Source organism: Nonomuraea sp. NPDC004354, from assembly GCF_053602555.1.
Map to the genome: position 1 here is coordinate 227,892 of NZ_JBSGDV010000005.1, position 55,624 is coordinate 283,515.

At 72.7% G+C, this 55,624-nt stretch carries 48 protein-coding genes and 1 pseudogene (2 of these 49 only partly in view); 24 read left to right on the plus strand and 25 right to left on the minus strand.

The features are described from left to right. On the minus strand, window positions 1-3,100 hold the 5' portion of the coding sequence (locus ACWENQ_RS18345; RefSeq protein ID WP_452415239.1) for an AfsR/SARP family transcriptional regulator. 143 nt of this gene lie to the left of the window's left edge; 3,100 of the gene's 3,243 nt are visible here — the first part of the coding sequence; its start codon is at window positions 3,098-3,100; the stop codon falls past the left edge of the window. 630 nt (window positions 3,101-3,730) lie between these two features. Here ACWENQ_RS18345 and ACWENQ_RS18350 point away from each other — a divergent pair. The 4 genes from ACWENQ_RS18350 to acs all read left to right on the plus strand — a co-directional run bounded on the left by ACWENQ_RS18350 (window position 3,731) and on the right by acs (window position 8,408). Next, the gene (locus ACWENQ_RS18350) at window positions 3,731-4,072 is read left to right on the plus strand and encodes an ArsR/SmtB family transcription factor (protein WP_449922436.1); all 342 of its coding nucleotides are present in this window, start codon (window positions 3,731-3,733) and stop codon (window positions 4,070-4,072) included. A 68-nt stretch (window positions 4,073-4,140) separates the two neighbouring features. Next, window positions 4,141-5,784: a SulP family inorganic anion transporter gene (locus ACWENQ_RS18355; RefSeq protein ID WP_449922822.1), complete on the plus strand. Its 1,644-nt coding sequence runs from the start codon at window positions 4,141-4,143 to the stop codon at window positions 5,782-5,784. A 173-nt stretch (window positions 5,785-5,957) separates the two neighbouring features. Further along, the gene (locus tag ACWENQ_RS18360; RefSeq protein ID WP_449922434.1) at window positions 5,958-6,245 is read left to right on the plus strand and encodes a hypothetical protein; all 288 of its coding nucleotides are present in this window, start codon (window positions 5,958-5,960) and stop codon (window positions 6,243-6,245) included. 57 nt (window positions 6,246-6,302) lie between these two features. After that, complete coding sequence (gene acs / locus ACWENQ_RS18365) at window positions 6,303-8,408, plus strand: acetate--CoA ligase (RefSeq protein ID WP_452415241.1); 2,106 nt, start codon at window positions 6,303-6,305, stop codon at window positions 8,406-8,408. Window positions 8,409-8,511: 103 nt separating this feature from the next. On the opposite strand, the gene ACWENQ_RS18370 is transcribed toward acs, so the two are convergent. The 3 genes from ACWENQ_RS18370 to ACWENQ_RS18380 form a co-directional block, all read right to left on the minus strand. Then, window positions 8,512-9,360, minus strand: a complete 849-nt coding sequence (locus ACWENQ_RS18370) for a sialidase family protein (RefSeq protein ID WP_452415242.1) — start codon at window positions 9,358-9,360, stop codon at window positions 8,512-8,514. Window positions 9,361-9,667: 307 nt separating this feature from the next. Next, window positions 9,668-11,092 (minus strand): NADP-dependent phosphogluconate dehydrogenase, encoded by a 1,425-nt coding sequence (gene gndA, locus ACWENQ_RS18375; RefSeq protein ID WP_452415243.1) that lies wholly within the window; start codon window positions 11,090-11,092, stop codon window positions 9,668-9,670. 57 nt (window positions 11,093-11,149) lie between these two features. Then, window positions 11,150-11,839, minus strand: coding sequence for an HAD family hydrolase (locus ACWENQ_RS18380; protein WP_452415245.1), 690 nt, complete (start codon window positions 11,837-11,839; stop codon window positions 11,150-11,152). Window positions 11,840-11,923: 84 nt separating this feature from the next. On the opposite strand from ACWENQ_RS18380, the gene ACWENQ_RS18385 reads away from it, so the two are divergent. After that, window positions 11,924-12,577, plus strand: coding sequence for an NAD(P)H-binding protein (locus ACWENQ_RS18385; protein WP_452415246.1), 654 nt, complete (start codon window positions 11,924-11,926; stop codon window positions 12,575-12,577). Between the two features lie 5 nt (window positions 12,578-12,582). Then, window positions 12,583-13,623, plus strand: coding sequence for an aldo/keto reductase (locus ACWENQ_RS18390; protein WP_452415248.1), 1,041 nt, complete (start codon window positions 12,583-12,585; stop codon window positions 13,621-13,623). Here the strand turns inward: ACWENQ_RS18390 and ACWENQ_RS18395 are convergent. Then, window positions 13,620-16,145, minus strand: a complete 2,526-nt coding sequence (locus ACWENQ_RS18395) for an ATP-dependent Clp protease ATP-binding subunit (protein ID WP_452415250.1) — start codon at window positions 16,143-16,145, stop codon at window positions 13,620-13,622. The genes ACWENQ_RS18390 and ACWENQ_RS18395 overlap by 4 nt on opposite strands. Window positions 16,146-16,292: 147 nt before the next feature. On the opposite strand from ACWENQ_RS18395, the gene ACWENQ_RS18400 reads away from it, so the two are divergent. Then, the gene (locus ACWENQ_RS18400; RefSeq protein WP_452415251.1) at window positions 16,293-17,156 is read left to right on the plus strand and encodes a hypothetical protein; all 864 of its coding nucleotides are present in this window, start codon (window positions 16,293-16,295) and stop codon (window positions 17,154-17,156) included. On the opposite strand, the gene ACWENQ_RS18405 is transcribed toward ACWENQ_RS18400, so the two are convergent. Beyond that, window positions 17,135-17,482 carry an MmcQ/YjbR family DNA-binding protein gene (locus tag ACWENQ_RS18405; RefSeq protein WP_449922417.1) on the minus strand — a complete coding sequence of 116 codons (348 nt, stop codon included), beginning with the start codon at window positions 17,480-17,482 and terminating at the stop codon, window positions 17,135-17,137. The two genes, ACWENQ_RS18400 and ACWENQ_RS18405, sit on opposite strands and share 22 nt — an antisense overlap. 52 nt (window positions 17,483-17,534) lie before the next feature. Between ACWENQ_RS18405 and ACWENQ_RS18410 the strand changes: the two genes are divergently transcribed. Then, window positions 17,535-18,569, plus strand: coding sequence for an NAD-dependent epimerase/dehydratase family protein (locus ACWENQ_RS18410; protein WP_449922415.1), 1,035 nt, complete (start codon window positions 17,535-17,537; stop codon window positions 18,567-18,569). An 84-nt stretch (window positions 18,570-18,653) separates the two neighbouring features. Here the strand turns inward: ACWENQ_RS18410 and ACWENQ_RS18415 are convergent, their stop codons facing one another. Genes ACWENQ_RS18415 through ACWENQ_RS18425 form a run of 3 tightly spaced genes read right to left on the minus strand, consistent with a single transcriptional unit; the run spans window position 18,654 to window position 24,169 of the window. Next, window positions 18,654-19,124, minus strand: coding sequence for a DUF6789 family protein (locus ACWENQ_RS18415; RefSeq protein WP_449922413.1), 471 nt, complete (start codon window positions 19,122-19,124; stop codon window positions 18,654-18,656). A gap of 24 nt (window positions 19,125-19,148) precedes the next feature. Next, complete coding sequence (locus ACWENQ_RS18420) at window positions 19,149-20,414, minus strand: M1 family metallopeptidase (RefSeq protein WP_452415253.1); 1,266 nt, start codon at window positions 20,412-20,414, stop codon at window positions 19,149-19,151. After that, complete coding sequence (locus tag ACWENQ_RS18425) at window positions 20,405-24,169, minus strand: Pls/PosA family non-ribosomal peptide synthetase (protein WP_452415255.1); 3,765 nt, start codon at window positions 24,167-24,169, stop codon at window positions 20,405-20,407. Before ACWENQ_RS18425 ends, ACWENQ_RS18420 begins: the two co-directional genes overlap by 10 nt. A gap of 119 nt (window positions 24,170-24,288) precedes the next feature. Between ACWENQ_RS18425 and ACWENQ_RS18430 the strand changes: the two genes are divergently transcribed. After that, a complete protein-coding gene (locus tag ACWENQ_RS18430; RefSeq protein WP_449922407.1) occupies window positions 24,289-25,110 on the plus strand; it encodes a class I SAM-dependent methyltransferase in 822 nt (273 codons plus the stop codon). 6 nt (window positions 25,111-25,116) lie between these two features. Here the strand turns inward: ACWENQ_RS18430 and ACWENQ_RS18435 are convergent, their stop codons facing one another. Then, window positions 25,117-25,533, minus strand: coding sequence for a hypothetical protein (locus ACWENQ_RS18435; RefSeq protein WP_452415256.1), 417 nt, complete (start codon window positions 25,531-25,533; stop codon window positions 25,117-25,119). Between the two features lie 74 nt (window positions 25,534-25,607). On the opposite strand from ACWENQ_RS18435, the gene ACWENQ_RS18440 reads away from it, so the two are divergent. After that, the gene (locus ACWENQ_RS18440; protein ID WP_452415257.1) at window positions 25,608-26,837 is read left to right on the plus strand and encodes a lanthionine synthetase LanC family protein; all 1,230 of its coding nucleotides are present in this window, start codon (window positions 25,608-25,610) and stop codon (window positions 26,835-26,837) included. 9 nt (window positions 26,838-26,846) lie between these two features. Here the strand turns inward: ACWENQ_RS18440 and ACWENQ_RS18445 are convergent, their stop codons facing one another. Then, complete coding sequence (locus tag ACWENQ_RS18445; protein ID WP_452415258.1) at window positions 26,847-28,262, minus strand: AAA family ATPase; 1,416 nt, start codon at window positions 28,260-28,262, stop codon at window positions 26,847-26,849. 136 nt (window positions 28,263-28,398) lie between these two features. On the opposite strand from ACWENQ_RS18445, the gene ACWENQ_RS18450 reads away from it, so the two are divergent. Continuing rightward, window positions 28,399-28,920 carry a hypothetical protein gene (locus ACWENQ_RS18450; protein ID WP_449922399.1) on the plus strand — a complete coding sequence of 174 codons (522 nt, stop codon included), beginning with the start codon at window positions 28,399-28,401 and terminating at the stop codon, window positions 28,918-28,920. A gap of 16 nt (window positions 28,921-28,936) precedes the next feature. On the opposite strand, the gene ACWENQ_RS18455 is transcribed toward ACWENQ_RS18450, so the two are convergent. Both ACWENQ_RS18455 and ACWENQ_RS18460 read right to left on the minus strand, forming a co-directional pair. After that, the gene (locus ACWENQ_RS18455; protein ID WP_449922821.1) at window positions 28,937-29,683 is read right to left on the minus strand and encodes a nucleotidyltransferase domain-containing protein; all 747 of its coding nucleotides are present in this window, start codon (window positions 29,681-29,683) and stop codon (window positions 28,937-28,939) included. Further along, window positions 29,683-30,369 carry a nucleotidyltransferase domain-containing protein gene (locus tag ACWENQ_RS18460; RefSeq protein ID WP_452415259.1) on the minus strand — a complete coding sequence of 229 codons (687 nt, stop codon included), beginning with the start codon at window positions 30,367-30,369 and terminating at the stop codon, window positions 29,683-29,685. The genes ACWENQ_RS18455 and ACWENQ_RS18460 overlap by 1 nt, the downstream gene beginning before the upstream one ends. Before the next feature lie 145 nt (window positions 30,370-30,514). On the opposite strand from ACWENQ_RS18460, the gene ACWENQ_RS18465 reads away from it, so the two are divergent. The 3 genes from ACWENQ_RS18465 to ACWENQ_RS18475 are packed head-to-tail and all read left to right on the plus strand — an operon-like array spanning window position 30,515 to window position 33,237. After that, window positions 30,515-32,320: an AMP-binding protein gene (locus tag ACWENQ_RS18465; protein ID WP_452415260.1), complete on the plus strand. Its 1,806-nt coding sequence runs from the start codon at window positions 30,515-30,517 to the stop codon at window positions 32,318-32,320. A 40-nt stretch (window positions 32,321-32,360) separates the two neighbouring features. Continuing rightward, window positions 32,361-32,993 carry a LysE family translocator gene (locus ACWENQ_RS18470; RefSeq protein WP_452415261.1) on the plus strand — a complete coding sequence of 211 codons (633 nt, stop codon included), beginning with the start codon at window positions 32,361-32,363 and terminating at the stop codon, window positions 32,991-32,993. A 10-nt stretch (window positions 32,994-33,003) separates the two neighbouring features. After that, window positions 33,004-33,237 carry a hypothetical protein gene (locus tag ACWENQ_RS18475; protein ID WP_354921242.1) on the plus strand — a complete coding sequence of 78 codons (234 nt, stop codon included), beginning with the start codon at window positions 33,004-33,006 and terminating at the stop codon, window positions 33,235-33,237. Window positions 33,238-33,253: 16 nt separating this feature from the next. On the opposite strand, the gene ACWENQ_RS18480 is transcribed toward ACWENQ_RS18475, so the two are convergent. Together ACWENQ_RS18480 and ACWENQ_RS18485 are read right to left on the minus strand one after the other, a co-directional pair. Then, entirely contained in the window at window positions 33,254-34,405 is a 1,152-nt protein-coding gene (locus ACWENQ_RS18480) for an MFS transporter (protein WP_452415263.1), read from the minus strand. Between the two features lie 12 nt (window positions 34,406-34,417). Then, window positions 34,418-34,912 (minus strand): FBP domain-containing protein, encoded by a 495-nt coding sequence (locus tag ACWENQ_RS18485; RefSeq protein WP_449922390.1) that lies wholly within the window; start codon window positions 34,910-34,912, stop codon window positions 34,418-34,420. 55 nt (window positions 34,913-34,967) lie between these two features. On the opposite strand from ACWENQ_RS18485, the pseudogene ACWENQ_RS18490 reads away from it, so the two are divergent. Continuing rightward, a pseudogene (locus ACWENQ_RS18490) lies at window positions 34,968-35,252 on the plus strand (TetR-like C-terminal domain-containing protein); the annotation flags it as partial. Here the strand turns inward: ACWENQ_RS18490 and ACWENQ_RS18495 are convergent. Continuing rightward, window positions 35,166-35,897, minus strand: coding sequence for an SDR family NAD(P)-dependent oxidoreductase (locus ACWENQ_RS18495; protein ID WP_452415264.1), 732 nt, complete (start codon window positions 35,895-35,897; stop codon window positions 35,166-35,168). The pseudogene ACWENQ_RS18490 and the gene ACWENQ_RS18495 sit on opposite strands and share 87 nt — an antisense overlap. A gap of 83 nt (window positions 35,898-35,980) precedes the next feature. Between ACWENQ_RS18495 and ACWENQ_RS18500 the strand changes: the two genes are divergently transcribed. Then, window positions 35,981-36,559 carry a TetR/AcrR family transcriptional regulator gene (locus ACWENQ_RS18500; RefSeq protein WP_449922386.1) on the plus strand — a complete coding sequence of 193 codons (579 nt, stop codon included), beginning with the start codon at window positions 35,981-35,983 and terminating at the stop codon, window positions 36,557-36,559. 124 nt (window positions 36,560-36,683) lie between these two features. Here ACWENQ_RS18500 and ACWENQ_RS18505 read toward each other — a convergent pair whose 3' ends face one another. After that, window positions 36,684-38,390, minus strand: a complete 1,707-nt coding sequence (locus tag ACWENQ_RS18505) for an asparagine synthase-related protein (RefSeq protein ID WP_452415266.1) — start codon at window positions 38,388-38,390, stop codon at window positions 36,684-36,686. Between the two features lie 166 nt (window positions 38,391-38,556). Between ACWENQ_RS18505 and ACWENQ_RS18510 the strand changes: the two genes are divergently transcribed. Further along, window positions 38,557-39,027, plus strand: coding sequence for a pyridoxamine 5'-phosphate oxidase family protein (locus ACWENQ_RS18510; protein ID WP_452415268.1), 471 nt, complete (start codon window positions 38,557-38,559; stop codon window positions 39,025-39,027). Between the two features lie 45 nt (window positions 39,028-39,072). Here the strand turns inward: ACWENQ_RS18510 and ACWENQ_RS18515 are convergent, their stop codons facing one another. Together ACWENQ_RS18515 and ACWENQ_RS18520 are read right to left on the minus strand one after the other, a co-directional pair. Then, window positions 39,073-39,834, minus strand: coding sequence for an SDR family NAD(P)-dependent oxidoreductase (locus ACWENQ_RS18515; protein WP_452415269.1), 762 nt, complete (start codon window positions 39,832-39,834; stop codon window positions 39,073-39,075). 101 nt (window positions 39,835-39,935) lie between these two features. Then, window positions 39,936-40,379 (minus strand): DNA-binding protein, encoded by a 444-nt coding sequence (locus ACWENQ_RS18520; protein ID WP_452415271.1) that lies wholly within the window; start codon window positions 40,377-40,379, stop codon window positions 39,936-39,938. A 122-nt stretch (window positions 40,380-40,501) separates the two neighbouring features. Here ACWENQ_RS18520 and ACWENQ_RS18525 point away from each other — a divergent pair, with 122 nt between their 5' ends. Further along, window positions 40,502-41,806 (plus strand): ion channel protein, encoded by a 1,305-nt coding sequence (locus ACWENQ_RS18525; RefSeq protein ID WP_452415273.1) that lies wholly within the window; start codon window positions 40,502-40,504, stop codon window positions 41,804-41,806. A gap of 280 nt (window positions 41,807-42,086) precedes the next feature. Beyond that, on the plus strand, window positions 42,087-43,073 hold the full coding sequence (locus ACWENQ_RS18530) for an NAD-dependent epimerase/dehydratase family protein (protein ID WP_449922376.1): 987 nt from the start codon (window positions 42,087-42,089) through the stop codon (window positions 43,071-43,073). A 154-nt stretch (window positions 43,074-43,227) separates the two neighbouring features. On the opposite strand, the gene ACWENQ_RS18535 is transcribed toward ACWENQ_RS18530, so the two are convergent. The 4 genes from ACWENQ_RS18535 to ACWENQ_RS18550 form a co-directional block, all read right to left on the minus strand. After that, on the minus strand, window positions 43,228-43,938 hold the full coding sequence (locus tag ACWENQ_RS18535; RefSeq protein WP_452415275.1) for an SRPBCC family protein: 711 nt from the start codon (window positions 43,936-43,938) through the stop codon (window positions 43,228-43,230). A 98-nt stretch (window positions 43,939-44,036) separates the two neighbouring features. Further along, entirely contained in the window at window positions 44,037-45,227 is a 1,191-nt protein-coding gene (locus ACWENQ_RS18540) for an RNA polymerase sigma factor (RefSeq protein WP_452415277.1), read from the minus strand. 1 nt (window position 45,228) lies between these two features. Then, a complete protein-coding gene (locus ACWENQ_RS18545; protein ID WP_452415279.1) occupies window positions 45,229-45,570 on the minus strand; it encodes a YciI family protein in 342 nt (113 codons plus the stop codon). Window positions 45,571-45,647: 77 nt separating this feature from the next. Next, window positions 45,648-46,646: a GlxA family transcriptional regulator gene (locus tag ACWENQ_RS18550; RefSeq protein WP_452415281.1), complete on the minus strand. Its 999-nt coding sequence runs from the start codon at window positions 46,644-46,646 to the stop codon at window positions 45,648-45,650. Window positions 46,647-46,754: 108 nt separating this feature from the next. On the opposite strand from ACWENQ_RS18550, the gene ACWENQ_RS18555 reads away from it, so the two are divergent. Further along, a complete protein-coding gene (locus ACWENQ_RS18555) occupies window positions 46,755-47,621 on the plus strand; it encodes an NAD(P)-dependent oxidoreductase (protein WP_452415283.1) in 867 nt (288 codons plus the stop codon). Between the two features lie 164 nt (window positions 47,622-47,785). After that, the gene (locus ACWENQ_RS18560) at window positions 47,786-50,065 is read left to right on the plus strand and encodes a HelD family protein (protein ID WP_452415285.1); all 2,280 of its coding nucleotides are present in this window, start codon (window positions 47,786-47,788) and stop codon (window positions 50,063-50,065) included. A gap of 84 nt (window positions 50,066-50,149) precedes the next feature. Here the strand turns inward: ACWENQ_RS18560 and ACWENQ_RS18565 are convergent, their stop codons facing one another. Further along, window positions 50,150-51,301, minus strand: a complete 1,152-nt coding sequence (locus ACWENQ_RS18565; RefSeq protein WP_452415287.1) for an MFS transporter — start codon at window positions 51,299-51,301, stop codon at window positions 50,150-50,152. Window positions 51,302-51,351: 50 nt separating this feature from the next. Between ACWENQ_RS18565 and ACWENQ_RS18570 the strand changes: the two genes are divergently transcribed. After that, window positions 51,352-51,723, plus strand: coding sequence for a MerR family transcriptional regulator (locus ACWENQ_RS18570; protein ID WP_452415472.1), 372 nt, complete (start codon window positions 51,352-51,354; stop codon window positions 51,721-51,723). Here ACWENQ_RS18570 and ACWENQ_RS18575 read toward each other — a convergent pair. After that, window positions 51,690-52,199 carry a MarR family winged helix-turn-helix transcriptional regulator gene (locus tag ACWENQ_RS18575; RefSeq protein ID WP_452415288.1) on the minus strand — a complete coding sequence of 170 codons (510 nt, stop codon included), beginning with the start codon at window positions 52,197-52,199 and terminating at the stop codon, window positions 51,690-51,692. The genes ACWENQ_RS18570 and ACWENQ_RS18575 overlap by 34 nt on opposite strands. A 112-nt stretch (window positions 52,200-52,311) precedes the next feature. Between ACWENQ_RS18575 and ACWENQ_RS18580 the strand changes: the two genes are divergently transcribed. Further along, window positions 52,312-55,512, plus strand: coding sequence for an efflux RND transporter permease subunit (locus ACWENQ_RS18580; RefSeq protein ID WP_452415290.1), 3,201 nt, complete (start codon window positions 52,312-52,314; stop codon window positions 55,510-55,512). A 67-nt stretch (window positions 55,513-55,579) separates the two neighbouring features. Beyond that, on the plus strand, window positions 55,580-55,624 hold the 5' end (the start) of the coding sequence (gene purB / locus ACWENQ_RS18585; RefSeq protein ID WP_452415292.1) for an adenylosuccinate lyase. The gene runs 1,386 nt beyond the window's last position; only the first 45 of its 1,431 coding nucleotides appear in the window; its start codon is at window positions 55,580-55,582; the stop codon falls past the right edge of the window.

Genomic DNA, 55,624 nt, shown 5'->3' on the forward strand with positions numbered 1-55,624 from the left:
CGCGTAGCGACACCGCCGCGCCGAGCAGGAACGCCGCCCGCGCCGCCGCCCCCTCGCGCAGCGTCAGCTCGGCCATCGCCTCGATCGCGCCCGACGCCCCCGGCAGGTCGAGCACCGCGACGAGCAGGTCGTGCGCCTCGCGTAACGTGGCGCCGGAGCGCTCCAGCCGTCCCATCCCGATCAGGATGCGCCCGCGCGTCTCGTTGGCGCCCAGCCAGTGCGCCTCGCAGTGGGCGAGCGCGGCGGCGTAGAGCGTGGCGGCCTGCTCCTCGTCGCCTGCCAGTCGTGCCACCTCCGCCAGTCCGTAGGTGGCGACGGCCACCGCCTCAGACACCTCCAGCCGGCCGGCCATCGCGACGGCCCGCTCCAGCTCGGCCCGCGCGGCCTCCAGGTCGCCCGCGCGGGCCAGCTCGGCGCCTCTGCGCGACAGCACGAGCGCCGTGTCCTCCGCGGCGCCGAAGGGCGCGATCACCTCCAGCGCCTCACCGGCCGTCGCGATGGCCGCCGCGTGATCGCCGCGCCAGCCGGCCAGCTCGGACAACTGGAGCATCGCCTGGCCCACTCCCCACCGGTCGCCGGCCACGCGGAAGGTGTCGAGCGCCATGCGCAACTCGCGCTCGCCCGCGTCGACCTCGCCCGCGCCCAGACGGAGGTAGCCGACCAGCAGCCTGGCGAAGGCCCTGGTCCACGGGTCGGAGGCGGTGGTGGCCGCCAGCAGCGCGGGCAGCATCGTGGTGTAGTCGCCCTCGGCGATCGACGGATAGGGCCTGACCATGGCCACGAGGGGGTTGCGCGGCGGCTGGGACAGCCCGCCGGCCAGGCGTTCGGCGTTGGCCAGGATGTCGCGCAGCTCCTGCGTGCCCGGCTTGCCGCCCGCGGCCAGTTGCAGCGAGCAGACGATGTACTCCTCCACCAGGCTCGGCGGTGGTTCGGACCCCACCAGGTCGAGCACCTCCACCGACACGGCCGCGCCTTCGTGCCTGATGCCGCGCAGCCACCAGTACATCCACAGGTCGGCCACCAGCCGCAACGCCGGCTCGACCCTGCGGGTGTCGATCGTCCAGCGCAGCGCCGCGCGCAGGTTGTCGTGTTCGGCGCCGAGCTCCGCCAGGCGACGCAGCTGGTCGGGGCCTCTCAGCTGTGGCTCGGCCGCGGCGGCCATGGCGGCGAAGCATTCGGCGTGCGCCTGCCGTACCCGCTCCTCCTCGCCCGTCTCGGCCAGCCGTTCGGCGCAGAAGGCCCGGACGGTTTCCAGCATCCTGAAGCGCCCGCCGTCGGCCTGCAGGATCGACTTGTCGACCAGCGCGGTCAGCAGGTCGAGGTCGCCGCCGCAGACGCGTTCGGCGGTGTGCACGGTCGCGCCCGAGGCGAAGACCGACAGGCGGGCGGCGAGCTCGCGTTCGGCCGGGTCGAGCAGGTCCCAGCTCCAGGCGACCACGGCGCGCAACGTGCGATGGCGGGGCAGCGCCGTACGGCTGCCGCCGGTCAGCAGGCGGAACCTGTCGTCGAGCCGGGCGGCCACCTGCTCGGGGGTGAGCGCGCGCAGCCGCGCCGCGGCCAGCTCGATGGCCAGGGGCAGGCCGTCGAGGGCGCGGCAGATGCGCAGCACGGAGGGCAGGTTAGCGTCGGTGACGGCGAACCCGTGGCGTACGGCAGCCGCCCGGTCGGCCAGCAGCCGCACGGCCGGATGTTCGCGCGCCACGGCCAGCGGCAGGTCGTGCAGCGGCCGGGGGAGAGGCGGGACCGGCAGGACCTGCTCGCCGGGGATGTGGAACGGCTCGCGGGAGGTGACCAGCATCCGCACGCCTGGGCACTCGGCGAGGATCCGGTCGGCCAGGAGGGCGGCGGGCTCCACGAGGTGCTCGCAGTTGTCCAGCAGCAGCGTGACGGCATGGCCGGCGAGAGCGGCCACCAGCGCGTCGGCGGGCGGCTGGATCGTGGGGACGGTCAGCGGGCGCGGCGGCTCGGTGTGGGTGTGCGGGAGGCCGAGGGCGGTGAGCACGGCCGCCGCGACGTCGGAGCCGGGGCGCAGCGGGGCCAGTTCGACGAAGCAGACCTCGCCGAGACCCGCTGCCGCCTCGATCGCGAGCCGCGTCTTGCCCGCGCCGCCGGGACCGCTGAGCGTCACCAGGCGGCTTTCCCCGAGCAACTCGCGCACCAGCAGCACCTCCTTGTCGCGGCCGACGAAGCTGGTGCGCTGCGGCCGTGGGCCGCGCGGGCGCAGGGCCGAGGTGCCGGGGAGGGCGGGCCCGCCCGAGGGGGGTGCCGCCGTCACCCAAGCGTTCGGGGGCGCTGCTCCGGTGGCGACAGCGGGTGAGGCACCCGGGAAGCAGGCAGCCTCGCTCGCGGGAGCCCAAGCCTCGGGACGGTCGGCCGCGGGCCGGCGGTGCCCGGGGGCGTGCGTGTCGCGGAGCAAGCTGAGGTGCAGGTTCGCCAGCGCCGGTGAGGGGTCGGCGCCCAGCTGGTCGGCCAGCGTCCGGCGCGCGTCCTCGAAGGCCTCCAGCGCCTCGGCTCCACGGCCCGCCGCCGCCAGGGCCCGCATGTGCTGCCCGCGGAGCCGTTCGCGCAACGGGTGACGCATGACCAGCCCACCGAGCTCGGACACCAGCTCGCCCACGGGCACCGACCCCTCGAGCAGATCGGCCTCCAGCCTGTCCTCCAGCGCCGCGAGCCGCAGCTCCTCCAGCCGGGCCGCCTCGCCCCCCGCGAACGGCAGGTCCAGCACGTCGGCGAGCGCGGGACCGCGCCACAGGGTGAGCGCCTGGCGCAGCAGCCGCGACCGGTCGGCGGGGCCGGGCACCCGTCTGGCGTCGGCGACCAGGCGGGTGAACAGGTGCGCGTCGACCTCCAGCGGATCGACCACCAGCCGATAGCCGGCCGCGGCAAGCTCCAGCGGCACGCCGACGACCGCACGCAGCCGCGACACCTGCGACTGCAGCGCGTTGATCGTGCCCGCCGGGCCGTAGATGTCGCCGATCAGGCGCTCGACCGACACGACCCGGCCCGCCTCCAGCGCCAGGAGCACGAGCAGGCCGCTGAGTCTGGCGCCCCGCACGGGGACGCCGAACACCTCCGTGGGGCCGAGCACGCCGAATCGCATACCTAGATTGTCGTCGGCGGGGCGGAGCGCGGCGTTTTGGAATCCGGTTCTGTGGATAACCTCGGGGGCATTCTTCGCCGTGCCGACATCGAGCACGTCCCGGCTCCGCATGGGTGACGGTCGTCGCCGACCCGGCGACCGTGCCTTGCGACGACGGATCTCCATGGCTCCCTTGGCGACCTGGCCGTTCGGCGCCGATCCGGGTGGCGAGCTGTCTGGTCGACAGGCCCGGCAACGGTGATCGCCGCGTAGGAGTGGTGGAGGTCGACTCCCCGTACATGGTCGCTCCGGCGCAGGCCGGCCAAGGTCGCGCTGTCGGCGACGGATCAGCCCCATCTACTTCGCGAATTGCGAATGTTCGCAATTCATTACATCATGGAGTGGACTTCGAGACGGTTCGACGGATAGGGGTGCTGTGAGCGGGTCTTTCGCTGCGGCGGTCAGACAGCGGGCACGCCGGGCGAGCGCGGCGTTGGAGGCGGCCCGCCACGGCGATGACGCCGACGCGCTTGCGTTGGCCGAAGCCGAATGGGAGCACGTGACACGGCTGGCGCGCACGCACGGCATAACGATCGGCTCGTCCGAGGCCGGGCAAGGTGAGGCTGATCCGGCCGGGGGGAGCGGGCTGTGATGTCGGTGCCGTTGTATGAGGCCAAGGCGGAGCTGTTCCGGCTGCTGGGCCACCCGGTCCGGATCCGGGTGCTGGAGCTGTTGCAAGATGGGCCGAAGCCGGTGCGGGACCTGCTGGCGGCCATCGAGGTCGAGCCGACCGGGCTGTCGCAGCATCTGGCCGTGCTACGCCGTTCGGGTATGGTCAGCGCGCACCGCGACGGCTCCACCGTCGTCTACGCCCTGGCCGGCGGGGACGTGGCCGAGCTGCTGCGCGCGGCCCGCCAACTGCTGACGCACAAGCTGTCGGGGCAAAGCGAGCTGCTGAGCGAACTGATGCAGGCGGAGGCCGGCGCCTCGTGACCTCCCTGTTGCCGGCCGCCTGGGCCCGCCTCCGTTCTGTGCTGCCCGAACGTGGCGAGCTGGCCGCGATGGGCCGCCATCCCCGGCGTGATCTGCTGGCCGGGCTCACGGTGGCGATCGTGGCGTTGCCGCTGGCGCTGGGCTTCGGCATCTCCTCCGGTCTGGGCGCCGAAGCCGGGCTGGCCACCGCGGTGGTCGCCGGAGCGCTGGCGGCGCTGTTCGGCGGCTCCGGCCTGCAGGTGTCGGGGCCGACCGGCGCGATGACGGTGGTGCTGGTGCCGATCATGCACGCCCATGGCGCTTCGGGGGTGTTGACGGTCGGCGTGCTGGCCGGGCTGCTGCTGCTCGCGCTGGCGCTGGCGCGCGCGGGCAAGTACATGGCGCTGGTGCCGGCGCCGGTGGTGGAGGGCTTCACCGTCGGCATCGCCTGCGTGATCGGCCTGCAGCAGATCCCGGCCGCGCTGGGCGTGCCGGCCCCGGAGGGGGACAAGGTCATCGGCGTGTCCTGGCAGGCCGTCCAGGACTTCCTCGCCCATCCACGCTGGTGGGCGCCGGCGGTCACGCTGGCCGTGGCGGCGACGATGCTGCTGGGCGCACGCTGGCGGCCGACCCTGCCGTTCTCGCTGCTGGCAGTCGTGGTGGCCACCCTCGTCGTCGAGCTGGCCGGCCTGCCGGTGGCCCGGATCGGCGACCTGCCTGCCGGGCTGCCCGCACCGTCGCTGGCCTTCCTTGAGGTGGGCGCGCTGGGCTCGATGATCGCCCCGGCGATCGCGGTCGCCGCCCTGGCCGCGCTGGAATCGCTGCTGTCGGCCGCGGTGGCCGACGGCATGAGCGTCAACCACAGGCACGACCCCGACCGGGAGCTGTTCGGACAGGGTCTGGCCAACCTCGTCGCGCCGCTGTTCGGCGGGGTGCCGGCCACCGGCGCCATCGCCCGCACCGCGGTCAACGTCCGCTCCGGCGCCTCCTCCCGGCTGGCCGCCCTGGCGCACGCGGGCATCTTGGCCGTCATCGTGTTCACCGCCGCCGACCTGGTCGCCAAGATTCCGCTGGCCGCGCTGGCCGGCGTTTTGCTGGCCACCTCGGTGCGCATGGTGGAGGTCGGCTCGATCAAGGCGATGATGCGCTCGACCCGCGGCGACGCCGTGGTCCTGGTCCTGACCGCGATCGCGACGCTGGCGCTCGACCTGGTCCAGGCCGTCATCGTCGGCCTGGCCGTGGCCGGGGCGCTGGCTCTTCGCGCCGTCGCCCGTGACGTCCGCCTCGATGAGATGCCGATCGCCCACGACCTGCCCGGCGACCACACCGAAGACGAGCACGCCCTGCTCGCCGAGCACATCGTCGCCTACCGGCTGGACGGGCCGCTGTTCTTCGCCGCCGCACACCGATTCCTGCTGGAGCTGTCGGAGGTCGCCGACGTCTCCGTGGTGATCTTGCGGATGTCCCGCGTCACCACCATCGACGCCAGCGGCGCCCTGGTCCTGGGCGATGCCATCGACCGCCTGCAACGCCGAGGCATCACCGTCTATGTCTCCGGCATCCGCGACGGCCACCATCAGCCCCTGCACGCCCTTGGCGTCATCGCCCATCTCGACCAGGCGGGCCGGGTCTTCGCCACAACCCCTGAAGCCATCGCCGCCGCTCGCGACCAACTCCACCACGCCGGCCTCCTGCCTGCTCCCTCCCGCCGCCACCCCGTCCTGCCCCGCTGAGGCAGCCAGAAGGGGGCCGGCGGGATCGCCCCGCCCGCCCACGGCGGCAAGACAAGGGACGGCTCGCCCGCGCCGGACAGGACGACGCGAATTCCTGCCAGAGCGCAGGTAGTCGTCGATCGGCCGGCGGAGTTACGATGTGCACCTCCCAGACTCTGGGAGGTGCGGCCGAGATGACACAGCAGTATCTCGCGGGCGAGTTGTCGCAGCTCTTGGGACGGTTGGGGGCCGCCACCACGAGCGAGGCGGCTGCGCGGGCGGTAGGCCTGCTGCGGCACGAGGCCGAGACACAACCGATCAGTGCGCTGACCGCGGTGACCGTGCAAGCCCTGGCATTGACTGACAGGCTGTGTTGGGAATCGCTTTCGCTGGCCGACACGTCTGCCTTCGCCCGTCAGGCGGAGATCAGCGCCGCGCTGCACGAGTTCGGCGTCTGCGCGGGCTGGCTGGAGGACGACTGACGACTCGGATCGTGGCGGCTGATCGGTCACACTCTTGACATAGCGGAGGTTTCCGCGATGACGGCAGAAAATCCCTCGGAAGCCCAGATCGCCGTCCACTGGCGCGAAGAGGACTATTACCAGCCCCCGGCGACCTTCATCGCCCAGGCCAACGCCGCGGATCCGGCCATCTTCGACCGGTTCGCAGAAGAGCGTTTCCCCGAGTGCTTCAAGGAATACGCCGATCTGCTCGACTGGGACGCCTACTGGCACACCACGCTGGACACCAGCAACCCGCCGTTCTGGAAGTGGTTCGTCGGCGGCCGGCTCAACGTGTCCTACAACTGCGTGGACCGGCATCTGGCCAAGGATCGCAACAAGGCCGCACTCATCTGGGTGCCGGAACCCGAGTCCGAGGACCCACAGGCCGTCACCTACCAGGAGCTGCACAAGCGGGTCAACGAGTTCGCCGCGCTGCTGCGTGACTTCTGCGGCCTCAAGACCGGCGACCGGGTCACCTTCCACCTTCCGATGGTGCCTGAGCTGCCCGTCTCCATGCTGGCCTGCGCCCGCCTCGGGGTGATCCACTCGGAGGTGTTCGGCGGGTTCAGCGGTACGGCATGCGGTGACCGCGTCGCTGACTCCGGCAGCCACATCCTGGTCACGATGGACGGCTACTACCGCAACGGTGAGCTGGTCGACCACAAGTCCAAGGCGGACGAGGCCGTGGAGGCCGCGGCCAAGCTGGGCGTCGAGGTGGAGAAGGTGCTCGTCTGGCGGCGGCGGCGCGGGCAGTACGCCTCCAAGGCGGCGATGGTCGAAGGGCGCGACTTCTTCGTCGACGAGGTCATGGGCGACTACCGCGGCTCGCTCGTGGAGCCGGTCTCCATGCCCGCCGAGGCGCCGCTGTTCCTGATGTACACCAGCGGCACCACCGCCCGGCCGAAGGGCTGCCAGCACAGCACCGGCGGCTACCTGGCCTACGTGACCGGCACCTCGAAGTACTACCAGGACATCCACCCCGAGGACACGTACTGGTGCATGGCCGACATCGGGTGGATCACCGGCCACTCCTACATCGTGTACGGCCCGCTGTCGCTGGGGACCACCAGTGTCATCTACGAAGGCGTGCCGACATATCCGGATCCGGGACGCCCATGGCGCATCGCCGAACGCCTGGGCGTCACGATCTTCCACACTGCGCCGACGGCCATCCGGATGCTGCGCAAGCTCGGCCCTGACGAGCCGCTCAGGTATGACTACCGGTTCAAGCACATGACCACGGTCGGCGAGCCGATCGAGCCTGACGTCTGGCGCTGGTACCACGACGTCGTCGGCAAGGGCCAGGCCGTCATCGTCGACACCTGGTGGCAGACGGAGAACGGCGGGTTCCTCGGCAGTACGCTGCCGGCCGTACATCCCATGAAGCCGGGCAGTTGCGGACCGGGGGTGCTGGGTGTCTATCCGGTGATCTACGACGAGGATCGCAACGTGGTCGAAGCAGGCAGCGGAAAGGCCGGAAACATCTGCATCCGTAACCCGTGGCCGGGCATCTTCCAGACCATCTGGGGCCAGCCGGAACGGTTCGTCGAGCTGTACTACGCCAAGTACTGCGCCGACACCGACAGCAAGGACTGGCACGACTGGCCGTACCTCGCCGGGGACGGCGCCACGCTCGGCGCCGACGGCTACTTCCGCATCCTGGGCCGCATCGACGACGTCATCAACGTGGCCGGCCACCGGCTGGGCACCAAGGAGCTGGAGTCCGCGGCCCTCACGGTCGAGGAGATCGCCGAGGCCGCGGCCGTCCCGGTCATGGACGAGCTGCGCGGCCGGGCGGTGGAGATGTACATCGCCTTGAAACCCGGCATCGCGGCCAGCAAGGACATCGAGGACAAGGTGGTCGCCGCGATCGACAGCCGGATCGGCAAGATCGCCCGGCCGAAGAACGTGTGGACCGTCGCCGACATGCCCAAGACCCGCTCCGGCAAGATCATGCGCCGGGTCATCGCCTCCATCTCCAACTTCGCCGACGTCGGCGACATCACCACGCTGGCCAACCCGGAGATCGTCGACGACATCCGCCACCGCGTCCAACGCGAGAAGAGCGTGCGCGGTGAGGTGCCCCGCGAGCTCACCTCCCAGGAACGCGAGGAGATCGAAGCTTACGGCCAGACCGACTAGCGACGCGTTCCTGGTCAGGTGGAGGTCGTGGCCGTTCTGTCGCACGACGACGCCCAGGTGGGCATCGCGACCGCGAGCACGATCACCATCGGGCATGGTGTCATCACGCGGCCCCGCCATCCATGGCAAAGAAGCCTTTAACGTAATAATTCGGGAGCTGGGGGTCCAAGGTCATCGGTGCCCAGGTGAGCCCCCCGTCCGCGCTCGGAGACACCGCCGCGTAGGCCGCGTGGGCACGGTACCTCGCGTCCCTGTCCTCCGGGGACGTGCCGCCCCGCAGGTCGAGCGCCCTGGCCACCATCACCAGGCCGCCCTCCTGGGAAGGCGTCACCCGGGGTTCCTCCACCCCGATGCCCGGCGGCGGCTGCGCCGATCCGCCCGGGCGCCAGGTCCGCGGGTCCGTCGAGCCGAGCACTCCTGCCCGCGTCCCGCCGCAGGTCTGCCGCCAGTACGGCAGCAGCCACACCCGGTCGTGCTTGATCGGTTTCCCGTCGACGACCACACCCCGGCTGTTGGGCGGCACGCCGACCGTGAGGGGAAAGTCGTGCCGGCCGGCACCAGAGTCCGTACTGCGCCTGGCGACCATGCTGACAGGGAATCCGTCGACGTTCCCCGTCCGGTCGCGGTCCTCGGCGATCGTGATGTGTCCCAGGAGGGCGTAAATCGCACTTGAGTCGTTGAGGGAGACGACGTAGTGGCAGCGGTGGGTGGCCGTCGCCGGGGCGAGAGTGCCCGTGGTCCAGGTGCGCCCGTCGTCGGAGGAGCGCGCGAAGCCCATCGAGCCCTGGTCGTCGGGCGTGGCGTCCAGGGGATCGGAGACCCTCGCCCGCCGGCCGACCACCAGCCGGTCGGCATCCGGCACCGCGATGTCCGGCACCCTGTCGCCCTCGTGCGCCGGTTCCCCGTCGGCACGCCTGCTCGCCGTGCTGAAGACCGTCATGGGCGTGCCCACGCACGGCCCCACCGCGTCCGACTCCGGCCAAGTCTCCCACCCGTCTTCCGTCGCCGCCCCGCCGCCGGGTGTCCGTGATCACCTGACGTTCACGTGCCCGTCCCCTGACGGCAAGCATCCGGAAGCCCACCGTAGTCACCGGTGACCCTCTGTCCATGCACGCCACTCCAGCGGGACTTCGGTGCTCGCCGTTACATCGGGCTCGTACCCCTCCACTCCTACAGGACGCGGGGTAAAGACGTGGAAGACCACAAAAAGCCCCGCAGCTCGGACGCTGCGGGGCTGGAAATCTACAACGTAAAGGCGCTCACGCCGGGTGCTCGGCCCGGTCTCCCGACCAGTCGGTGTGGAAGGCGCCCTCCTTGTCGACCCGGTGGTAGGTGTGCGCGCCGAAGTAGTCGCGCAGGCCCTGCACGAGGGCGGCCGGCAGCCGGTCCCTGCGCAGGCCGTCGTAGTAGGCCAGCGCCGAGGAGAACCCGGGCGTCGGCACGCCGATCCGCACGGCCGTGGACACCACCCGCCGCCATGCGTCCTGCGCGGCGGCCAGCGCGCCCGCGAACCCCTCGTCGGCCAGCAGCGTCGGCAGCGCCGGGTCGGCGTCGTAGGCGGCGCGGATCCGGTCGAGGAAGCGCGCCCTGATGATGCAGCCGCCGCGCCAGATCGTGGCCATCGCGCCGAGGTCGACGTTCCAGCTGTACTCCTTCGAGGCCGCCGCGATCTGGTCGAAGCCCTGCGCGTAGGCGACGATCTTGGAGGCGTACAGCGCCTGCCGTACGTCCTCGATCAGCTCCTTGCCCGCGACGCCGGCCTGCGAGGGGCCCCGCAGGTCACGGGCGGCCGCGCGCTGCTCGGGGTGGCCGGACAGGGCGCGGGCGAAGACCGCCTCGGCGATGCCGGTGACCGGGATGCCCAGTTCGAGCGCGCTCTGGACGGTCCAGCGGCCGGTGCCCTTCTGCTCGGCGCGATCGACCACGACGTCCACGAACGGCCGGCCGGTCTCGGCGTCGACGTGGTCGAGCACCTCGGCGGTGATCTCGATGAGGTAGGAGCCGAGGTCACCCTCGTTCCAGTCGCGGAACACCTGGGCGAGCTCGGCGGGGGAGGCGCCGAGCGCCTGGCGCAGCAGGTCGTAGGCCTCCGCGATGAGCTGCATGTCGGAGTACTCGATGCCGTTGTGCACCATCTTCACGAAGTGGCCGGCGCCGTCCGGGCCCACGTAGGTCGCGCAGGGGACGCCCTCGACCTTGGCGGAGATGTCCTCCAGCATGGGGCCGAGCGCCTCGTACGACTCGCGGGAGCCGCCCGGCATGATGCTCGGGCCGAGCAGCGCGCCCTCCTCGCCGCCCGAGATGCCGGCGCCCACGAAGTGGATGCCGCGCTCGCGCAGCGCCGCCTCCCTGCGCCTGGTGTCCTCGAAGTGCGCGTTGCCGCCGTCGACGATCATGTCGCCCGGCTCCATGAGGTCGGCCAGCTGGTCGATGACGGCGTCGGTGCCCGCGCCCGCCTTCACCATGATGATCGCCCTGCGTGGTCGTTTGAGCGAGGCGACGAAGGCCGCCATGTCCTCCGCGGGCAGGAAGGTGCCCTCACCGCCGAACTCCTTCACCAGCGCCTCGGTACGGCCGTGCGAACGGTTGTGCACCGCGACCGCGTAGCCGTGGCGGGCGAAGTTGCGGGCCAGGTTGCGGCCCATCGTGGCAAGTCCGGTGACGCCGATGTCTGCCAGATCCATGTCAGCTCCTCTTGCGGAGATACGCATCCTTCACGTGATCGGTTTGGCGGTGCGCGGTTATTCCCTCAGGCGTACGCCCAGCTCGTCGAGCCGGTTGAGCATGTCGGCCGGGTCGGCGTAGACGCGGAAGGCGCCCGAGCGCTCGAGCTCGTCCCTGCCGTAGCCGCCCGACAGCAGGCCGACGCCCAGCGCGCCCGCCCTCCTGGCGGCCAGCAGGTCCCAGACGCTGTCGCCGACGACCATGGCGTGGTGCGGGTCGACATCGAGGAGGGCCGCTCCGGCGAGGAACAGGTCGGGGTCGGGCTTGGCGCGCCGTACCAGGTCGCGGGTGACCATCGGGGTGTCGTCGGGCAGCTTGAGCATGGACAGCGCCAGCCGGGCGGTCCGCGCGTAGCCGCTGGTGGCGATGGCCCAGGGGACCTGGCGCGCGGTCAGCTCGCGCAGCAGCTCCACCGCGCCGGGCAGCGGCCTGACCGAGTCGACCTGCTCGGTGTAGGCGTCGGCGTGGGCCCGCTGGAGGTCGTCGATCTGGTTCTGGCTGAGGGTGATGCCGGTCTCCCTCAGCAGCGCGGTGACGAACAGGCCGCCGCTCATGCCGATCCTGCGGTGGATCCGCCACACCGAGAGGTCGATGCCCATCCCCGACAGGGCGCTGCGCCAGGCGATGACGTGCTGGTAGACGCTGTCGATCAGGGTGCCGTCGAGGTCGAACAGGAAGGCGGGGCCCGGTGGCTCGGTGTAGTCCATCTGCCCATTCTCACCACGCCCGCCCAGGACCCCGCGGAGCGGGTCCTGACTGCGTCAACTACACCCGTGTGACACGCTGGAGGCATGCGTGTGGTGATCGCGGGTGGACACGGGAAGATCGCGCTGCGGTTGGCGCGGAGGCTGGCCGAGCGGGGCGACCAGGCCGTCGGGCTGGTCCGCAACCCGGGCCACCAGGCCGACGTGGCGGCCGCGGGCGGGCAGGCGGTCGTCTGCGACCTGGAGGGCGTGAGCGCGGAGGAGGTCGCGCGGGTGCTCGACGGCGCCGACGCCGCCGTGTTCGCCGCGGGCGCGGGCCCGGGGTCGGGCGCGGCCCGCAAGGACACCGTCGACAGGGCCGCCTCGGTGCTGCTGGCGGAGGCCGCCGAGCGCGCGGGCCTGCGCAGGTTCGTGCAGATCTCCTCGATGGGCGCGGGCGCGCCGCCCGCCGCGGGTTCCGACGAGGTGTGGGCGGCCTACATCGCGGCCAAGACCGCCGCGGAGGCCGACCTGCGCGGGCGCGACCTCGACTGGACGATCCTGCGGCCCGGCGGCCTGACCGACGAGGAGGGGCAGGGCAGGGTCCTGCTGGCGCCGCCGCCGGTGGCCAGGGGCACCGTGCCGCGCGACGACGTGGCCGCGGTCGTGGTGGCGCTGCTCGACGCGCCGGCCACGGTCGGCAGGACGCTGGAGCTGGTGCGTGGCGAGGTGCCCATCGCCGAAGCCGTTCGGGCACTCTAGGGAGAGTGACTGAATACCGCGTACTCGGCAGAACCGGTCTCAGAGTCAGCCCGCTGTGCCTCGGCGCCATGATGTTCGGCGGGTGGGGCGAGCCGTCGGTGGAGGAGTCGGCCAGGATCATCGATCGCGCCCTCGACGCGGGCGTCAACTTCATCGACACCGCCGACGTCTACTCGGCCGGCCAGTCGGAGGAGTTCGTCGGCCACGCCCTGGCCAAGTCGGGCAGGCGCGACGAGGTGGTGCTGGCCACCAAGGTGCACGGCGTGATGGGCGAGGGCCCCAACCAGCGCGGCAACTCCAGGCGCTGGATCTTCCAGGCCGTCGAGAACAGCCTGCGCAGGCTGGGCACCGACTGGATCGACCTGTACCAGATCCACCGCCCCGACCCCGACACCGACATCGAGGAGACCCTCGGCGCGCTGACCGACCTGGTACGGCAGGGCAAGATCCGCTATCTGGGCAGCTCCACGTTCCCGGCCCACCACCTGGTCGAGGCGCACTGGGCGGCCGAGCGGCGCGGTCTCGAACGGTTCGCCTGCGAGCAGCCGCCCTACTCGCTGCTGGTGCGCGGCATCGAGGCCGACGTGCTGCCCGTGGTCCAGAGCCACGGCATGGGCGCCATCGTGTGGAGCCCGCTGGCGGGCGGGTGGCTGACGGGCGCCTACCGCAAGGGCGCCGAGCCGCCGCGCTCGCGCAGGGCCGAGCGCCTGCCGGAGCGCTACGATCTGGCGCTGCCGGCCAACCAGCGCAAGCTGGAGGTGGTCGAGGCGCTGGCGCGGCTGGCCGAGGAGGCGGGGCTGACGCTGATCGAGCTGGCGCTGGCGTTCACGCTGCGGCACCCGGCGGTGACCTCGGCCATCATCGGCCCGCGGACGATGGCGCACCTGGACAGCCAGCTGCCCGCCGCGCAGGTGAGGCTGAGCGACGACGTCCTCGACCGGATCGACGAGATCGTCCCGCCGGGCGTCACGCTCAACCCCGGCGACCGGGGCTGGCAGCCGCCCGCGCTGACCGACCCCCGCCTGCGCCGCCGCCCCGCCTCCTAGAGGTCCGGGCGCCGGCCGTCCGCGCTCTGGGCGGCGAGCACCCGCAGCCGCAGCTCGCCGCCCTCCACGTCGGCCCGCACGGTGTCGCCCTGCCCCGCCTGGCCGCTCAGTACCAGCGTCGACAGCCTGTTGTCCAGCTCCCTGCGCACGGCCCGGGGCAGCGGCCGCGCGCCCCACTCGGGATGGTAGCCCTGCTCGACCAGCCAGTCCTTGGCCTGGTCGGTGACGGCCAGCTCGATGCCCCGGCCGCGCAGCCGCCGCCTGGTCCTGTCCAGCAGCAGGTCGACGATCTGGCGCAGCTGCTCTCCGTCGAGCCTGGCGAAGACGATGGTCTCGTCGACGCGGTTGAGCAGCTCGGGCCTGAGCCTCGAGGCCAACAGGTCCGTGAATCGTTCGCTGAGCGGCCCGCCGCCCTCCATGACGAGGTGGGCACCGAGGGTGCTGGTCATGATCACGACGGTGTCGGTGAAGTCGACGCTCCGGCCCCGCCCGTCGGTCAGGCGGCCGTCGCCGAGTATGCGCAGCACCAGGTTGGTCACGTCGGGGTGGGCCTTGTCGATCTCGTCGAGCAGCACGACGGCGTGCGGGCGGCGCCGGACGGCCTCGGTGAGCTGCCCGGCCTCCTCGTGGCCGGCGTACCCGGGCGGCGTGCCGGCCAGCCTGGCGACGGTGTGACGCTCCATGAACTCGCTCATGTCGATGCGCACCAGGTGGTCCTCGCCGCCGAACAGGGTCTCGGCCAGCGCTCGGGCCAGCTCGGTCTTGCCGACGCCGCTCGGGCCGAGGAACAGCAGGCCGCCGATCGGCCGGTGCGGGTCCGACAGGCCGGCCCTGGCCCGCCGTACCGCCTCGGCCACGGCGGTGACGGCCTCGTCCTGGCCGATGACGCGCTCGCGCAGGCGCTGTTCGAGCGTGATGAGCCGGGTCCGCTCGTGCTCGGTCAGCCGGGCGACCGGGATGCCGGTGCGGCGCGAGACCACCGCGGCGACGTCGGCCGCGCCGACCGAGGGCACGCCGTCCCTGTCGTGGCGGGCGCCCGTCAGCCGGGGTTCGAGGGCCTCGATCTCGGCCGTGAGCTGTTTGGCCCGGTCGAAGTCGTCGCCGGTGACCGCCTGGTCCTTGTCCCTGCGCAGGGACGCCAGCCGTTCCTCCAGCTCGCGCACGTCCGCGGGAGGCGTACGGGCGCGCAGCCGCACCCTGGCGGCGGCCTGGTCCATCAGGTCGACGGCCTTGTCGGGCAGGAACCGGCCGTCGATGTGGCGAGCCGACAGCGTGGCGGCAGCCTCGAGCGCCTCGTCGGTGATGCGGACCTGGTGGTGGGCCTCGTAGGCGTCGCGCAGGCCGCGCAGGATCTCCACCGTCTGCGCCACGGTCGGCTCGGGGACGAGCACCGGCTGGAAGCGGCGTTCGAGGGCGGTGTCCTTCTCGAGGGTCGCGCGGTACTCGTCGATCGTGGTGGCGGCGATGACGTGCAGCTCGCCGCGGGCCAGGGCGGGCCTGAGGACGCCCGCCGCAGTCGTGCCGCCCTCCGCGGGGCCCGCGGCCGTGCCGCCTCCCACCGGGCCCGCGAGCTCGCTGCCCGTCGCCGGGCCCGCGCCGGCCAGGGTGTGGACCCCGTCGACGAAGACCACGATCCCGTCGGCGTGCGCGCGCACCTCGTCGACGACCTTCCTGACGCGCTCCTCGACCTCGCCGCGGTACCGGGCCCCCGCCACCAGGCCGGTCAGGTCGAGGGCGATGACGCGGCGGTCCTTCAGCGTGTCGGGCACGCCGCCGTTGACGATGCGCTGGGCGATGCCCTCGACGACGGCGGTCTTGCCGACGCCCGGCTCGCCGATGAGGACGGGGTTGTTCCTGGTACGGCGCGAGAGCACCTCGATGGCCTGCTCGATCTCCTCCTCGCGGCCGACGACGGGGTCGATGTCGCCCTGCCTGGCCGCCTCGGTCAGGTCCCTGCCGTACTCGTCGAGCGCGGGCGTGGCGCCCGCCCCGCCGGTGACGTCCGCCGCCGGGCGCCCGATGGCCGCCTGCCGCAGGTCGCCGGGCGAGAGCCCCTGCTCGGCCAGCAGGCGGGCGGCGGCGGAGTCGGGATGGGCGGCCAGCGCGAGCAGCAGGTGCTCGGGGCCGATGTAGGAGGCGCCGAGGGCGCGCGAGATGCGCTGGGCGTCGAGAACGGCCCGCTTGGCGGCGGGGGAGAGGGCGGCGGGCGGCTCGCCCGGTGTCGCGCCGCGGGCCATGCCCTCGATGCGGTCGCGCAGCTTGCCGAGATCGGCGCCGGCGGCCGACAGCAGTCCGCGTGCCGGATCGTCCTGGGTGGCGGCGGCCAGCAGGTCGAGCTCGTCCAGGTCGGTCGCGCCGCGGTGGGCCGCCGTCTCGACCGCGCGGGCGAGCAGCGCCCTGGCCGGTTCGCTGAGCAGCCTGCCCACGTCGACCCGCTGGACGCTGGGATGCCTGGGGGGCCACGCGTCCGTGCCGGCACCGAAGGCCCGCCCGGTGAGCTGCTCGAATCCCCTGAACGGCATATCCGACATAAATAGCCGATTGCCTGACATTTCCCCGTGCAAGCCCAGGGGGTGGCAAAGTCCTACCGACCGGCCCGGCCAGGCCGGCGTACTCGGGCCCCAGCCGCCTGGGGAGGCGGTCGGTCAAGATCTGGTAGACATGGGCGGGTGCGAACCAAGCCCTGGGCGGCCGTGGCGGCCGCCGTACCCCTGCTCGCCGCGACCCCCGCGACCCTCGCGACGGCCGAGGTCCAGCCGAGGATCCCGCCGGGCACGACGGCCGCGTACGTGGTCTTCGACCGGGTGGCGGGGAAGATCGTCGCCCACCGCCTGGCGCACCGGGCCTTCAGGTCGGCCTCCGTGGTCAAGATCCTGATCGCGATCGACTTCCTGGAGCGGACGGCCCGGCCGGCGGGTCGCGACCTGGCCTCGCTCAAGATCATGCTGCGCTCCAGCGACGACGACGCGGCCTCGGCCCTGTGGGACAGGGGCGGCAAGGGGCAGATCATCACGCGGATGTCCAGGAAGCTGGGCCTGGCCGACACCGGCCCGCCGCCCGCCCACAAACCGGGCTTCTGGGGCTACACCTCGCTCAGCGCCTACGACGTCGCCAGGACCTACCGCTACCTCATGGACCGGGCCGACGCCAGGGTCCGCGACCTCGTCGTCGGACACCTGCGCCAGGCCACCCCATGCGGCACCGACGGCTTCGACCAGTACTTCGGCATCCCGCGCGGCCTGCCGAAGCCGTGGGCGGTCAAGCAGGGCTGGTCGGGCTTCGGCACCGTGCCGCCGGTCAGGTGCTCGCCCGCGGGGGCGGGCGGCGCGCTGGTCACCCCGCGGACGCAGGTGCTCCGGCCGCTGGTGCCCGACCTCGGCAGGCCCGTCCTGCACACCACGGGCCTGGTCGGCGCGGGCGACCGGCTGATCTTCGTGCTGCTCACCGCGCACCCGGCGGGCGGCGGGTGGAACGACTCGGTCAAGCGCACCACGACCCTGGCGCGCGACCTCTACCGCAGCGTCTCCAGGTAGGCGGCGTAGACCTTCTTCGGCACGCACATCCGCCACGCCTCGGTCACCAGCTCGCGCATCTCGGGCACGTCGAGGGCGGCCATCCGCGCCTCCACCCAGTGGAAGCGCAGGTCGCTCTCGCGCGGCAGGAGGAATGTGCCCGGCTCGGCGGCCACCAGCGCCTCGCGCTCCTCCTTGGGGAAACCGAACCCCATGATCGTCTCGTCGCGGGAGAAGGCGACGTAGACGATGGAGCCCACCCGGAACTTCACCCGGTCGTGGATCAGGTGCTCGGAGGAGCGGGGCAGTCGCGAAGCCAGGGCGCGCACGTCGTCGACGGTGACCATCCAGCCAATCTAGCGCCGGTTTGATCCCTTGGCGCCGGGGCAGTCGCGGTTCATGAGAGTCATCGTGGTCGGCGCGACGGGCAACGTCGGCACCAGCGTCCTGCAGGCACTCGAGGCCGAACCCCTCGTCACCTCCATCGTCGGCGTCGCGCGCCGCCGCCCCCGCTGGAGCCCGGGGCCCAAGACCTTCTGGCGTGCCGCCGACGTGGCCGAGGAGGACCTGACCGCGGTGTTCGAGGGCGCGGACGCGGTCGTGCACCTGGCGTGGCTGTTCCAGCCGACCCGTGACCCGCTCACCACCTGGCGGGCCAACGTCCTGGGCAGCATGTCGGTCTTCCGCTCCGTCGCCCAGGCCAGGGTGCCCACCCTGGTCCACGCCTCCTCCGTCGGCGCCTACTCGCCCGGCCCCAAGGAGGACGCCGTGGACGAGTCGTGGCCCACCCACGGCTGGCCCCGCGCCGCCTACGGCAGGGAGAAGGCCTACGTCGAGCGCGTCCTCGACGTGTTCGAGCGCGACCACCCGGACATCAGGGTCGTCAGGATGCGTCCGGCGTTCATCTTCAAGAAGGAGGCGGCCAGCGAGCAGCGGCGGCTGTTCGGCGGGCCGTTCGTGCCCGGCCGGATGATGCGCCGCGCGCCTCTCATCCCCGACATCCCGGGCCTGCGGGTGCAGGCGCTGCACGCGGCCGACGCCGCCCAGGCCTACCGGCTGGCCATCGTCTCCGACGTCTCCGGGGCGTTCAACCTCGCCGCCGAACCCGTCCTCGGCCCTCCCGAGCTGGCCGGGCTGTTCGGTGCCCGCCTGGTGCCGATGTCGCCGTGGCTGGCCAGGACCGCGGTGGCGGCCGGCTGGCACGCCCGTCTCATCCCCGCCAGCCCCGGCCTGCTGGAGATGGCGCTCAACCTGCCCATCATGGACACCACCCGGGCGCGCACCGAGCTGGGCTGGCAGCCGGCGTACGGCGCCACGCAGGCGATGCGCGAGATGCTCGACGGCCTGGCGGAGGGCGAGGGCATGGACACCCCGCCCCTGGCGCCCGGCCACCTGCGCACGGAGTTCACGACCGGGGTCGGCGCCAGGCCGTGACCCCCGAGTAGACCCCCAGGAGACCCTCAAGAGATCCCCAGGAGATCCCCGAAGCCCGTGGGCCCCGCAGCCATGGCCGGGGTCTCACGGCGCCGGCGGCGTCTCCTGTTCCTGCGCCCGGCGGTTCCGGTGGCGCAGGGACGCGGCCAGCACCGAGCCGAACACGACATGACCGAGCGCCATCACCAGCTGCCGGCCGGGCTGGTCGCGATGGGCGGGCGGCAGCCGGGTCAGCGACGGCACCCAGCCCTCGTAGCTGGCCAGCCAGATCGCCAGCCCGTAGGCCACGCCGACCGGCAGCGGCGCCCCCCTGCCACGGGTCACGAGCGCCAGCAGCGCGCCCGCGCCGGCGCCGAAGGCGTAGTGGGCCAGCACCGCCATCGGCTTCTCGCCCGGCTTGGGCCGGTGCGGATGGCCGGGCAGCAGCGCGCGAGTGATGTGCTTGGGCGGGTGCTCGCGCATCAGCCCCACCTTGTCGCCGGCGAGCATGACCGCGCTCATCGCCGTCGTGGCGGTCGTCCCGGCGAACGCACCTCTGACCAGTTGGCTCATCATGGAGTGCCGCCTGCCCTGGCCGGCTCAGCGGAAACGGGGGAGCGTCCTGCCGTACAGCCAGCCGGAGAACACCGGCTCGAGCGAGCGGGAGGTGTGGCGCTGCGCGTGGGCCACGAACGCCTCGGTCGTGACGGTGCCGTGACGGTGCTCGGAGGTCCACGCGCGCACCATCCCGAAGAACGCCGGATCGCCCATCTCCTCGCGCAGCCGGTGCACCGTGAGCGCCCCCCGCTTGTAGACGCGGTCGTCGAACAGGTGGCGCGGGCCTGGGTCGGCGAGCGTGAAGTCCTGCGGCATGACGGCCAGGTGCTGGTGCCAGCGCCTGGCGTGCGCGGAGGCGGGCTCGCCGCCCGAAGCCTCCGACCACAGCCACTCGGCGTAGGCGGCGAAGCCCTCGTGCAGCCAGATGTCGCTCCAGCTCCCGATCGTCAGGCTGTTGCCGAACCACTGGTGAGCCAGCTCGTGCGCCACCAGCCGCTCGAAGCCGCGCCTGCCGTCGACATGGTTACGGCCGAAGATCGACATGCCCTGCGCCTCGATCGGGATCTCCAGGTCGTCGTCGGCGACGACCGCGGTGTAGCCGTCGAACGGGTAGGGGCCGAACCTGTCGCTGAACAGTGCCAGCATCTCGCCCTGACGGCCGAAGTCGTTCCTGGCGCGGGCGGTGAGCCTGGCGGGGCAGGCCAGCCCGTCACCGAGCTGGTAGCGGCCGATCTGCACGCTGGCCAGATACGTGGCCATCGGGTCGGTGCGGGAGAAGACCCAGGTCGTGTCGCCGCCCGAGCGCCGCTTGAGCACCAGCGCGCCGTTGGTCAGCACCTGGTACGGCGAGGCCGTCGTCACCGTCATGGTGTAGGTGGCCTTGTCGCCGGGCCTGTCGTTGCACGGGAACCACGACGGCGCGCCGATCGGCTGGCTGGCCACCAGCGCGCCGTCGGTCAGCTCCTCCCAGCCCACGCCGCCGAACGGGCTGGAGACCGGCCGTGGCTTGCCCGCGTAGGAGACCTCGACGCCGAACGCCGTCCCGCCCTGGCGTACCCGGCCGAGCGGCACTCTCAGCTTGCCCGCCCGGTGGGCGTGGCGGACGCGGACGCCGTCGACCTTGACCGCGTTCACCGTGAACGGGCCCAGATCGAGCGCCAGTTCGGTGACCGGCTCCGCGGCCTCGACCGACAGCGTGGCCAGGCCGGCCAGCCAGTTCGTCGAGACGCGGTAGCGCAGGTCGAGGTCGTAGTGCGTGACGCCGAAGCGCGGATCGCCGTGCCCGGGGAAGTAGGGGGTCACCGCCATGGCGAGATGGGGTTGCCGAACCAGCGCGTCCCCTCGGGCACGTTCTCTCCCCGCATCACCAGTGAGGCGGGGCCGACCGTGGCGTGCGCGCCGATCGTGGCGGCGGGCAGCACGACCCCGTGAGGGCCGAGTGTAGCGCCCGCGCCCAGCTCGACGGTGTCGATGCTCATGACGCGATCGTGGAACAGGTGCGTCTGCAGCACGCAGCCGCGGTTGACGCACGCGCCGTCGCCGAGGCTCACCAGGTCGGCTTCGGGCAGCCAGTAGGTGTGGCAGGAGACGCCGCGGCCGATGCGCGCCCCGAGCGAGCGCAACCACACGTTCAACGGCGCGGTGCCCAGCCACGGGTCGGCGAACCACGGCGCGGCCAGCACCTCGACGAAGTTGTCCGCCAGCTCGTTGCGCCACACGAACGAGCTCCACAGCGGCCGGTCGCCGGCGGTGATCCGGCCCAGCAGCGCCCACTTGGCCAGGCTCGCCACCGAGGCGGCCACGACGCCCGCCACCAGGAGCACCACGCCGCTCAGCAGGGCCGCGGCGGCCATGCCGTACCGCGAGGCGATCCACAGCAGGGCGCCCGCGCTCAGCGCGGCCAGCGCGGTCGTGCAGGTGGCGGGCAGCAGGCGGCACAGCTCGACCAGCGCGCGGGCGGCCTTGAGCCGCGCGGGCGGGTCGTAGGTGCGGCTGCGGTCGCCCTCCTGGCTGGTACGGCGCAGCTTCACCGGCGGCATGCCCAGGTAGGACGAGCCCGACTTGGCCTTCTTCGGCGTCGCCGACAGCACGCCGACCAGGCCGTCCTTGGGCACCTTGCGGCCCGCCGCGGTCATGCCGGAGTTGCCGAGGAAGGCGCGCTTGCCGATGCGGGCCTCGGCGATGCGCATCCACCCGCCGTCCAGCTCGTAGGGGGCGACCATGGTGTCGTCGGCCAGGAACGCACCGTCGCCGACCGAGGTCATGGACGGCAGCGCGAGCACCGTGGACAGCTCGGCGTCGCGGCCCACCCTCATGCCGAGGGCGCGCAGCCATCCCGGGGTCAGGATGCTGGCATACAGCGGGAACAGCCACACCCTGGCGGCGGCCATCAGCCTGCCGGTCGCCCACGCCTGCCAGGCGGGACGGCTGTGCACGGGGTACCGGCCCGGGTGCAGGCAGATCGCCAGCAGCCGCACACCCACCAGCGTCACCAGCGCGTAAGCCGCCATCCCCGCGACCGTCGCCACGGGTAGCGCCCACATCGTGCCGGCGGCCGTCAGCACCGCCAGCCCGGCGCCGACCCCGAGTGCGGGCAGCAGGCTCAGCGCCACGGCCGTCAGCGCGTACACGCCCACCCAGAATCGCGACCTGGGCGGCCGCTCCTCGACTTTGCGGGCCTTGCCCTGCCTGGTGGCGGGCACGCCCGCCCACCGCGTGCCTGCGGGGACCGCGCCCCTGACGGCCGAGCCGGGCGCGACCTGCGCGTGCTTGCCGATCTTGGTGCCTGGCAGCAGCGTCGAGCGGGAGCCCACCGACGCGCCGGCGCCGATCCTGATCTCGCCCACGCGCACCTGGTCGCCGTCGTACCACACCCCGCTCAGGTCGACCTCGGGCTCGACGGAGGCGCCCCTGCCGATCCTGAGCATGCCGGTGACCGGCGGCGCCGAGTGCAGGTCGGCGTCCGCGCCGACCTGCGCGCCCAGCAGCCTGGCGTACCACGACATCAGCGGCGCGCTGCCCAGGTCGGGCAGCCCCAGCCTGGCCGCGAACTGCTCGGCGAACCACAACCTGACGTGGACGGCCCCGCCACGCGGATAGCGCCCCGGCGTGAGGCCGCGCAGCACCAGCCGGGCGACGGCCGCCGACAGCACGAGCCGGCCCGGCGGCGACAGGAGCACCAGCGCGCCCGCCGCGACCCACCACCACGACAGCACCGGCGTCCACAGCAGGTTGGCCAGCGCCGCCACCACGACCAGGAAGCGCAAGCCCGTCACGGTCATCAGTGGCACCATGAGCGCCGCCTGCGCCAGCGAGGCGCGCACCGGCATCGGTGCGATCTCGCGCGCCGGGCCCTGGGCCTCCTGCGGCTCCTCGTCGCCCAGCAACGCCACGAGCGCGCCGAACGTCGAGTGCTCGTAGAGGTCGGCGACGGTCACCGCGGGATGGCGGACGCGCAGCGCCGACACCAGCCGGGCCGCGGCCAGGCTGCCGCCGCCCTCGGTGAAGAAGTCGCTCTCGGGACCCTCGGGCGCCACGCCCAGCACGGCCGCCCACTGCTCGGCCGCCCAGCCGCGCTGCGCCTGCTGCCGGGGCAGCGGCCACGGCAGCGCGTCACGGTCGATCTTGCCGGAGGTCCGGGTCGGCAGGTCGTCGACGATCGCCAGCCTGGGTACGAGCGCTGCGGGCAGCCGGTCTTGCAGCAGGTCCCTGGCCTCGGCCGGGTCGAAGCCGTCCGCCACGACGAGGTAGCCGACCAGGAGCTGGCCGCGCACGGCCGCGGCCGCGCCCGCCACGCCCGGCAACGCCTGAAGGGCCGCGTCCACCTCGCCGAGTTCGATGCGCCGCCCGCCCAGCTTGACCTGCTCGTCGGCGCGACCGGCGAAGACCAGCCCCTCGGGTTCGGCACGCACGAGGTCGCCGCTGCGGTAGGCGCGCTCCCAGCCCAGGCTGGGCAGCGGCGCGTACTTCTCGGCGTCCTTGACGGGGTCCAGGTAGCGGGCCAGGCCGACCCCGCCGATGATCAGTTCGCCGATGCCGCCCATCGGGACGGGCTCGCCCCGCTCGTCGACGACCGCCAGGTCCCAGCCGTCCAGCGGCAGCCCGATCCTGACCGGGCCCTCGCCGGTCATCAGCGCGGCGCTCGCCACGACCGTGGCCTCGGTGGGGCCGTAGGTGTTCCAGACCTGCCTGCCCGGCACGGCCAGCCGTGCCGCCAGTTCGGGAGGGCAGGCCTCGCCGCCGAAGATGAGCAGGCGGACCTCGTCGAGCGTCTCGGCCGGCCACAGGGCCGCCAGCGTCGGCACCGTCGAGACGACGGTGATGCCGTGGGCGACCAGCCACGGGCCGAGGTCCATGCCGGTGCGCACCAGCGATCTCGGGGCGGCGACCAGGCACGCGCCGTGCCGCCAGGCCAGCCACATCTCCTCGCAGGAGGCGTCGAAGGCCACCGACAGACCGGCCAGCACGCGGTCGCCCGGGCCGAGCGGGCGGTCGGCGAGGAACAGGCCGGCTTCGGCGTCGACGAAGGCGGCGGCGTTGCGATGGGTGACCGCCACACCCTTGGGTTTGCCTGTCGAGCCCGAGGTGAAGATGATCCACGCGTCGTCGTCGATCGTCGGCCTGCCGCCCCGCGCTCCTGAGGCGGGCTCGCCGAACACGGTGATCTTGTCGGTGACGACCGCGCGCACGTCCGCCTCGGAGAAGACCAGCTCGGCCCGCTCGTCGGGATCGTCGGCGTCCACCGGCACGTAGGCCGCGCCCGCGGTCAGGACGGCCAGGATCGTGACGTAGAGGTCGATCGTGCCCGACGGCACCCGCACGCCCACCCTGTCGCCGCGCCGTACCCCCGCCTCGGCCAGCTCGCCGGCCAGCCGCGCCACGCGCGCGCCGAGCTCGCGGTAGGTCACCGAGACCTCCCCGTCGTCGAGCGCGGGCGCGTCGGGGTGGGCCGCCGTCGTGGTGTCGAGGATGTCGAGCAGGGTGCGCGGCGGCGGCGCCGAGCGGCCCGCGGCGTAGACGGCGCGGGTGGCGAGCTCCTGCTGGGCGACCACGGACAGTAACAAGGCGCAACTCCTGAGATCGACGGCAACAGGACGCAACGTGGCATTGTGCTGCGCTATTCCCTGGTCCATGAGGCTTCTCCCGACACTGTCTCGTGATATGAGACATATGTTCTCGGAATATGGGAATACCGATAGTGTGCGACACCATGAACGCCGTCTACACCCACGGTCACCATGAGTCGGTGCTGCGCTCCCACCGCTGGCGCACCGCAGAGAACTCGGCCGCCTACCTGCTGCCGCATCTGAAGCCGCACATGAAGGTCCTCGACGTCGGCGCCGGGCCCGGCACCATCAGCGCGGACCTGGCCGCCCTGGTTGGCCACCTGACCGTCTCGGAGGTCTCCACCGAGGCGCTGGAGCTGGCCAGGGCGGAGGTGACGGCGCGCGGCCTGACCAACGTCGACTTCGCCGTCGCCGACGTGCACGCGCTCGACCATCCCGACGACACCTTCTGCGTCGTCCACGCCCACCAGGTGCTGCAGCATGTCGGCGACCCGGTCCAGGCCCTGCGCGAGATGCGGCGCGTCACCAAGCCGGGTGGATACGTCGCGGTCCGCGACAGCGACTACGCCGCCTTCGCCTGGTATCCGAGACTGCCGGAGCTGGATTCCTGGATGGAGCTCTACCAGCGGGTCGCCAGGGCCAACGGCGGCGAACCCGACGCCGGGCGGCGGCTGCTGTCGTGGGCCCGCGCGGCCGGTTTCACCGACATCACCGCCACCTCCTCCACCTGGTGCTTCTCCACCGAGGAGGACCGGCGCTGGTGGGGCGGGATGTGGGCGGAGCGAATCCTGCGCTCCGACATGGCGCGCCAGGCGCTGGCGTCGGGCGCGGCCACCGAGGCCGACCTGCGGCGGATCTCGGACGGCTGGCGCGCATGGGCGGACTCGGCCGACGGCTGGATCTCGATCCTGCACGGCGAGCTCGTCTGCCGTGCGTGAACGGCGTTAGACGCCCAGCGTGCGGGCCCTTTCCCAGGCCGGGTCGCGATGCAGCACCACCTCGGTGCCGTCGACGAGCTCGTCGGGGGCCGACACCATCACGATCTCGCCCGCGGCCTCCAGCTCCAGGAGCAGGTCGCGCACCCGCGGACCCACGGGCAGGCGTCCGGCGGGCAGGTCGAGCATCGCCCTGACGGTGTCGGCGACCTGCGACAGGTGGAAGGGGCCGCGCGCCTGCCGTACGAGGTCGCGGACGACGGGCAGCGTGATGAGCTGCTCGGCCTCGAGATGGGCCAGCTGCCAGATCAGCTGCTCGCGGCGGCGCCCGGTCCCCGCGCACGCCCGGCACGCGCGGGTCACGCCGGGCACGATCTCCTCCTGCGCCGAGCCCAGGCAGGCGGTGCACATGTCATCGTTCGTCATCGCCCACACTGTACTAAACCACATTAAACCTATTGGGTTTGCGGGTTATTAGGTGCGGTGGGAGACTGATGGTCATGAGCCCGATCGAGGCCCCTGTGCAGGCCGCCGTCGCGGCCGCGCAGTGGATCCGCGCGTGCGCCGTCGACGACGCCCGGGGCCGCCACTGGCACGCAGGCGAACGCGCCGCGCTTCCGCACCGGCCCGCCTCGCTCTACTCGGGCGCGGCCGGCATCGTGCTGTTCTTCCTCGAGCTGGCCGCCGCCACCGGCGACGACTCCTACCTGGAGGACGCCGCCGAGGGCGCCCGCTACCTGGCCGCCGTCTGGCCCGAGCAGCGCGACCCCACCTTCCACGACGGCCTGGCCGGCGTGGTGTTCGCGCTGGCCGAGGCGGGCTGGGCCATCGACGACGCCTTCACCGTCGCCGCCGCGCGCGCCGCCGACCGGCTGGCCGCCGCCGGCCCCGCCTGGACGGGCGATCCGTGCCAGCGCGGCGACGGCGGCATCATCCTCACCCTGCTGCACGCCTCCGCCCTGCTCGGCGAGCCCGCCTACGAGCGCGTCGCCGTCGAGGCGGGCCTGCGCGTCGCCGACCTGCCCGTGCCGGGCCACCGCTTCGGCGCCGAGCCGCCCGCCGACCTGCCCGTCGACGCCGTCACCCCCGGCTTCCTGTCCGGTACGGCCGGCACCGCCTTCCTCCTGGCCCGCCTCCACGCGGTGACCGGCGACCGGCGCTTCCACGACGCGGCCGCCAGAGGCGCCGGCTTCGTCAAGGCGATCAGCGAGGTCAACGGCTCGTGCGCGCTGGTGCCCCACCACCTCCCGCAGGGCCGCCACCTGCACTACCTCGGCTTCTGCTCCGGCTCGGCGGGCGTGGCCAGGATGTTCCACGAACTGGGCGACGACGACTGGGTGGAGCGCCTGGCTCACGGCATCCTCTCCAGCGGCGTGCCGTACCGGCGCACTCCTGGGTTCTGGGAGGTCATGTGCCAGTGCTGCGGCGCGGCCGGGCTGCTGGAACTGTTCGTCGGGCTGTGGGCGGCCACCGGCGAGCAGGCGTACCGGGCCTTCGCCCTGACCCTGGGCGAGCACCTGGTCGGCGCGGCGCGCGAAGGCCGGTGGTGGCAGGCCTACCGCAGGCTGCGGCCCGCCGAGATCACCGCCGACACCGGCTACATGGTGGGCGCGGCCGGCATCGGCGCGGCGCTGCTGCACCTGGACGCGGCCGAGCGCGGCGACAGCCGCAGGCTCATCCTGCTGCCGGACAACCCCTTCCCGCTGACGGTGTGGTCGGGGCTGTCCTGACGTGGGCGGTCAGCAGAACCGCGAGGCGGTCCTGGCCTGCCGCCCGTCGCCTCCCGCGCCGAGCAGGGAGCGGGTCAGCGCCTGCTCGTCGCCCGACATCGCCGCGAAGGCGGCGTCGAAGTGCGTGTCGGTCAGCGCGTGCTCGCCCGACCTGATCGCCAGCAGGATCACCCGGCGCAGCAACTCCTTGACGAAGGCCGCCGTCACGCCCTCGGTCGCCGCGACCACATTGGCGACGTCCGCCTCGACCGGCCGGTTCCTGGCGTACAGGCGGATCAGCCGCTCCCTGTCGGCCCCGGACGGCGGTGGCACCTCCACCGCCAGATCCACCCGGCCGGGCCGCTGCACCAGCGCCTTCTCCAGCGTCTCGACCCTGTTGGTGGTCAGCACGAACGACACGTCGGCGTCGCCGGTGATGCCGTCCATCGCATCCAGCAGCGAGAACAGCAGCGGCGAGGTCTCGAAGTGGCTGCGGTCCTCGGCGATCAGGTCGACGTCCTCGATCACCACGATGGACGGCTGCAGCTTGCGGGCCAGCGCGACGGCGTAATCGAGGTGGCGCATCCCGGGGCCCGACATCAGGATCGCGGTGTGCTCGCGCAGCCTGCCCACCAGGTAGCGCACGGTGTGGGTCTTGCCGGTGCCGGGCGGGCCGTACAGGAGCAGGCCCCTGCGCAGGTGCTGCCCGGCCTCGATCAGCTGCTCCTTCACCGCCGCGATGCCGACGACGTGGTCCTCGACCGCGGCGAGGCGCCCCTCCGGCAGCACCACCTCCTCGGCCGCCAGCTCCGGCCTGGGCAGGAAGGTGAGCAGCTCGTTCTCCTTGTGCTCGCTGAAGCCGAAGCTCATCACCTGGCCCCTGAACGGGTCGTGCCGGCGCTTGAGCCGTTCGATCTCGTCGCGCGTGGCCGAGGCGGCGGTCCTGGAGGAGGACAGGACGGTCAGCATCGAGTGCCCCTGGTAGTCGTCGACGCTGGTGACCACCAGCACCACGGGCGTGCCGTCCGGCGCCCGGCTGGCCACCATGCCGAGCTGGACCACCTCCATGCTCTCGGCGGGCCCGACCGGGGCGCTGCCGTAGTCGGGCCTGCCGAGCAGGCGGCTGCCGTCGCGCAGGGCGTAGAGCAGCATGTTGATGACGCTCTCCCAACGGCGTTCGCCGCCCATCACGCCGAACCACTCGGCACCGGGGGAACGGGCGGCCAGATAGCGGTCCGTGCCGGCCTGCAGCCCGGCGTGCTCCCACAGGCGGTACTTCGCCTCCACCACGACCGCCTCCGACAGCGAGCAGCCCAGATGCCCGGTCACCCTGGCGACCAGCGGGGAGGCGGCGTTGTCCTCGACGATCCTGGTGGACACGGCGTCGTAGACCTTGGCGAGGCTCACGGCGAGCGCCTGGGCGGCGCGGTGATCGAGATCAGTCACCCGCACACTGTCGCAGGCTCCCGCCGGCATGGCATGAGTAGCCCGTACTCACCCGATCACATCGGCGCCCGCGTGAACCAGATGCGCGATGTGGTCATCAAACCGGGAAAAGGACTCATGACGACGGAGGATCACCATGACGCACACGGTTGCCACGAGGCTGGGCCGCTCGCTGCTGGTCGCCGCGCTCGCCGGCGGGGTGCTGCTGGCGGCGGCGCCTGCCGCCACCGCCGAGCCGGCCCTGCGCGCGGGGGAGAAGCTGGGCCCGTCCGGCTTCGGCGGCGTCCGGCTGGGGATGAGCGCCAAGGAGGCCAGGGCCACGGGGGCGATCGTGCCCAAGACGCGGGGTGGCAGCTGCTCGGGCTGGGACCTGAAGGCGCACCCGTCCGGCCAGGACCGGGTCGGGCTCTACATCTCCAAGAAGCTGGGCGTGGCCGTGATCTTCGCGCCCGAAGGGGTCACGACGCCCCAGGGCATCGGCCTCGGCTCGACCGGCAAGCAGCTGAAGGCGGCCTACCCCAAGCTGAAGCGGGCCGCCAGCGGCTTCCCCGTCGTCAAGGTCCCCGGCAACCCGAAGGCCTCCTACTACTTCCTGCTGTCCGACGACAAGATCTACGAGATGGGCCTGGTGCTCACCGACCAGGACTGCGTCAACTAGGGACCGGCCAGGAGCGTCAGGCTCGCGGCGACAGACCGGCGAGCCGCGCCCGCACCACCAGGTCGTGCAGGGCCTCGCCCGCCGTGGCCGCCTCGGGCAGGCGCGAGGCCTCGCGTTCACGCTCCAGGCGCGCCGTCATCCGCGCCACGTCGTCGGCGGCCGACGCCAGCGCCGGCGCGGGCCCGTGCTCGGCCTCCCGCTTGGCCGCCACCAGCTCGGGCAGGTAGGCGGGGCCGTACTCCAGCAGCCTGGTCAGGTCCGTCTCCAGCGTTCCGGTCCGCATCAGGTGGATGCCGGTGGCCAGGACCCTGAAGGTGTACAGCAGCGGCTTGAGCTCGCCGGTCCTGCCGAACAGCCGCCACTGGGTGCGCGCGAACCCCAGGTAGTGGTGGGCGTGGTTGCGGGTCACGCACGCCGGGGCGAGCGCGACCAACTCCTCGTGCACCGGCGAGGAGAGCACCACCAGCGGGGACAGCAGCTGCTCCAGCACGTACCCGTTGCGCCGCAGCAGCAGCCCGCAGAACTTCACCAGGTCGTGCGTGACCAGGTCGACCTCGACCCCCGAACGGGTCCACGACCTGTCGATGGTCTCCCGGCCGACCCGCAGCCCGACGACCTGCTCGACCGGCAGCACGTGCACGCCGCGCAGGTCGACGTCGGAGTCGGCCGAGGGGAACCCGTACAGGTGGGCGCCGCTGACCGTCGCGAACGCCAGCGGGTACGGCTGCTCGCCGGCCACCTCGGCCAGCCAGGAAGGAAGCATCACAGGCCGGCCCTCCGCACCTCGACCAGGAACTCCTCGACCGTCGCGCGGTCGGCCGCGGCGGGCAGCACGCTGTGCGGCGCCGCCCGCTCGAAGGCGGACATCAGCGCGGCGCGCCACTCCGACAGCTCCTCCCACGACATCCGGCCGTCGCGCACGTCGAGCAGCCGCCGGCGGTGGGCGCTCATGTCGACCAGCGGCGAGCCGTGCTCGACCAGGTGGATGCCGCTCAACAGCAGCCTGATCATGTGCATGGCCTGCTTCCACCTGGGGGCGGCCGGGTCGAGCCGGCGGAACTGCGCGTCGGCGTACCGCGCGAACGTGGCGTGGGCCCGGCGCGACAGGAACGCCCCGCGCAGGTCCAGCAGCCGCCGGCCCATCGGGGTGACCACCTCGGCCAGCGGCGACCACAGCGTCTCCAGCACCGTGGGGTTGGCCTCCAGCGCCAGCCCGCAGAACCGCTCCACCTCCCACGAGAACTGCTCGGCCAGCGGCCCGTCACGGTGGGTGGGCGGCTTGTCCAGCCGCCAGAACGCCTCGGTGGGCGCCACGAAAACGCCCCTTCTGTCGGTGTCGGAGGCCGTGGTGTGGAGCCCGTAGGCCCGCGACCCGACGATCACCGACAGGATCAGGTCGTCCCCGCCCAGCTCCCCCGGCCCGCGGCCCGCAGCGGTGTCGTCGTCCAAGGGGCACCTCCTCGCCGGGCACGGAAAATCTTGATCGTGCACCCTATCGCCCGGTCTCGGCTGGTGTCGCCCGGGATACGGCCCCGTCCCGCCGACAGGCCCCGGAGGGTTGCGCCTGCCCGCCCCGCCCTGATCTGATCGATGGGTGAGCGAGCTCGACTGGGGCGCCGCCGCCCGCGCGATCACCTGGGACGTCGAACCGCGCACCGTCTTCGCCGACGGGCGCTGGTTCCCCGACGGGCGGCTCAACACCTGCTTCAACGCCCTCGACCGGCACGTGGCCGCCGGCCGGGGCGAGCAGGCCGCGCTCATCTACGACAGTCCCGTCACCGGGGTCAAACGCACCTACACCTACGCCGGGTTGCGCGACGAGGTGGCCAAGGCCGCGGGCATGCTGCGCGAGCTGGGGGTGGGCAAGGGTGACACGGTCGTCGTCTACATGCCGATGGTGCCGGAGGCGGCCGTCGCGATGCTGGCCTGCGCCAGGCTCGGCGCCGTCCACTCGGTGGTGTTCGGCGGGTTCGCCGCGGCCGAGCTGGCCGTCCGCATCGACCACGCCAGGCCCAAGGTCGTGCTCAGCGCCTCGTGCGGGATCGAGGTCAGCAGGGTCGTGCCGTACGCGCCGCTGCTGGAGGCGGCGCTGGAGCAGGCCGCCCACCGGCCCGACGCCGTCGTCGTCCTGCAGCGGCCCGAGCATCCCGCCGAGCTGGGCCGAGGCTGGCACGACTGGGCCGGTTTCGACAGCGAGCCTGCCGGTTGCGTGAGCGTCGCGGCGACCGACCCGCTCTACGTCCTCTACACCTCCGGCACCACCGGCGCGCCCAAGGGGGTGCTGCGCGACAACGGCGGCCACGCCGTCGCGCTGCACTGGAGCATGTCCCACATCTACGGGGCGGCCCCCGGCGAGGTCTTCTGGGCCGCCTCCGACGTCGGCTGGGTGGTCGGCCACTCCTACATCGTCTACGGGCCGCTGCTGGCCGGATGCACCAGCGTGCTGTACGAGGGCAAGCCGGTCGGCACCCCCGACCCGGGGGCGTTCTGGCGCGTGGTCGCCGAGCACGACGTGCGCACGCTGTTCACCGCGCCCACCGCGATCCGCGCCATCAAGAAGGAGGACCCGGAAGGGGCCTACCTGCGCAAGCACAACCTGCGCCATCTGTTCCTCGCCGGCGAGCGGCTGGACCCCGACACCTACCACTGGGCCACCGGCCTGCTGGATGTACCGGTGATCGATCACTGGTGGCAGACCGAGACCGGCTGGCCGGTGGCCGCCAACTGCGTCGGCATCGAGACCCTGCCGATCAAGCCGGGCTCGCCCACCAAGCCCGTTCCCGGCTTCGACGTGCGCATCCTCGACCCCGCCGGACGCGAGTGCCCGCCGGGCGTCGAGGGCGCCGTGGTGATCAAGCTGCCGCTGCCGCCGGGCTGCCTGCCCACCCTCTACCGCGACGACGAGCGCTTCCACGCCGCCTACCTGTCGCGCTTCCCCGGCTACTACCTGACCGGCGACGGCGGCTACATCGACGACGACGGCTACCTGTTCGTCATGGGCCGCACCGACGACGTCATCAACGTGGCCGGCCACCGGCTGTCGACGGGGGCGATGGAAGAGGTCATCTCCGCGCACCCCGACGTGGCCGAGTGCGCGGTGATCGGCGTCGCCGACGAGCTGAAGGGTCAGCTGCCGCTCGGTCTGGTGGTGCTCAAGGCGGGGGTGAACCGGCCCGAGCACGAGGTGGAGGCCGAGCTGGTCGCCCTCATCAGACAGCGGATCGGCCCGGTGGCCGCCTTCCGCAGGGCGGTGGTCGTGGCCCGGCTGCCCAAGACGCGGTCGGGCAAGATCCTGCGCGGCACCATGCGGGCCATCGCCGCGGGCGACGACTACCCGGTGCCCTCGACGATCGAGGACCCGGTCGTGCTGGAGGAGATCGCCGGGGTGCTCGGCCGGTAAAGGCGTTGCCGTCCCGGAGCGGCGACGTCAGGATCGGGACATGTATCTGATCGCTTTCATCGGAGCGTGCGTCCTCGTGGCGATGGTGCCGGGGGTGAGCACCGCGGTCATCCTGCGCCAGACGATCAGGTCGGGCAGGGGCTCGGGGCTGGCGGCCACGCTCGGCAACGAGACGGGCATCCTGCTGTGGGCGCTGGCCGCCGCCTTCGGCCTGTCGGCGCTCGTGCTGGCCTCCGAGCTGGCCTACGACGTCATGCGCCTGGCCGGCGCGGCGGTCCTGATCTGGATGGGCGTGCATTCGCTGCGCCGCAAGCACCCGGGTGACCTTCCCGGTGACCTCGCCGGGGAGGTCACCGGGGTCAAGGCCGTCGACGGGTGGCGCAGGTCCTATCTGGCGGGGTTCGGCACGTGCCTGGCCAACCCGAAGGCGGCGGTGTTCGCGATGTCGTTCCTGCCGCAGTTCGTGCCGGAGGGGCAGGACGTGCCGCTGACGCTGGTCACGCTCGCCGTGGTGTGGGTGCTGGTCGACACCCTCTGGTACGGAGCCGTCATCTGGGCGGTGGCCAAGGCCAGGGCGGTGCTGGGGCGGCCCGCCGTACGGCGCCGCCTGGAGCAGGTCTCCGGCGTGGTACTGATCGCGCTGGGCGTGCGGCTGGTGGCCGAGGCCAGATAGCGTGGTCGGTATGACGGACGACCTGGCCACCCTGGTGCGGCAGACGGAGGACGACGATCCGCTCCTGGCGCTGCGGGCCACCGCGGCGCTGCGCCGCGAGATCGAGCGCATGGAGGCGGTCCAGGTGCGCAGGGCCCGCAACAAGGGGCTGGCCTGGTCGGTGATCGCCGAGGCGGTCGGCGTGACCAAGCAGGCCGTCCACAAGAAGCACGGCGGGCGGGGCCTGCTCGGCGGAGGGGCGTAGCCACCCGGGCTCGAATCTACTTTGTAAAGGGCCGAGGGCGGAGTGACACCGCCGACGCCGACATGAACAGGCAGCAGGCGACCGGTATCGCCAGCGCGAGCGGCAGCCCGGCCAACTCGGCGACGCCGCCGATGATCACCGGCCCGAGCATGAGGCCGGCGTAGCCGAGCGTCGCGACCTGGGCGATCGCCGCCCCGGCCCGCGCGGGGTCGTGGTTGCCGGCCGCGGAGAACACCTGCGGCACCATGGTGGCCAGACCCAGGCCGAACAGGCCGAACCCGGCGATCGCCGCGACCGGCGCGGCCACCAGCAGCGCGAGGCCGAGCCCCGACGCGGCCAGCAGGCCCGACCAGCGCACCAGCGCGACGGGGCCGCACCACAGCGCGAGCCGGTCGCCGGCGAAGCGGCCCAGCGTCATGGCGGTGGAGAAGGCCGCGAACGCGATGGCCGCGAGAGCGGTCGCCGCGCCGAGCTCCTCGTGCAGGTAGACGGCGCTCCAGTCGCCCGCCGATCCTTCGCCGAGCAGCCCGGCGAAGGCCATCGCGCCCATGAACACCACCCGGCCGTGCCACCCGAACCCCGCCCGCCCGACCCTGCGCCGGTCTTGGCGGCCGGGCGCGGACGGCAGCAGCCAGGACCTCACCAGGACCGCGAGAGCCGCCAGGGGGACGGTGACCGCGGTGAAGGTGAGGCCGGGGGACAGCCCCAGCCACGCCGACAGCGCGCCGGCCGCGGCGCCGAGCAGCCCGCCCGCGCTGTACATGCCGTGGAAGGAGGACATCAGCGGCCGGCCGTAGGCGCGCTCGACCTCGACCGCGTGGGTGTTCATGGACACGTCGAGCGAGGCGTTGAGCAGGCCCCACACGAACAGGGTGCCGACGAGGACGGCGAGGCCGGGGGCGAAGCCGGCGGGGATCATCGCCAGGGCGCAGGCCGCCCCCGCGGGGGCGACGACCCTGGCGCTGCCGAGGCGGTCGGTCAGCCGTCCCGCGAACTGCATCCCGACGACCAGGCCGACGGCGACGGCGAGCAGGGCCAGGCTGAGCTGTCCGTCACTGAGGTGCAGCGACTGCTTGACGGTCGGGATGCGGGCGGCCCACACCCCTGAGACGATGCCGAGCAGGGCGAAGGAGAAGCAGACGGCGATCCTGGCCCGGCGTGCGATCACGTTGCGAGTCTGTCAGACGAGCACCTTGGCGACGAAGTCCGCGAGCTTGCCGCGGGTGCGCTCGATCTGCTCCTCCATCGACAGCGACTCCTCCATCCTGCCGCCCGGGTCGGGGCTCTTCAGGCCGCGCACGTACAGCGAACAGGCCAGGTCGGCGCAGATGTGGACGCCGACGGAGTTGTTCTGCCGTCCCGCCTCGCCGGCCCTGCGCGCCGTCATCAGCGAGACGCCCGTGCCGGGGTGCGTCGTCAGGCACAACGAGCACATGCTGCGCTGCAGGAACCCGCGCTGCTGGGTGGGAAGCCTGAGCGCCACGCCGACGAGCCCGCCGTCGTGCTCGGCCACGATGTAGCTGCGCTCGGGCGCGCCGGGGTCGCGCCAGCCGAGGAAGTCCAGGTCCTCCCACGGCCGGTCGGTGAGATCACGTGGAACGGCCAGGCGCTTGGCCTCGCCTTTGGAACAATTGACGAACGACGCGCGAATGGCCTGTTCGGTGAGCTGTTTCATGCGTCGAACGGTACATTTTCCTAGGATCATTAGGCAAAACCTTTTAGGGGTTCAGATGGGGCGTGCGGGGCTGACGGCGGAGCGGCTGGCGCTGGTCGCCTTCGCCCGCGCCTACCGCGACTTCTCGCTGGCCCACCCGGGGCGCTATGCGGCCGGGCAGATCCAGTTGCCGGCCGAACTGGTCGCCGACTCGCCGGCGCACCAGCGCGTCTTCAGGACCACCTGTGCGAAGCTGCGCGGCCGCTCAGGCGGTTCAGGCGGTGGTGCCCGCGTCGACGGTGACGGCGGCGCCGGTGATGTTCCTGCCGCCTTCGCCCGCCAGATGGGCGACCGTCGCGGCGATGTCGCGGGGGTCGCAGTAGCGGCCCAGCGCGGTGTACGCGCGCTCCTGCTCGGCCTCGGGGCTGTCGGCCGGGTTCATCTCGGTGTCGGTCGAGCCTGGGTGGACGAGGTTGACGGTGATGCCGCGCGGGCCCAGGTCCCTGGCCAGCCCCTTGGTCAGGCCGATCAGCGCGGACTTGCTCATCGCGTAGAGCGTCCATCCGGGGTAGGGCACCCGCTCGGCCAGGCTGCTGCCGATGCTGATGATCCGCCCGCCGCTTCCCATGTGCCTGGCGGCGGCCTGGGCCAGGACGAACGCGGCGCGCGCGTGGACGGCCATCGTGGTGTCGACCTCCTCCAGCGTTACCTGCTCCAGCGGGCCGAACGGGGCGATGCCGGCGTTGTTGACCAGGACGTCGAGGCGGCCGAAGGCGGTGACCGTACGGTCGACGGCCGCGACCAGCTGGGCGGCGTCGGTGGCCGCCGCCTGCAGGGCCAGCCCGCGGCGCCCGGTGGCCTCGACGCGCCGGACGACGGCGGCGGCCCGCTCGGCCGAGCGGGCGTAGGTGACGACCACGTCGGCGCCGTCGGCGGCCAGCCTCTCGGCGATGGCGGCGCCGATGCCCCGGCTTCCTCCGGTGACGAGCGCGACTCTGTGCGGCATGAGTTCTCCTTATCCGGAACCTGTTCCGGTTGAGAGTAAAGCGGAACGGGTTCCGGTTGCAAGGGGTCCAGTAGCCTGTGATCGTGAACGCCGTCGCCAACCGGCGCGAGCGGGTCGACGCCGCTCGCAACCGGGTCAAGATCCTCACCGCCGCCGCCGGCATCGTGGCCGCGAAGGGCGTCGAAGGGCTGTCCATGGCGGAGGTGGCCGCGGCGGCTGGGGTGGGCGTCGGCACGCTCTACCGGCGCTTCGGCGACCGCTCAGGGCTGGCGTACGCGCTGATCGACGAGCGCGAGCGGGAGTTCCAGGAGGCGTTCCTCGAGGGGCCGCCGCCGCTCGGGCCCGGCGCCGCCCCGCCGGAGCGGATCCGCGCGTTCCTGCACGGCCTGACCGACAGGACGGTGGAGCAGCTGGACCTGCTGCTGATGGCGGAGACAGCGGCGCCGCTGGCCAGGTTCGGCGGCGCGTACGCCGCCCACCACACCCACCTGTCGATGCTCATCGCGCAGGCCAGGCCGGGTGCCGACGGCTACGTGCTGGCCGACGCGCTGCTGGCGCCGCTGGCCGCGCCGCTGCTGGCCCACCGGCTGCGGGCGTGCGGGGTGACGGCCGAGCGGGTGAAGGCCGGGCTGGACGACCTGCTGGCCGCCTTCACGACCTGACCGGCCGCCTGCTCGACTTGACTGGGCACCTGGGTGGCCTGATCGGGCACCTGCGCGGCCTGACCGTCACCGTGTCGGACGGCGCAGGTGCCCGCGGAAACCCGCGCACCGGCGCGTACCGGCCTCACAGCGCCGCCCGGGGCCGCTGGGCCCGCACGTGCAGCATCTCGCGGGAGGGGGGCAGCGGCCGGGTGGGGTCGGTGGCCAGCAGGCTCGCCACCGTGTACAGGTGCCAGACGAGCGGCGCCTTGGTGAGCCTGCCGCCCTCGAACAGCGCGGGCACCTTGTCCAGCCGCACGATCTGGCCGAGACCGGACGACGACATGATCGTCCGCTCCAGTTCCCTGGCGATCTCCTCGCCCGGTTCGGCACGCCAGTTCCACGGCTTGGCCTGCCTGGACGGCAGCCGCTGCGCCCTGCTCCACAGCCGGGCGAGGCGCCCTTCGGACCTGAAGCGCCACTGCCCTCCCTCCAGCGGCACCGCCGCCAGCGCCGGCGCGAACATCTTGATCAGCTTGTGGACCAGGCGCTCCGAACGCCGGAACCCCGGATCGAGCGCGAGCGCGGCGGCGACCACCCGGTTGTCCAGGAACGGCTGCACGGGCGTCCCCCTGCGCAGCATGGCCGCGCGGGAGGCAGCGTGCCAGCGGCCCACCCGGAAGCGCAGATACAGGTGGTCGGGCACGTGCAGGGTGTCCGAGCGCCAGGCCAGCTCCTCGGCGTGGGCGTTGGCCGCGTCGGTGAACAGGGCGCGGTGGGCCAGGAACAGCGACTGGGTCCTGCGCCGCACCGCCTCCGGCGTGGCCTCCTCCATGCCCGACAGGTAGCCGCCGCGCAGGATCTCCCCGTTGTGCCCGCCCAGCGAAGGGCGCCGGCTGTAGGGGCCGTCGCCGGTGATGTTCTCGTAGGCCGACAGCATGCCCTCGCACACCCGCAGCACGTTCTGGACGCGGTCGGCGGGATGGGCCACCCGCAGCTCGCTGCGCGGCGTCAGCGACGGGGCCTGCACCTCGTGCTCGATGCCGAGCGCCGCGGCCACCTGGCGGGCCACCACCACGTCGGGGTGGTCGTCGAAGCCGGAGGTGACCGCGTGGAACGGGATCCCCGCCGCGTGCAGCAGGGCCGCGACCAGGCGGCTGTCCCTGCCGCCGGTGAGCGTCAGCCGTACCGGGTCGGGTGTCTGCAGCAGCGGCTCCACCGCCGCGAGCATCCCGGCGGCGACCCGCTGCGTCCCGGTACGGCTCTCGCCCTCGGGCAGCGGGTCGGTGGTGACGGTCAGTCGCTCGCCCGCGACCAGCAGGGAGGCGGGCGGCAGCGACCGGACGCCGGCGTAGGGCGTCTCCTCCGACAGGAAGTAGCCCTGGCGGGCGACCGACTGCAAGGCGGGCACGTCGTGGCGGACCTCGCCGAAGGCGGCCAGCCGTACCAGCAGGGCCCGGTTGCCTGCCACGTGGAGCTCGCCCGTCTGGGCGTAGTAGACCGGGTCGGCGGGGGCGAGCGACGTCGAGGCGCTGAACCCGTGCTCGCCGGCCCGGAAGAGGGCGAAGCAGCCCGGCTCGCCGGCCGCGGGGCCGTCCAGCGTGCGAGGGTCGCCCGGGTGGTGGCCCGCGACCGCGGTGACGCCGTCGGGGGTCGCGATCGGCGCCCAGTCCGGCTCGTTGGTCCAGGCCAGCAGGTGGACGCCGCCGTGCGAAGCCTGCCACTCGGTGGCGCGGACGCGCTCCGGCCTGACGGGGAAGGCCGCGCCGATCGCGTCCTTGGCCCGCTGGACGGCCTGCCGTACGGCCTCGCGCTGGTGCGGCTTCCCGGCCACGACAAGAAAGACCCTCATGATGCCCCCGGAAGTTGATGCCTTTCTAGGTATCCGCCGATGCGGCGTTCTGCTTTCGCACCCGGATGTCCGAGCCGGTGGCGAGGGCGGGCCGATGCGGGCCGGGGTTCTGCGCGCCGGGGCAGGCCGCCCCGAACTGTCGGCGGCGGGGTGCACGATGGTCGGCATGAGTTCGTGGCAGGAATTCGAGAGACAGGCGCCCGGCCTGGCGGCGACGGTGCGGGCGCTGTTCGACGCCCACAAGCACAAGACGCTGGCCACCATCAGGAAGGACGGCTCGCCGCGCATCAGCGGCACGGAGGTCGACTTCAGGGACGGGGAGCTGTGGCTGGGGTCGATGCCGGGCGCGATGAAGGCGCTCGACCTGCGGCGCGATCCGCGGTTGGCGCTGCACGCGTGTCCGTCGCCGCAGGAGGAGGCGGATCCGTCCGCCTGGGCGGGTGACGCGAAGCTGTCGGGCAGGGCGGCCGAGGTCACCGATCCCGAGGTGGTGGCCGGGTTCAAGATGCCGGGTGAGGGGCCGCACCTGTTCCGGGTCGAGGTGAGGGAGGTGGTGTGGACCAGGGTGGAGGGCGATCAGCTGGTGATCGACATGTGGCACGAGGGCCGCGGCGTCCGGCAGGTGAAACGCCAGTAGCGAATCTACTTTGTAAAGGCGCCGGGATGGTGACCCGGGCTCGGGTCAGTGCACGGAGAAACCGCCGTCGACGTAGAGGCTCTGGCCGGTGACGAAGCCGACGGCGTCGCCGGCCAGGAAGACTGCCGCGCCCGCGAAGTCGGCGGGCACGCCGTTGCGGCCGACCATGTGGCGGGCGGCGAGCTCCTCGGTCCGTCCGGGGATCGCCTGGGCGGGCTCGGTGAGCGGGGTCAGCACGAACCCCGGGATGATCGTGTTCACCCGCACGCCGTACCGTGACCACGCCTCGGCCTGGGAGCGGGTCAGGCCGGCGATGCCCGCCTTGGCGACGCCGTAGACGCCGCTGTCGCCGAAGGCGCTGATCGTCTGCTGGGAGCCGATGTTGATGATCCGGCCCCAGCCCTGCTCGACCATGTGCCGGGAGAAGTGCTGGCCCAGCAGGTAGGGGGCGGTGAGGTTGACGGCGATGGTCTGCTCGTAGTCGGCGTCGGTGAGCTCGGCCATGGGCTTGCGGATGTTGCTGGCCGCGTCGTTGACCAGGATGTCGATGGCGCCCGCCTGCGCGCACACGCGGTCGACGTCGGCGCGCAGGCCGAGGTCGGCGCTGATCCACGAGGCCTTGACGCCGTGGTCGTGGAGTGCGGCGGTGGCCCGGCGCAGCTCGTGTTCCCTGCGGGCGACGATGGTGACCTCGGCGCCCGCGCGGCCGAGGGCTTCGGCGACGGCGTAGCCGATGCCGGAGCTGCCGCCGGTGACCAGGGCTGTTCGGCCGTGGAGGGAGAAGAGCTCGCGCAGGTAGTCGGACACGAGGCGACACGGTAGCACCCGGTCGGCCGCCGGTCGGCCGGCGCGTCCTCCTGTGGGCGTGTTCCGTGACAAGGGACTCCAGCGCCCACGGGGGGACGCCGTCAGGCGGGGTCGTCGGCGGTGGTGCGGTCGACCAGCCGCTCGTAGCGCTGCCTGGCGGCCTGGGGGGTGCCGAGCCCGAGGCCGAAGGCGATCTCCGGCCAGGTCATGCCGCGTCCGCGCGCCATCTGGAGCAGCCCGGCCTCCAACTCGTCCATCTCCCCGCGCGCCAGCGGGATGAGAGTGAGGGCGGCGGTGATGTCCGCATGGTCCACCTCGGGCTCGCCGTCGTCGAGCTGTGCGGCCCCGCTGAGCAGGAAGGAGACGAGTCTGACGGCTTCGTGCGGGCCGACGACCGAGGGGTGGACCTGGCGGCCGCGCTGGGCGTCGGTGGTGGCGTGCCGTTCGGCGATGCGGTGCAGGGAGGCGTAGACGCGGTGTGCGCGCGCCTGCTCGGGGCGCGGGGGAGTGAACGGGTCGGCGGCCTGGCCGGAATCAGCTGACATGGTGATCAGAATGCCGAAGACACGATCCGATGTCAACAAACCATTGTGAACGACTTGTTTGCATAGCCAAGTCGTCACCTCCCTTTGCGAGCGCCTGACCCGGCCCGGGAACCCTCCCACTCATGACGCGGTGCGGCGGCTCAGGAGGCGAGCAGGGCGATCGCGCCGAGGGCCCCGCCGGCGCGGCCGCGATGCCCTCGGCGCGCGGCCAGGCCTGGGCGCTGGCGCGGCTGGCGCTGCCCGCCCTGGTCGTGGGGGTGGTGTGCAGCGCGATCCTGCTGGCCGTCACGGCCGTGGAGCACCTGCTCCAGCAGGCGCTGTGGCATCACCTGCCGTCGGCTCTGAAAGTGGACGGCGCCTCCTGGTGGTGGACCCTGGCCGTCCTGACGTTCACCGGGCTCATGGTGGGCCTGGTGGTGTGGAAGATCCCCACAGGGCCTGATCCGGCGACCGAAGGCCTGGTCGGGCCGCCGCTGCCGGTCAAGGTCGTCCCGGGCATGCTGGTGGGGGTCATCCTGTCGATGGCCGGCGGCGTCAGCCTCGGCCCGGAGAACCCGGTCACCGCGGCCAACATCGCCCTGGCCGTGGCGATCGGCGGCCGGCTGCTGCCCGGCATCGTGGCGCAGACCTGGCTCGGTCTGGCGGCCGCCGGCACGATCGGCGCGCTGTTCGGCACGCCGGTCGCCGCCGCGCTGATCCTGTCGGAGCTGACCCTGGGCGGCCGGCCGACGCCGCTGTGGGACCGGCTGTTCGCCCCGCTGATCGCGGCGGGGGCCGGGTCGATCACCACCGTCATGCTCGCCGCCCCGGTCTTGTCGGTGCAGGTGCCGCCGTACTCGCCGCACGCCGGTGACCTGCTGGCCGCCGCCGTGATCGCCTCGGTCGGGGCAGTGCTCGGGCTGGCCGTCGTCCTGGCCTTCCCGCACACGCACCGGCTGGTGCACCGGATCAGGCATCCCGTCGTACGGCTGACGCTCGCCGGCGCGCTGCTCGGCGTGCTCGGCGTCGTCGGGGGCCGCATCACGCTGTTCCGGGGCGTGGAGGAGATGAAGGAGCTCACCGCCCAAGCGGCCGCCTACACCGCCGCGGGGCTGGCCCTCATCGTGGTGGTGAAGCTGGCCGCGCTGCTGCTCGCCGCCACGGCGGGGTTCATCGGCGGCCGGATCTTCCCGGCGGTGTTCGCCGGGGTGGCTCTCGGCCTGCTGGCCAACGCGCTGGTGCCGTCCGTCCCGGTGAGCCTGGCGATCGCCTCCGGGCTGCTGGGCGTGGTGCTGGCCGTCACCCAGCAGGGGTGGCTGAGCCTGTTCATGGCGGCGACCGTCGTGGCGGAGCTGCAACTGCTGCCGGTGCTGTGCCTGGCGCTGCTGCCGGCGTGGCTGCTGGTCACGGGCAGGCCGCAGATGGTCATCGAGGAGCGGGCCGCGTAGGACGCCCCCGAGGAGCGAGCCGCGGCGACCGTCCACACCTCGGCAGAGCACTGCCCGATCTGCGCCGCCGCCCACGGCAAGCCCTGGCGCGCCGGCTCGAACTCCGGGCGGCGGGAGGGGGCGGCGCAGGTCGCTCGTCCTCACCTGCGGCGCGATGCCGCGCCGGCTGTCCTGGGCGGGGCGGCGTCCATGGCGGTGGGCGCCATCCGCTCTCAGCGAAGCGCGTGCGCCTGCAGCGAACCCGCCCGGTGCCCGGAGGGCGCGGTGCTTGGGTGTCACCATGGAGATCTTGATTCTGGGTGGGACGGCATGGGTGGGCCGGGAGCTGTCGCGGCAGGCGGTCGCGCGGGGCCATCGCGTGACGTGCCTGGCTCGCGGCGAAAGCGGGCAGGTCGCCGACGGGGCGCGGCTGGTGGCCGCCGACCGGCGGGATCCCGCGGCGTACGAGCCGTTGCTCGACCGCACGTGGGACGCGGTGATGGAAGTCTCCTGGCAGCCTGGCTTCGTGCGTGAGGCGCTGGAGGCGCTGGGTGGCCGGGCCGGGCACTGGAGCTATGTCTCCTCCGTCAACGCCTACGCCGCTCATGCCACGCCGGGCGCCGACGAGTCGGCGGACCTCCTTGCTCCGACGGACCGGCGTGAGGTCGACCGCGCGCTGTACGGCGAGGCGAAGGTCGCCTGCGAGCAGGCGTCGGCGGCGGTGGTGGGCGACCGCCTGCTCATCGCGCGTGCCGGCCTCATCGGCGGACCTGGCGATCACAGCGGGCGCACCGGCTACTGGGTGGCGCGTGCCGCGCGCGATCCGCACGGGCCGATGCTGGTCCCCGACTCGCCGGTCCAGCCGACGCAGACGGTTGACGTGCGGGACCTGGCCGCCTGGCTGCTCGACGCCGCGGAGAAGGGGACCGTCGGCACCTTCAACGCCGTGGGTCCGACCGTTCCGTTCGCCGAGTGGATCGAGCTGTGCCGCGCTGCCGGCGGCCATACCGGTCCGGTGGTGGCCGCCGACCCGGCCTGGCTGGTCGAGAACGGCGTGGCCCAGTACATGGGGCCCGAGTCGCTGCCGATGTGGCTGGTCGAGCCCGGCTGGGAAGGATGGTCGGCTCGTAGCGGGTCGGCGGCGGGCGTCGCGGGGCTGCGTCATCGGCCCCGGGCGGAGCTGCTGGCCGACACGCTGGTCTGGGAGCGCGAGCAGGGCCTGGACCGGGTGCGGCGGGCCGGCCTCAGCGCCCAGCGCGAGCGCGAGCTGCTCGAGGCTCTCGGCTGACGGCTTCGGCCTGTCGCCGAGGCTGTCGTCGTCGTCGCCGCCGACGACGACGGTGCCGGGGTCGGGTGATGACGGTGCCGGGTGATTCCGGGTGAGGGTGCCGGGTGATGGAGGTGCCGGACGCCTGGGGGCGGTGTCCGGCACCGGCCGGTCGTCAGGCGGCGTGTTCGGCCAGCCACGCGGTCCAGGCGCGGTCGGCCTCGTCGGGGTCCGTGCCGGGGGCGAACAGGTGGTGCTGGGCGACGACGCCACCGCCGAAGCCGTTGACGAAGCGGTACATCGCGTCGGCGGTGCGGATGCCGAGCGTCTGGGCGCTGGTGTGGTAGACGACCCCGCGGGTGGGCCGCTGCCCTGGCGGGGTGATGGTGACGGAGTCCCCGGTGGCGGGGTCGCCGAGGCGGTCGATGAGGGCGGCGTAGCCGCCCGCGCCGAAGGCGGTGACGGGTACGGCGGTGCGCCCGGTGAAGTGCGTGAGGTACTCGGCGAGGGTGGCGTGGAACAGGGCCAGGCCGGTGCGCATGGCCTCGAACTCGTTCTCCCAGTCGTCGCCGGGCAGGAAGCCGCTGGTGACGATGCGGACGACCGTGCTGCTCTCGGAACGGCCCTCGATGAGGAACTCGTAGGCGATGAAGCGGCCGTCGTCGGCGGTGGGCGACTTGCTGGCCAGGCGCTTGCCCGGTTCCCAGGCGGTGATGGGGTTGGCGGGGTTGTAGTCGCCGAAGGCGGTGCGCATGACGCCGTTGTCCACCTGGTTGCGTCCCATGAACCAGGAGTCGATGCCGGGTCCGGTGGCGATGGCCTCCCAGACCTGTTCGGGGGTCGCGGCCAGGGAGAGCTCGTGCTGCAGCTCGAACTCGTGTGACATCTCAGGACTCCTGGGTGTGCTGGGCGGCGCTCGCGTGGACGGCCCGTCCTCCGCGCGGCAAGAAGACGCTCCCACTCTCCCACCGACAATATTTGTTGTCAAAGCCTGCCGGCCTGCTCCCGCAGGAAGGCCCGTTCGGCGTCGTTGCCCGCCAGGTCGATCGCCGCCGCGTAGGCCGCTCCGGCCTCGGCCGTGCGGCCCAGCCGGCGCAGCAGGTCGGCGCGGATGGCGTGGAACAGGTGGTAGGAGCCCAGATCCAGCTCGCCGACCAGTTCCAGCGCCGCGGCCGGGCCGCTGACCTCGGCCACCGCCACCGCCCGGTTGAGCGCCACGACGGGGCTCGGCGCGATCGCCAGCAGCTGGTCGTACAGCGCCAGGACCTGCCGCCAGTCGGTGGCCGGACCGTCGCTGTGCACGGCGTTGATCGCCGCCTGGATCTGGTAGGGGCCCGGCCGGTCGCGGCGCAGGCACGCGCGCACGATCGCCTGGCCCTCGGCGACCAGGTCGCGCTGCCACAGCGAGCGGTCCTGCTCGGCCAGCCGTACCAGCCGGCCCTGGGCGTCGGCGCGGGCGGCGCGGCGCGCGTGCAGCAGCAGCATCAGTGCCAGCAGCCCCCACACCTCGTCCTCGTCGGGCATGAGCTCGGCCAGCAGCCGGCCCAGCCGGATCGCCTCGGCGCACAGGTCCTCGCGTTGCAGGCGCGCGCCGGCGCTGGCGGCGTAGCCCTCGTTGAAGATCAGGTAGATGACGGCCAGGACCGCGCGCAGCCGGTCGGGCAGGTCGGCCTCGCGCGGCACCCGGTAAGGAATACGCGCGTCGCGGATCTTGCCCTTGGCGCGCACCAGCCGCTGGGCCATGGTCGCCTCGGGCACCAGGAAGGCGTGGGCGATCTCGGCGGTGGTCAGGCCGCCCAGCAGCCGCAGCGTGAGCGCCACCCGGGCGGCGGGCGCGAGGGCGGGATGGCAGCAGGTGAAGATGAGGCGCAGCCGGTCGTCGTGCACGGGCCCTTCCTCCGTGGGCTCGTCGGGGGCGCGCAGCAGCGCGGCCTCGGCGTGACGGTCCTGGCGGGAGGCCTCGCGGCGCAGGCGGTCGATGGCGCGGTTGCGGGCGGTGGTGATGATCCATCCGGCCGGGCTCGGCGGCGGGCCCGCCGCCGGCCAGCGGCGGACCGCCTCGGCGAAGGCGTCCTGGACCGCCTCCTCGGCGAGGTCGATGTCGCCGAAGTGGCGGACCAGGACGGCGACGGCGCGGCCGTACTCCTGGCGGAAGACGCCTTCCACGAAGGACATGTCAGTCGTGCAGCGGACGGACCTCGATCGGCAGCCTGGTGGCCAGGCCGGCCTTGCGGCCCCATTCGAGCGCCACGTCGAGGTCGGCGGCCTGGATGACGACGAAGCCGCCGATGTGCTCCTTGCCCTCGGTGTACGGCCCGTCGGTCAGCAGCGGCTCACCGTCCTTGTGGCGGATCACGGTGGCGGTGCCGGCAGCGTGCAGGCGGCCCGTGAACACCCAGGCGCCGGCGGCCCTGAGCTCCCGGTCCCACGCGTCGACGTCGCGCATGATCGCGGCCAGCACGTCGGGTGCCGGCGGCTCGCCGTCGGGCTGGTAGATGCTGAGCAGGTACTGCTTCATGGTGTCCTCCCGGATGTCGTCTCATCCCTTACACGAACGGCCGGCGGCCGGATCGACACCACGCTGCCGACTTTCTCTTACGAGGTGCGGGGAAAGGCGCGGCGGTAGTCGCTCGGCGAGACCCCCACGTGCTTGAGGAAGTGGTGGCGCAGGTTGTTGGCCGTGCCCAGGCCGCTCAGCTCGCCGACCTTCTCGACCGGCAGGTCGGTCGACTCCAGCAGGCTCTGGGCCCGGCCCAGGCGCTGGTTGAGCAGCCACTGCAGCGGCGTCATGCCGGTGGCGGCCTGCAGGCGGCGGTAGAGGGTGCGGGGGCTCATCGCGGCGCGGCGCGCGAGGTCCTCGACGGTCAGCGGCTGGTCGAGCCGGGCGCGCGCCCATTCCAGGACCGGCGCCATGCCGCCGTCGTCGGAGTCGGGCACCGACAGGTCGATGAACTGGGCCTGGCCGCCGGGCCGGTGGGCGGGCACGACCATGCGCCGGGCGAGCTGGTTGGCCACGTGCGCGCCCAGATCGCGCCGGACCAGGTGCAGGCACAGGTCGAGTCCGGCGGTCAGTCCGGCGCTGGTCAGCACGTCGCCGTCGTCGACGTACAGCACCGAGTCGTCGACCTGGACCTTCGGGTAGCGCTGGGCGAGCTGGGCGGTGTGCATCCAGTGGGCGGTGGCGCGGCGCCCGTCGAGCAGCCCGGCCTCGGCCAGGGCGAAGGCGCCGGTGCACAGCGACACCATGCGGGCGCCGGCGTCGTAGGCGCGGCGCAGGGCGGTGATGAGCGCGGGCGGCAGCGGCGCGCCGTCCTCGACGCAGGCGTCGGGCACCGAGGGGACGATGACGGTGTCGGCGCCGGCGAGGTCGTCGAGCCCGTAGGGGGTGCGCAGGGCCAGTCCCGGTACGGCTGCGCCCTCGGGGCCCGCGCCGGGGGTGCCGCCCGTCCCGCACAGGCGCAGCTCGTACCACGGGTCGGCCAGGTCGGGCTGCGGCTTGCCGAAGACGGTGCACGGGATGCTCAGCTCGTACAGGTCCCAGGACGGGACGGCGATGTCGTCGGTGACGACCACGGCGACGGATCCGGCGCTCATGGCCTCAGCGTATGGCAGGAATTTGGTGGTCGCCGTCATGGGTGTCACTGTCGTGGCCCGGCACGCGCCTGCGAACGTGGTCCGGCACACGAAACAAGGAGTTGTGACATGAGAGTGACCGTGCTCGGGCTGGGTTCGATGGGGTCTGCGCTGGCCGGCGCCCTGCTGGACAAGGGTGTGGAGACGACGGTGTGGAACCGTTCGGCGGGCAGGGCCGAGGCGCTGGTGGCGCGGGGCGCACGGGCGGCGGCCACGCCGCGGGAGGCGGTCGAGGCCGGCGACGTGGTGATCGCGTGCGTCCTGGACTACGGCGCGCTGCTGGAGGTGCTCGAGCCGGTCACCGGGTCGCTGGCGGGCAGGGAGCTGGTCAACCTCACCTCCGGTTCTCCCGAGCAGGCCAGGCAGATGGCGGCGTGGGCGCTCGCGCACGGCGTGGGCTACCTGGACGGCGCCATCATGACGACGCCGCCGGGGGTCGGCAGCCAGGAGATGATGTTCCTCTACAGCGGTTCGCGGGAGGTGTTCGAGGCTCGCCGTGAGGTGCTGTCGGCGCTGGGCGACCCCGTGCGTCTGGGCGACGACCCCGGCATGGCCTCGCTGTACGACGCGGCGCTGCTCGGGTTGATGTGGGCGACGATGACCGGCTGGTTGCACGGCACGGCGATGGTCGGCGCGGACAAGATCGCGGCCACCGCCTACACGCCGGTCGCGATCCGCTGGCTGACGGCGGTGGCGGGTTTCGTCGCGACGTACGCGGCCCAGGTGGACGCCGGTCGCTACCCCGGTGACGACGCCACGGTGGACGTGCAGATCGCCGCGATCGACCACCTGATCCACGCGGCCGCGGAGCGGGGTGTCGACAACGCGCTGCCCGAGCTGTTGAAGGCCACGATGGTGCGGGCCAGGGCGGCGGGGCACGGCTCCGACAGCTTCGGCAGTGTCATCGAGGTGCTGCGCGGTCCGGCCGAGGGGTGACGCCGAGGGGTGAGACTGTGCCGGGCCCGGCCGTGAACAGGTGACCGGATCGCGGGGTGGAAGGCGGATCGGCGTGACGGCGGCCCCAGTGCGGGGTAAGCTGCGTCACTTAGGCACGCCAAAAAGAGGCTGCTAAACCTCTCTACAAGGAGAGTAACAGTCGTATGTCGATTCGTCAAGAGGGCTTGGCTGAAGCCATCAGCGCCGAGCAGTCCCGCGTCACCATGCTCTACGGCTGGCTCGACGCCGCCAAGGGCCGGGCCGGGCGCGTCCTGCGCGAGGTGCTCGGCGGCGGCGGCACGGTGGCCAACGTGCAGGGCCGGGTCGAGCGCGAGGTCGCCGCCGCCGAGCAGGCGCGCCGCCTGGCGCAGCTGACCGCCGTGGAGCGGGGGCTGTGCTTCGGCAGGATCGACGACCGCGACGGCGCCACCGCCTACATCGGCCGGATCGGGCTGCGCGACGAGGAGCACGAGTCGGTGCTGATCGACTGGCGGGCCCCGGCCGCCCGGCCCTTCTACGTGGCCACCCCCGGCGCGCCCGGCGCCCTGGTGCGCAGACGCCACCTGCACCTGAAGGGACGCACCGTCGTCGGCCTGGACGACGAGGTGTTCGACCTGGAACGGATGAGTGACGGCGAGCGGCGCACGCTGGTGGGCGAGGCGGCGCTCCTGGCGGCGCTGCGGCGCGGCCGTACCGGGCGGATGGGCGACGTGGTGGCCACCATCCAGACCGAGCAGGACAGGGTGATCCGCTCGGGGCTGCAGGGCGCGCTGGTGGTGCAGGGCGGGCCGGGCACCGGCAAGACCGTGGCGGCGCTGCACCGGGCCGCCTACCTGCTGTACGCCCACCGCGAGACGCTGGAGCGGCGCGGTGTGCTCGTCGTCGGGCCCAACAGCATGTTCCTGCGCTACATCGAGCACGTGCTGCCCGCTCTGGGCGAGACGCAGGTGGTGATGTCCACGGTGGGGGAGCTGTTTCCCGGCGTGCGGGCCGTGGCCGAGGACCCGCCGCGGGTGGCCGTGGTCAAGGGCGATCGGCGGATGGCGGCGGTGGTGGCGGCGGCCGTACGGGATCGGCAGCGGGTTCCCGACGGCGACCTCGAGGTGGAGGTGGACGGCACGCCGCTGCGGGTCGGCCACGAGACGTGCGCGCGCGTCAGGGACCGGGCTCGAGCCGTACGGCTGCCGCACAACATGGCGCGCAAGCTGCTGGTCACCGAACTGCTGCGGGAGCTGGCGCGCGACCTGCTGGAGGGCGTGGAAAGGTCGCTGGCGCTGGAGAACTTCCTGCCGGTCGAGGTGGTGGCCGAGCTGGAGCGGGAGCTGCCCGCCCCGCAGGAGCCCTACACCGAGCAGGACCTGGCCTACGAGGCCGCACGGCTGTGGTCCTTCCCGCAGGTGCGGGACGCGCTGGAGGAGCTGTGGCCGGAGCTGACGCCGCAGCGGCTGGTGAGCGAGCTGCTGTCGTCGCCGGAGCGGCTGGCCTCGGCCGCCGCCGGGCTCGATTGGGCGGTGCTGGCGCGGCCGGCGGACGCCCCGTGGACGGTCGGTGACGTGCCGCTTCTCGACGAGGCGGCCGAGCTGCTGGGCGAGGACGACTCGCCGGCCAGGCAGGCCGCGCGACAGGCTGAACAGGTGCGCAGGGAGGCCGAGCGGTACGCCCGGGAGGTGCTGGTGTCGACCGGCCTGGCCGAGGCGGAGCTGATGGAGGCGGCGGCGCTGGCCGAGCGGCACGACGACGGTGGCGACGCGCTGACGACGGCCGACAGGGCGGCCGCCGACCGCACGTGGGCCTACGGGCATGTGATCGTCGACGAGGCGCAGGAGCTGTCGCCGATGGCCTGGCGGATGGTCATGCGCCGGGTGCCGGCCCTGTCGCTGACCGTGGTGGGCGATGTGGCGCAGACCGGTTCGGCGGCGGGGGCGCGCTCGTGGGCCGAGGTGCTCGATCCCTACCTGGCGGGGCGGTGGCGGGAGGAGCGGTTGCTGGTCAACTACCGGACCCCGGTGGAGATCATGGAGGTGGCGGCCGACGTGCTGCGCGCCGTCGATCCGGCGTTGCGGCCGCCGGAGTCGGTACGGCGGGGCGGGGACCGGCCGCTTGCCGTACGGGCGGGGCTGGGTGAGGTGCCGGCGCTGGCCGAGCGGGAGCGTGGCCGGATCGGCGAGGGCCGGGTCGGGGTGGTCACCTCGGACGGGGTCCACGCGCGGGTGGCGGCGCTGCTGCCGGGCGGCGACGACCTGGAGGCGCCGGTGGCGGTGCTGACGGTCACGCAGGCCAAGGGGCTGGAGTTCGACGCCGTGGTGGTGGTCGACCCGGAGGGGATCCTCGCCCAGTCGGCGCGGGACCTGTACGTGGCGATGACGAGGGCGACCAGGCGGCTGACGGTGGTCTACCAGGAGCGCCTGCCGGCCGTTCTCGCCCGCTTGGAATCTACTTTGTAAAGGCGCTGGGTGGGGCGGCCGTTGGCCGCCCTTCATCCAAGGACTGAAGACCGCCTTCAACAAACGGGGGCGTCGTCGTGGTGGTCACGTCGTCGCGGCTGGGGGGCGGGCGTAGGTGACGGCGGGCAGGATGCGCCAGGTGAGGGCGAGGATGGCGAGTGCGGCCCACGGGAGCGCGGCGGGTCCGGCGTGGTCGAGGACGAGGCCGCCGGTCAGGGAGCCGGCGGCGATGCCGAGGTTGTAGACGGTGGTCTGCATGGCGGTGGCGAGGTCGGCGTGCCGGGGTCCTGAGGCGCTGACGAGTGCTGCCTGCAGGAGGGTGGGGGCGGCGCCGAAGGCGGTTCCCCAGACGGCGGCGGCGATCAGGACGGCGGCGGGGGTGAGGGCGAGGGTGAGCATGGCTGCGGTGAGCAGGGCGAGGGCGGTGGTGAGGGCGGCGCGCGGGTGGTGGTCGACGAGGGCGCCGGTGATGAGGATGCCGGCGACGGTGGCCAGGCCGAAGACGAGCAGGGTCAGGTCGGTGCGGCCGCCGGTGTGCTGGGTGTAGGGGGCGATGTAGGTGTACATGGTCTGGTGGCCGAGCAGGACGACGGCGGTGAGGGTGAGGACGCGTCTGATGCCGGGCAGGTGGCTGACCTGGCGGAGGGAGGGGCGGCGGGAGGTGGTCTGGTCGCCGGGCAGGGGTGGGACCTGCCAGCGGGTCCAGGCGGCGATCAGGAGTGAGAGTACGGCCAGGGCGGCGAAGGTGGCGCGCCAGCCGTAAAGGTCGGCCAGGGCGGTTCCGGCGGGGATGCCGGCGCACAGGGCGATGGTGATGCCGGCGGAGACGATGGCGATGGCGCGGCCGCGGTGGGTGGGGGCGACGATGCGGGTGGCGTAGCCGACGAGCATGGCCCACAGGGTGCCGCCGAGGGCGCCGGCGAGCAGGCGTGCGGCGAAGGTGAGGGCGTAGGTGTCGGACAGGGCGGTGATGAGGTTGCAGGCGGCGAATCCGGCGAGGGTGGTGAGCAGGACGGGGCGTCGGGGCAGGGAGCGCAGGGCGGCGGTGATGGGGATGGCGGCGGCGCAGGAGGTGATGGCGTAGCCGGTGACGAGGTGGCCGGTGGTGGCGGGGCTGGTGTGGAGGTCGTGGCTGATGTGGGGGAGCAGGCCGGCGGGCAGCAGTTCGGTCATGACGGCGGTGAAGGCGGCGCTGAACAGGGCCGGTAGTGCGCCGAGTGGTGTTCGGGCGGGCATGCGGCCATGCTTGGACCTTCACATCAGTGTGAAGGCAAGGGGGTGTGGTGGTGCGGATCGGTGAGTTGTCGCGGCGTACGGGGGTGCCGTCGCGGATGCTGCGCTACTACGAGGAGCAGGGTCTGCTGGGGGCGTCGCGTTCGGACAACGGTTACCGGTGTTATGGCGAGGCGGCGGTGTCTCGGGTGCAGCAGATCAGGGGGTTGCTGGATGCGGGGTTGACGACGGAGATCATCCGGCGGATTCTGCCGTTCCTGGAGGGGCCTGAGGGGATCCATGTGCATCCGGCGTGTCTGACGCCGGAGCTGGAGGGGTTGTTGCGGGGGGAGGTGGCGCGGATCCAGGCGCGGATCGACTGTCTGGCGCGTAACCGGGATGCGTTGCTGGGTTATCTGGCGGCGGTGCGGCCGGGTTCGCCCTGAGTGGGGACGTGCTGGTCGTCGTCGTGCCAGGGGAGGTCGCGGGCGATGTCGGCGATCTTGGCGGTGATGTCGGCGAGGGTGCGCAGGGTGTCGAGGTCGAGGCGTTGCATGATGCGGCGGTAGTGGCGCAGGCCGGCGTCGTTGAGTTGTTCGATGAGGGTGTGGCCGGCGTCGGTGAGTTCGACGCGGCGGACGCGGCGGTCGTGGGGGTCTTCGTGGCGGGTGACCAGGCCGTGGCCGATGAGGCGGTCGACGATGCCGGTGACGGTGGCCAGGCCGACGCCGAGGTTGGTGGCGAGTTCCTGGCCTGAGGCGGAGCCGGTGTAGGCCAGCAGGATGATGACCTTGAGCTGGCTCATGGTGAGGTTGGAGCTGAACAGGGGTGAGGATCGGTCCTGCGCGAAGACGCGGCCGAGCTCGCGCTGGGTGTCGCTGATCTGTCGGATCAGCTTGTCGCGTTCGTCGTTCACTCTCACCTCTCGCTTCCTGAGAAGGTTATCAGGAAAGCCGTCTGTGGCTAAATATTCGTGCGAGGCAAAGTGTTAGTCTGGGCCGAAATCTTTGTCCCGTTTGCCCTGTGAGGAGCGGATGACAGCTCTGGCCCGGTTGAGCCTTGCCAACCGCAGTCTGGTGATATTGGTGGCGATCGTGTTGAGCGCGTTCGGCGCCTACACGATCCCGCAGCTGAAGCAGCAGTTGCTGCCGTCGCTGTCGTTTCCCGGCGCGTTCGTCGTCGCGTCCTACCCGGGGGCTTCTCCGGAGATCGTGGAGGATCAGGTCACCAAGCCGATCGAGGACTCCTTCGCCGGGATCGACGGCCTGGAAGAGATGACCTCGACTTCGAAGGAGGGGCTGGCGCAGGTCCAGGTCTCCTTCGCCTACGGCACCGACATCGAGGAGTCGGTGGCCACGATGCAGACGGCGATCGGCAAGATCAGGGCGCAGTTGCCCGATGGTGTCGATCCTCAGGTGGTGGCGGGTAACACCGACGACATCCCGGTCGTGGTGCTGGCGGTGGGCGACGGCGGCGACGAGCGGGCGATGGCCGACAAGCTGGACCGCGTGCTGGTGCCGCAGCTGCAGGGCATCGACGGGGTGCGCGAGGCGGAGGTCACCGGCGCCAGGGGCGAGACGGTGGTCATCACGCCGGACGCCGACAAGATGGCCGACAAGGGTGTGTCGCCGGCGCAGATCCCGGAGGTGCTGAAGGCCAACGGGACGCCGGTGCCGGCCGGCACGCTGAAGGAGTCGGGTAAGGCGCTGACGGTGCAGGTGGGCTCGCGGATCGAGTCGATCGAGGCGCTGGAGGACCTGTATCTGGTGCCGGCGGCGCCGCAGGCCGCCGCCCCGGCCCAGGCGCGGGGGCAGGCGCGGCAGGTGCCGGGCAGGGCGATGCCGCCGGGTGCGGGGCAGGCGCCGGTGCAGGCCGCGCCGAAGCCGCCCAAGCCGGTGCGGCTGGGCGATGTGGCCGACATCGAGCGGCGCAAGAGCGAGGCGACGACGCTGACACGCACCAACGGCGAGCCGAGCCTGGGTGTGTCGGTGACGATGACGCCGGACAGCAACGCGGTGGCGATCTCGCACGCCGTGCGGGAGAAGCTGCCGGCGATGGAGTCGGCGCTGGGCGCCAAGGCGACGGTGATCTTCGATCAGGCGCCGTACGTGGAGCGGTCGATCGAGGACCTGACGACCGAGGGGCTGCTGGGGCTGGTTTTCGCCGTCCTGGTGATCCTGGTGTTCCTGCTGTCGCTGCGTTCGACGCTGGTGACGGCGGTGTCGATCCCGCTGTCGGTGGTGATCGCGCTGATCGCGTTGTGGGCGGGTGACTACTCGCTGAACATGCTGACGCTGGGCGCGCTGACGATCGCGGTGGGCCGGGTGGTCGACGACTCGATCGTGGTCTTGGAGAACATCAAGCGGCATCTGGGCTACGGCGAGCCGAAGCGTACGGCGGTGACGGCGGCGGTGCGTGAGGTGTCGGGCGCGGTGACGGCCTCGACGCTGACGACGGTGGCGGTCTTCGCGCCGATCGCGTTCGTGGGCGGCATGGTGGGCGAGCTGTTCGCGCCGTTCGCGATGACGGTGACGGTGGCGTTGCTGGCTTCGCTGCTGGTGTCGCTGACGGTGATCCCGGTGCTGGCCTACTGGTTCCTGAAGGCTCCGGCGCTGGAGCCTGAGCAGGCGCTGGCGGTGCGGGAGGCGGCTGAGGCCAAGGAGCTGCGCGGCCCGTTGCAGCGGATGTATCTGCCGGTGTTGCGTTTTGCCACGCGCCGGCGGCTGGTGACGGTCCTGATCGGGGTGGTGGTGTTCGCGGCCACGATGGGGCTGGCCGGCAGGCTGGAGACGAACTTCATCGACTCCTCCGGCCAGGACACGATCTCGCTGAGCCAGAAGATGCCGGCCGGCACGGATCTGGCTGCCACGGACGCGGCGGCCAAGAAGGTGGAGAAGGTGCTGGCGGATCTGGACGGCGTGCAGTCGTACCAGGTCAACGTGGGTGGCGGCAACGCGATGCGGGGCGGGACGGGCGGCGGTGCCGACCGTGCCTCCTTCTCGGTGACGGTCGCCGAGGGCAGTGACACGCCGGCGCTGGAGGAGCGGCTGCGCCAGGAGCTGAAGGGCCTGTCGGGTGTCGGTGAGGTGACGGTCGGCGGGCAGGGCGGCGCCGGGTTCGGCTCGGACTCGGTCGAGGTGATCGTGCAGGCGCCCGACACCGCCACGTTGCGTGCGGCGGCCGGGCAGGTGGCCACGGCTGTCGGGCAGGTGGAGGGGTTGCGGGACGTCTCCTCGGATCTGGAGTCGAGCGCGCCGCGGATCGAGGTGGTCGTCGACAGGAAGAAGGCGGCGGCCAAGGGTGTCACCGAGGCGCAGGTGGGTCAGGTGGTGGCGCAGGCCTTCCGTGGCGCGCCGCTGGGCCGGCTGACCTTGGACGGTGTCGACAGTGACCTGATCCTGCGGGGTGGCGACGAGCCGGAGGACGCCGAGGAGGTGGAGAAGCTCAAGGTCGGCGCGGTGAAGGTGTCGCAGGTGGCGACGGTGTCGCAGGTGGACGGGCCGACGCAGATCTCCAGGATCGACGGTGAGCGGTCGGCGACGGTTTCGGCCAAGGCTTCGGCCAGCGATCTGGGCAGGTTGACGCAGGCGCTGACGAAGAAGCTGGACGGGCTGGCGCTGCCGGCGGGTGCCGCCTTCACCATCGGGGGCGTGTCGGCTGACCAGGCCGACGCGTTCGCCGATCTGGGGGTGGCGATGCTGGCGGCGATCGCGATCGTCTTCATGATCATGGTGGCGACGTTCCGCAGTTTCGTGCAGCCGCTGATTCTGCTGGTGTCGGTGCCGTTCGCGGCGACGGGTGCGCTGGGGCTGCTGCTGGTGACGGGTACGCCGATGGGTGTGCCGGCGCTGATCGGCATGCTGATGCTGATCGGCATCGTGGTGACCAACGCGATCGTGCTGATCGATTTGATCAACCAGTACCGGGAGCAGGGCCTTGGTGTGGTGGAGGCGGTCATCGAGGGTGGCCGGCGCAGGTTGCGGCCGATCCTGATGACGGCGGTGGCGACGATCTGCGCGCTGACGCCGATGGCGCTGGGGGTGACCGGCTCGGGCGGGTTCATCTCGCAGCCGCTGGCGATCGTGGTGATCGGCGGGTTGATCTCTTCGACGCTGCTGACGCTGGTGCTGGTGCCGACGCTGTACACGATGGTGGAGCGGGTCAAGGAGCGGTTGGGCGGGCGTGGCGGGGCCGTGCCGGCGCCGGCCGCCGAGAAGGTGGGCGCGCCGGTCTAGGGCGCTGGGCCGTCCCGTCACCCCCGCTTGCCGGGCGGGGCGGGGCGGCCCCATACACTGGGGCAACGTGACTTCCAAGCCGCGCATCCCGAACGTTCTGGCCGCCCGCTAC

What these genes read in the sequence shown, in the direction of transcription:
- ACWENQ_RS18350 (WP_449922436.1), top strand. Translation starts at nt 3,731, where the DNA reads ATGTCGGTGCCGTTGTATGAGGCCAAGGCGGAGCTGTTCCGGCTGCTG.
- ACWENQ_RS18355 (WP_449922822.1), top strand. Translation starts at nt 4,141, where the DNA reads ATGGGCCGCCATCCCCGGCGTGATCTGCTGGCCGGGCTCACGGTGGCG.
- ACWENQ_RS18360 (WP_449922434.1), top strand. Translation starts at nt 5,958, where the DNA reads ATGACACAGCAGTATCTCGCGGGCGAGTTGTCGCAGCTCTTGGGACGG.
- acs (WP_452415241.1), top strand. Translation starts at nt 6,303, where the DNA reads ATGACGGCAGAAAATCCCTCGGAAGCCCAGATCGCCGTCCACTGGCGC.
- gndA (WP_452415243.1), bottom strand. Translation starts at nt 11,092, where the DNA reads ATGGATCTGGCAGACATCGGCGTCACCGGACTTGCCACGATGGGCCGC.
- ACWENQ_RS18380 (WP_452415245.1), bottom strand. Translation starts at nt 11,839, where the DNA reads ATGGACTACACCGAGCCACCGGGCCCCGCCTTCCTGTTCGACCTCGAC.
- ACWENQ_RS18385 (WP_452415246.1), top strand. Translation starts at nt 11,924, where the DNA reads ATGCGTGTGGTGATCGCGGGTGGACACGGGAAGATCGCGCTGCGGTTG.
- ACWENQ_RS18395 (WP_452415250.1), bottom strand. Translation starts at nt 16,145, where the DNA reads ATGCCGTTCAGGGGATTCGAGCAGCTCACCGGGCGGGCCTTCGGTGCC.
- ACWENQ_RS18405 (WP_449922417.1), bottom strand. Translation starts at nt 17,482, where the DNA reads ATGGTCACCGTCGACGACGTGCGCGCCCTGGCTTCGCGACTGCCCCGC.
- ACWENQ_RS18410 (WP_449922415.1), top strand. Translation starts at nt 17,535, where the DNA reads ATGAGAGTCATCGTGGTCGGCGCGACGGGCAACGTCGGCACCAGCGTC.
- ACWENQ_RS18415 (WP_449922413.1), bottom strand. Translation starts at nt 19,124, where the DNA reads ATGATGAGCCAACTGGTCAGAGGTGCGTTCGCCGGGACGACCGCCACG.
- ACWENQ_RS18420 (WP_452415253.1), bottom strand. Translation starts at nt 20,414, where the DNA reads ATGGCGGTGACCCCCTACTTCCCCGGGCACGGCGATCCGCGCTTCGGC.
- ACWENQ_RS18430 (WP_449922407.1), top strand. Translation starts at nt 24,289, where the DNA reads ATGGGAATACCGATAGTGTGCGACACCATGAACGCCGTCTACACCCAC.
- ACWENQ_RS18435 (WP_452415256.1), bottom strand. Translation starts at nt 25,533, where the DNA reads ATGACGAACGATGACATGTGCACCGCCTGCCTGGGCTCGGCGCAGGAG.
- ACWENQ_RS18440 (WP_452415257.1), top strand. Translation starts at nt 25,608, where the DNA reads ATGAGCCCGATCGAGGCCCCTGTGCAGGCCGCCGTCGCGGCCGCGCAG.
- ACWENQ_RS18450 (WP_449922399.1), top strand. Translation starts at nt 28,399, where the DNA reads ATGACGCACACGGTTGCCACGAGGCTGGGCCGCTCGCTGCTGGTCGCC.
- ACWENQ_RS18455 (WP_449922821.1), bottom strand. Translation starts at nt 29,683, where the DNA reads ATGCTTCCTTCCTGGCTGGCCGAGGTGGCCGGCGAGCAGCCGTACCCG.
- ACWENQ_RS18470 (WP_452415261.1), top strand. Translation starts at nt 32,361, where the DNA reads ATGTATCTGATCGCTTTCATCGGAGCGTGCGTCCTCGTGGCGATGGTG.
- ACWENQ_RS18475 (WP_354921242.1), top strand. Translation starts at nt 33,004, where the DNA reads ATGACGGACGACCTGGCCACCCTGGTGCGGCAGACGGAGGACGACGAT.
- ACWENQ_RS18485 (WP_449922390.1), bottom strand. Translation starts at nt 34,912, where the DNA reads ATGAAACAGCTCACCGAACAGGCCATTCGCGCGTCGTTCGTCAATTGT.
- ACWENQ_RS18495 (WP_452415264.1), bottom strand. Translation starts at nt 35,897, where the DNA reads ATGCCGCACAGAGTCGCGCTCGTCACCGGAGGAAGCCGGGGCATCGGC.
- ACWENQ_RS18505 (WP_452415266.1), bottom strand. Translation starts at nt 38,390, where the DNA reads ATGAGGGTCTTTCTTGTCGTGGCCGGGAAGCCGCACCAGCGCGAGGCC.
- ACWENQ_RS18510 (WP_452415268.1), top strand. Translation starts at nt 38,557, where the DNA reads ATGAGTTCGTGGCAGGAATTCGAGAGACAGGCGCCCGGCCTGGCGGCG.
- ACWENQ_RS18520 (WP_452415271.1), bottom strand. Translation starts at nt 40,379, where the DNA reads ATGTCAGCTGATTCCGGCCAGGCCGCCGACCCGTTCACTCCCCCGCGC.
- ACWENQ_RS18525 (WP_452415273.1), top strand. Translation starts at nt 40,502, where the DNA reads ATGACGCGGTGCGGCGGCTCAGGAGGCGAGCAGGGCGATCGCGCCGAG.
- ACWENQ_RS18530 (WP_449922376.1), top strand. Translation starts at nt 42,087, where the DNA reads ATGGAGATCTTGATTCTGGGTGGGACGGCATGGGTGGGCCGGGAGCTG.
- ACWENQ_RS18535 (WP_452415275.1), bottom strand. Translation starts at nt 43,938, where the DNA reads ATGTCACACGAGTTCGAGCTGCAGCACGAGCTCTCCCTGGCCGCGACC.
- ACWENQ_RS18540 (WP_452415277.1), bottom strand. Translation starts at nt 45,227, where the DNA reads ATGTCCTTCGTGGAAGGCGTCTTCCGCCAGGAGTACGGCCGCGCCGTC.
- ACWENQ_RS18545 (WP_452415279.1), bottom strand. Translation starts at nt 45,570, where the DNA reads ATGAAGCAGTACCTGCTCAGCATCTACCAGCCCGACGGCGAGCCGCCG.
- ACWENQ_RS18550 (WP_452415281.1), bottom strand. Translation starts at nt 46,646, where the DNA reads ATGAGCGCCGGATCCGTCGCCGTGGTCGTCACCGACGACATCGCCGTC.
- ACWENQ_RS18555 (WP_452415283.1), top strand. Translation starts at nt 46,755, where the DNA reads ATGAGAGTGACCGTGCTCGGGCTGGGTTCGATGGGGTCTGCGCTGGCC.
- ACWENQ_RS18560 (WP_452415285.1), top strand. Translation starts at nt 47,786, where the DNA reads ATGTCGATTCGTCAAGAGGGCTTGGCTGAAGCCATCAGCGCCGAGCAG.
- ACWENQ_RS18565 (WP_452415287.1), bottom strand. Translation starts at nt 51,301, where the DNA reads ATGCCCGCCCGAACACCACTCGGCGCACTACCGGCCCTGTTCAGCGCC.
- ACWENQ_RS18580 (WP_452415290.1), top strand. Translation starts at nt 52,312, where the DNA reads ATGACAGCTCTGGCCCGGTTGAGCCTTGCCAACCGCAGTCTGGTGATA.